The organism is Nocardia sp. NPDC049190 (genome assembly GCF_040648115.1).
Taxonomy (GTDB): Bacteria; Actinomycetota; Actinomycetes; order Mycobacteriales; family Mycobacteriaceae; genus Nocardia.
In genome coordinates this window covers 1-56,772 of the sequence record NZ_JBEZDE010000020.1, presented here as the reverse complement: position 1 = coordinate 56,772, position 56,772 = coordinate 1, and the positions used below count along the sequence as shown (strand labels likewise).

General features: G+C 67.4%; 56 protein-coding genes (1 of these 56 only partly in view). 24 read left to right on the top strand and 32 right to left on the bottom strand.

The features are described 5' to 3' along the window. From nadC to nadA, 3 genes are all read right to left on the bottom strand, one after another. Positions 1-58: the 5' portion of a carboxylating nicotinate-nucleotide diphosphorylase gene (gene nadC, locus AB0B25_RS18655; RefSeq protein WP_357180736.1), read on the bottom strand. The gene continues 803 nt to the left of window position 1, outside the view; the window shows 58 of its 861 coding nt (coding positions 1-58); its start codon is at positions 56-58; its stop codon lies off the left edge, out of view. 65 nt (positions 59-123) lie between these two features. Further along, positions 124-1,695 (bottom strand): L-aspartate oxidase, encoded by a 1,572-nt coding sequence (locus AB0B25_RS18650; protein ID WP_357180733.1) that lies wholly within the window; start codon positions 1,693-1,695, stop codon positions 124-126. A gap of 133 nt (positions 1,696-1,828) precedes the next feature. Then, positions 1,829-2,872: a quinolinate synthase NadA gene (gene nadA / locus AB0B25_RS18645; protein ID WP_357180730.1), complete on the bottom strand. Its 1,044-nt coding sequence runs from the start codon at positions 2,870-2,872 to the stop codon at positions 1,829-1,831. 77 nt (positions 2,873-2,949) lie between these two features. Here nadA and AB0B25_RS18640 point away from each other — a divergent pair, with 77 nt between their 5' ends. Further along, positions 2,950-3,708, top strand: coding sequence for an NUDIX domain-containing protein (locus AB0B25_RS18640; RefSeq protein WP_357180728.1), 759 nt, complete (start codon positions 2,950-2,952; stop codon positions 3,706-3,708). A gap of 205 nt (positions 3,709-3,913) precedes the next feature. Here the strand turns inward: AB0B25_RS18640 and AB0B25_RS18635 are convergent, their stop codons facing one another. After that, positions 3,914-4,084, bottom strand: a complete 171-nt coding sequence (locus AB0B25_RS18635; protein ID WP_357180725.1) for a hypothetical protein — start codon at positions 4,082-4,084, stop codon at positions 3,914-3,916. 44 nt (positions 4,085-4,128) lie between these two features. Beyond that, entirely contained in the window at positions 4,129-4,308 is a 180-nt protein-coding gene (locus tag AB0B25_RS18630; protein WP_357180722.1) for a hypothetical protein, read from the bottom strand. A 168-nt stretch (positions 4,309-4,476) separates the two neighbouring features. On the opposite strand from AB0B25_RS18630, the gene AB0B25_RS18625 reads away from it, so the two are divergent. From AB0B25_RS18625 to AB0B25_RS18615, 3 genes are read left to right on the top strand one after another with little or no spacing between them, the layout of a single operon-like run. Next, positions 4,477-4,908, top strand: coding sequence for a MarR family transcriptional regulator (locus tag AB0B25_RS18625; RefSeq protein WP_357180910.1), 432 nt, complete (start codon positions 4,477-4,479; stop codon positions 4,906-4,908). After that, on the top strand, positions 4,905-5,744 hold the full coding sequence (locus AB0B25_RS18620; RefSeq protein ID WP_357180719.1) for an ATP-binding cassette domain-containing protein: 840 nt from the start codon (positions 4,905-4,907) through the stop codon (positions 5,742-5,744). The genes AB0B25_RS18625 and AB0B25_RS18620 overlap by 4 nt, the downstream gene beginning before the upstream one ends. 16 nt (positions 5,745-5,760) lie before the next feature. Then, positions 5,761-6,546, top strand: coding sequence for an ABC transporter permease (locus tag AB0B25_RS18615; RefSeq protein WP_357180907.1), 786 nt, complete (start codon positions 5,761-5,763; stop codon positions 6,544-6,546). Positions 6,547-6,936: 390 nt separating this feature from the next. Here AB0B25_RS18615 and AB0B25_RS18610 read toward each other — a convergent pair whose 3' ends face one another. After that, a complete protein-coding gene (locus AB0B25_RS18610; protein WP_357180717.1) occupies positions 6,937-7,374 on the bottom strand; it encodes a DoxX family protein in 438 nt (145 codons plus the stop codon). Between the two features lie 327 nt (positions 7,375-7,701). On the opposite strand from AB0B25_RS18610, the gene AB0B25_RS18605 reads away from it, so the two are divergent. Next, entirely contained in the window at positions 7,702-8,010 is a 309-nt protein-coding gene (locus AB0B25_RS18605; protein ID WP_357180714.1) for a YciI family protein, read from the top strand. A 146-nt stretch (positions 8,011-8,156) separates the two neighbouring features. Here AB0B25_RS18605 and AB0B25_RS18600 read toward each other — a convergent pair whose 3' ends face one another. Continuing rightward, positions 8,157-8,525 carry a hypothetical protein gene (locus tag AB0B25_RS18600; protein ID WP_357180712.1) on the bottom strand — a complete coding sequence of 123 codons (369 nt, stop codon included), beginning with the start codon at positions 8,523-8,525 and terminating at the stop codon, positions 8,157-8,159. Next, the gene (locus tag AB0B25_RS18595; RefSeq protein ID WP_357180709.1) at positions 8,515-9,012 is read right to left on the bottom strand and encodes a DNA-directed RNA polymerase subunit beta; all 498 of its coding nucleotides are present in this window, start codon (positions 9,010-9,012) and stop codon (positions 8,515-8,517) included. The genes AB0B25_RS18600 and AB0B25_RS18595 overlap by 11 nt, the downstream gene beginning before the upstream one ends. Before the next feature lie 270 nt (positions 9,013-9,282). Here AB0B25_RS18595 and AB0B25_RS18590 point away from each other — a divergent pair, with 270 nt between their 5' ends. Beyond that, entirely contained in the window at positions 9,283-10,173 is an 891-nt protein-coding gene (locus tag AB0B25_RS18590; protein ID WP_357180706.1) for a helix-turn-helix transcriptional regulator, read from the top strand. Then, the gene (locus AB0B25_RS18585) at positions 10,163-10,369 is read left to right on the top strand and encodes a DUF397 domain-containing protein (RefSeq protein ID WP_357180703.1); all 207 of its coding nucleotides are present in this window, start codon (positions 10,163-10,165) and stop codon (positions 10,367-10,369) included. The genes AB0B25_RS18590 and AB0B25_RS18585 overlap by 11 nt, the downstream gene beginning before the upstream one ends. 335 nt (positions 10,370-10,704) lie before the next feature. Here the strand turns inward: AB0B25_RS18585 and AB0B25_RS18580 are convergent, their stop codons facing one another. The 5 genes from AB0B25_RS18580 to bioB form a co-directional block, all read right to left on the bottom strand. After that, positions 10,705-11,259: an AAA family ATPase gene (locus AB0B25_RS18580; protein WP_357180700.1), complete on the bottom strand. Its 555-nt coding sequence runs from the start codon at positions 11,257-11,259 to the stop codon at positions 10,705-10,707. Between the two features lie 155 nt (positions 11,260-11,414). Then, positions 11,415-11,948 (bottom strand): DUF1353 domain-containing protein, encoded by a 534-nt coding sequence (locus AB0B25_RS18575; protein ID WP_357180697.1) that lies wholly within the window; start codon positions 11,946-11,948, stop codon positions 11,415-11,417. A 94-nt stretch (positions 11,949-12,042) separates the two neighbouring features. Further along, complete coding sequence (locus tag AB0B25_RS18570) at positions 12,043-12,705, bottom strand: DUF2567 domain-containing protein (protein WP_357180695.1); 663 nt, start codon at positions 12,703-12,705, stop codon at positions 12,043-12,045. Further along, complete coding sequence (locus AB0B25_RS18565; protein WP_357180692.1) at positions 12,705-12,932, bottom strand: hypothetical protein; 228 nt, start codon at positions 12,930-12,932, stop codon at positions 12,705-12,707. Before AB0B25_RS18565 ends, AB0B25_RS18570 begins: the two co-directional genes overlap by 1 nt. A gap of 33 nt (positions 12,933-12,965) precedes the next feature. Beyond that, positions 12,966-13,952, bottom strand: a complete 987-nt coding sequence (bioB, locus tag AB0B25_RS18560; RefSeq protein ID WP_357180904.1) for a biotin synthase BioB — start codon at positions 13,950-13,952, stop codon at positions 12,966-12,968. Between the two features lie 181 nt (positions 13,953-14,133). On the opposite strand from bioB, the gene AB0B25_RS18555 reads away from it, so the two are divergent. Further along, a complete protein-coding gene (locus AB0B25_RS18555) occupies positions 14,134-14,718 on the top strand; it encodes a TetR/AcrR family transcriptional regulator C-terminal domain-containing protein (RefSeq protein WP_357180689.1) in 585 nt (194 codons plus the stop codon). 57 nt (positions 14,719-14,775) lie between these two features. Here the strand turns inward: AB0B25_RS18555 and AB0B25_RS18550 are convergent, their stop codons facing one another. From AB0B25_RS18550 to AB0B25_RS18500, 11 genes are all read right to left on the bottom strand, one after another. Continuing rightward, entirely contained in the window at positions 14,776-16,125 is a 1,350-nt protein-coding gene (locus AB0B25_RS18550; protein WP_357180686.1) for an LLM class flavin-dependent oxidoreductase, read from the bottom strand. After that, positions 16,122-16,874, bottom strand: a complete 753-nt coding sequence (locus AB0B25_RS18545) for an ABC transporter ATP-binding protein (RefSeq protein WP_357180683.1) — start codon at positions 16,872-16,874, stop codon at positions 16,122-16,124. Before AB0B25_RS18545 ends, AB0B25_RS18550 begins: the two co-directional genes overlap by 4 nt. Continuing rightward, on the bottom strand, positions 16,850-17,713 hold the full coding sequence (locus tag AB0B25_RS18540) for an ABC transporter permease (protein ID WP_357180680.1): 864 nt from the start codon (positions 17,711-17,713) through the stop codon (positions 16,850-16,852). Before AB0B25_RS18540 ends, AB0B25_RS18545 begins: the two co-directional genes overlap by 25 nt. After that, on the bottom strand, positions 17,713-18,804 hold the full coding sequence (locus AB0B25_RS18535; RefSeq protein WP_357180678.1) for an ABC transporter substrate-binding protein: 1,092 nt from the start codon (positions 18,802-18,804) through the stop codon (positions 17,713-17,715). The genes AB0B25_RS18540 and AB0B25_RS18535 overlap by 1 nt, the downstream gene beginning before the upstream one ends. 65 nt (positions 18,805-18,869) lie before the next feature. Further along, positions 18,870-19,175, bottom strand: coding sequence for an SRPBCC domain-containing protein (locus tag AB0B25_RS18530; protein WP_357180675.1), 306 nt, complete (start codon positions 19,173-19,175; stop codon positions 18,870-18,872). An 85-nt stretch (positions 19,176-19,260) separates the two neighbouring features. Then, positions 19,261-20,019 carry an FHA domain-containing protein gene (locus tag AB0B25_RS18525; protein WP_357180672.1) on the bottom strand — a complete coding sequence of 253 codons (759 nt, stop codon included), beginning with the start codon at positions 20,017-20,019 and terminating at the stop codon, positions 19,261-19,263. Between the two features lie 74 nt (positions 20,020-20,093). Further along, the gene (locus tag AB0B25_RS18520) at positions 20,094-21,428 is read right to left on the bottom strand and encodes a VWA domain-containing protein (RefSeq protein ID WP_357180670.1); all 1,335 of its coding nucleotides are present in this window, start codon (positions 21,426-21,428) and stop codon (positions 20,094-20,096) included. Positions 21,429-21,457: 29 nt separating this feature from the next. After that, complete coding sequence (locus AB0B25_RS18515; protein WP_357180668.1) at positions 21,458-22,483, bottom strand: PP2C family serine/threonine-protein phosphatase; 1,026 nt, start codon at positions 22,481-22,483, stop codon at positions 21,458-21,460. Then, a complete protein-coding gene (locus AB0B25_RS18510; RefSeq protein WP_357180665.1) occupies positions 22,480-24,777 on the bottom strand; it encodes a tetratricopeptide repeat protein in 2,298 nt (765 codons plus the stop codon). The genes AB0B25_RS18515 and AB0B25_RS18510 overlap by 4 nt, the downstream gene beginning before the upstream one ends. Before the next feature lie 151 nt (positions 24,778-24,928). Continuing rightward, positions 24,929-25,894, bottom strand: coding sequence for a glutamate ABC transporter substrate-binding protein (locus AB0B25_RS18505; RefSeq protein ID WP_357180663.1), 966 nt, complete (start codon positions 25,892-25,894; stop codon positions 24,929-24,931). Positions 25,895-26,018: 124 nt separating this feature from the next. Then, entirely contained in the window at positions 26,019-27,245 is a 1,227-nt protein-coding gene (locus tag AB0B25_RS18500) for a hypothetical protein (RefSeq protein WP_357180660.1), read from the bottom strand. 519 nt (positions 27,246-27,764) lie between these two features. On the opposite strand from AB0B25_RS18500, the gene AB0B25_RS18495 reads away from it, so the two are divergent. Continuing rightward, a complete protein-coding gene (locus tag AB0B25_RS18495) occupies positions 27,765-29,267 on the top strand; it encodes an amino acid permease (protein WP_357180658.1) in 1,503 nt (500 codons plus the stop codon). Between the two features lie 42 nt (positions 29,268-29,309). Beyond that, the gene (locus AB0B25_RS18490) at positions 29,310-29,483 is read left to right on the top strand and encodes a hypothetical protein (protein ID WP_357180655.1); all 174 of its coding nucleotides are present in this window, start codon (positions 29,310-29,312) and stop codon (positions 29,481-29,483) included. A 179-nt stretch (positions 29,484-29,662) separates the two neighbouring features. On the opposite strand, the gene bioD is transcribed toward AB0B25_RS18490, so the two are convergent. From bioD to AB0B25_RS18475, 3 genes are all read right to left on the bottom strand, one after another. Beyond that, a complete protein-coding gene (gene bioD / locus AB0B25_RS18485; RefSeq protein WP_357180653.1) occupies positions 29,663-30,337 on the bottom strand; it encodes a dethiobiotin synthase in 675 nt (224 codons plus the stop codon). Between the two features lie 82 nt (positions 30,338-30,419). Continuing rightward, on the bottom strand, positions 30,420-31,574 hold the full coding sequence (locus AB0B25_RS18480; RefSeq protein WP_357180650.1) for an 8-amino-7-oxononanoate synthase: 1,155 nt from the start codon (positions 31,572-31,574) through the stop codon (positions 30,420-30,422). A gap of 60 nt (positions 31,575-31,634) precedes the next feature. Next, positions 31,635-32,117 carry a MarR family winged helix-turn-helix transcriptional regulator gene (locus AB0B25_RS18475; RefSeq protein WP_357077724.1) on the bottom strand — a complete coding sequence of 161 codons (483 nt, stop codon included), beginning with the start codon at positions 32,115-32,117 and terminating at the stop codon, positions 31,635-31,637. Between the two features lie 59 nt (positions 32,118-32,176). On the opposite strand from AB0B25_RS18475, the gene AB0B25_RS18470 reads away from it, so the two are divergent. After that, on the top strand, positions 32,177-32,548 hold the full coding sequence (locus tag AB0B25_RS18470) for a cupin domain-containing protein (RefSeq protein WP_357180647.1): 372 nt from the start codon (positions 32,177-32,179) through the stop codon (positions 32,546-32,548). Between the two features lie 16 nt (positions 32,549-32,564). Here the strand turns inward: AB0B25_RS18470 and AB0B25_RS18465 are convergent, their stop codons facing one another. Further along, a complete protein-coding gene (locus AB0B25_RS18465; RefSeq protein ID WP_357180644.1) occupies positions 32,565-33,842 on the bottom strand; it encodes an adenosylmethionine--8-amino-7-oxononanoate transaminase in 1,278 nt (425 codons plus the stop codon). Between the two features lie 395 nt (positions 33,843-34,237). Next, positions 34,238-34,687 (bottom strand): MarR family transcriptional regulator, encoded by a 450-nt coding sequence (locus AB0B25_RS18460; RefSeq protein ID WP_357180641.1) that lies wholly within the window; start codon positions 34,685-34,687, stop codon positions 34,238-34,240. A 30-nt stretch (positions 34,688-34,717) separates the two neighbouring features. Here AB0B25_RS18460 and AB0B25_RS18455 point away from each other — a divergent pair, with 30 nt between their 5' ends. Genes AB0B25_RS18455 through treY form a run of 3 tightly spaced genes read left to right on the top strand, consistent with a single transcriptional unit; the run spans position 34,718 to position 39,890 of the window. Further along, entirely contained in the window at positions 34,718-35,266 is a 549-nt protein-coding gene (locus AB0B25_RS18455) for a cupin domain-containing protein (RefSeq protein ID WP_357180638.1), read from the top strand. Positions 35,267-35,325: 59 nt separating this feature from the next. Beyond that, positions 35,326-37,446, top strand: coding sequence for a glycogen debranching protein GlgX (glgX, locus tag AB0B25_RS18450; protein ID WP_357180634.1), 2,121 nt, complete (start codon positions 35,326-35,328; stop codon positions 37,444-37,446). A gap of 11 nt (positions 37,447-37,457) precedes the next feature. Then, positions 37,458-39,890 (top strand): malto-oligosyltrehalose synthase, encoded by a 2,433-nt coding sequence (gene treY, locus AB0B25_RS18445; protein WP_357180631.1) that lies wholly within the window; start codon positions 37,458-37,460, stop codon positions 39,888-39,890. Positions 39,891-39,980: 90 nt separating this feature from the next. Here treY and AB0B25_RS18440 read toward each other — a convergent pair whose 3' ends face one another. Continuing rightward, entirely contained in the window at positions 39,981-40,217 is a 237-nt protein-coding gene (locus AB0B25_RS18440; protein ID WP_357180628.1) for a hypothetical protein, read from the bottom strand. 88 nt (positions 40,218-40,305) lie between these two features. Between AB0B25_RS18440 and AB0B25_RS18435 the strand changes: the two genes are divergently transcribed. Then, positions 40,306-40,740 carry a nitroreductase family deazaflavin-dependent oxidoreductase gene (locus AB0B25_RS18435; protein ID WP_357180626.1) on the top strand — a complete coding sequence of 145 codons (435 nt, stop codon included), beginning with the start codon at positions 40,306-40,308 and terminating at the stop codon, positions 40,738-40,740. A 59-nt stretch (positions 40,741-40,799) separates the two neighbouring features. Beyond that, complete coding sequence (gene ilvA / locus AB0B25_RS18430) at positions 40,800-42,158, top strand: threonine ammonia-lyase IlvA (RefSeq protein WP_357180623.1); 1,359 nt, start codon at positions 40,800-40,802, stop codon at positions 42,156-42,158. A 293-nt stretch (positions 42,159-42,451) separates the two neighbouring features. Here the strand turns inward: ilvA and treZ are convergent, their stop codons facing one another. Continuing rightward, entirely contained in the window at positions 42,452-44,191 is a 1,740-nt protein-coding gene (gene treZ, locus AB0B25_RS18425) for a malto-oligosyltrehalose trehalohydrolase (protein ID WP_357180620.1), read from the bottom strand. Between the two features lie 503 nt (positions 44,192-44,694). On the opposite strand from treZ, the gene AB0B25_RS18420 reads away from it, so the two are divergent. Beyond that, the gene (locus AB0B25_RS18420; protein WP_357180618.1) at positions 44,695-45,312 is read left to right on the top strand and encodes a class I SAM-dependent methyltransferase; all 618 of its coding nucleotides are present in this window, start codon (positions 44,695-44,697) and stop codon (positions 45,310-45,312) included. 170 nt (positions 45,313-45,482) lie between these two features. Here the strand turns inward: AB0B25_RS18420 and dnaE are convergent, their stop codons facing one another. Continuing rightward, a complete protein-coding gene (gene dnaE / locus AB0B25_RS18415; protein ID WP_357180616.1) occupies positions 45,483-49,031 on the bottom strand; it encodes a DNA polymerase III subunit alpha in 3,549 nt (1,182 codons plus the stop codon). A 319-nt stretch (positions 49,032-49,350) separates the two neighbouring features. On the opposite strand from dnaE, the gene AB0B25_RS18410 reads away from it, so the two are divergent. The 7 genes from AB0B25_RS18410 (at position 49,351) to AB0B25_RS18380 (ending at position 56,583) form a co-directional block, all read left to right on the top strand. After that, the gene (locus AB0B25_RS18410) at positions 49,351-49,803 is read left to right on the top strand and encodes a hypothetical protein (protein WP_357180615.1); all 453 of its coding nucleotides are present in this window, start codon (positions 49,351-49,353) and stop codon (positions 49,801-49,803) included. Positions 49,804-49,939: 136 nt separating this feature from the next. After that, positions 49,940-51,136 (top strand): histidine kinase, encoded by a 1,197-nt coding sequence (locus tag AB0B25_RS18405; protein ID WP_357180612.1) that lies wholly within the window; start codon positions 49,940-49,942, stop codon positions 51,134-51,136. A 156-nt stretch (positions 51,137-51,292) separates the two neighbouring features. After that, positions 51,293-52,090, top strand: coding sequence for a LytTR family DNA-binding domain-containing protein (locus tag AB0B25_RS18400; RefSeq protein ID WP_357180609.1), 798 nt, complete (start codon positions 51,293-51,295; stop codon positions 52,088-52,090). Then, entirely contained in the window at positions 52,087-52,452 is a 366-nt protein-coding gene (locus tag AB0B25_RS18395) for a hypothetical protein (RefSeq protein WP_357180606.1), read from the top strand. The genes AB0B25_RS18400 and AB0B25_RS18395 overlap by 4 nt, the downstream gene beginning before the upstream one ends. Positions 52,453-52,653: 201 nt before the next feature. Beyond that, positions 52,654-54,408, top strand: coding sequence for a cation acetate symporter (locus AB0B25_RS18390; protein ID WP_357180603.1), 1,755 nt, complete (start codon positions 52,654-52,656; stop codon positions 54,406-54,408). 184 nt (positions 54,409-54,592) lie between these two features. Continuing rightward, positions 54,593-54,949 carry a DUF485 domain-containing protein gene (locus AB0B25_RS18385; protein WP_357180600.1) on the top strand — a complete coding sequence of 119 codons (357 nt, stop codon included), beginning with the start codon at positions 54,593-54,595 and terminating at the stop codon, positions 54,947-54,949. After that, on the top strand, positions 54,946-56,583 hold the full coding sequence (locus AB0B25_RS18380) for a cation acetate symporter (RefSeq protein WP_357180598.1): 1,638 nt from the start codon (positions 54,946-54,948) through the stop codon (positions 56,581-56,583). The genes AB0B25_RS18385 and AB0B25_RS18380 overlap by 4 nt, the downstream gene beginning before the upstream one ends. Positions 56,584-56,772: the final 189 nt, after the last annotated feature.

Sequence of the window (56,772 nt, the reverse complement as noted above, 5' to 3'; positions counted from 1 at the left end):
GCGCCAGGCGGATGATCCGCTGCACCTCGTCGCGATCCAGTGCGGAATCCAGAGCCATCGAAGCGCTCCTTTCTCTCGCCGAGTGGGCGGCATCCCGCCGCGATCCCTACTCGACGGCTGTGGTCAGGGGGTTACTGGTGCGTGCTCCGGCACGCCCTCGGAATTCAGTCGGATCGGGAGGCTGTGCCGCAATGCGGTCACCTGGTCCGGATGATCCGATCGGGTATGGCAGCCACGGCTTTCGGTGCGAGCGGCCGCGGCGAGCAGCAGGGTTCGCGCCGCGAGGGTGAGCGCCGCGTCCTCGATCGCCGCGACCGCAGTCGCGGGCGCTGAGCATGTTTCGCGCGTAGTCGCCACGTCGTCGAGCCGCTTGAGCGCTTCGTCGAGACCGGCGCCGTCGCGGACGACCGACGCGTGCGTGGTCATCAACTGCTGTACCGCGTCGCGATCGGCGTACTCGGTGACGCGGGCGCCGACCGCGGTCACCGTCGCGGGCACACCCAGCCGTTCGACCGCGGCGGCCCCGGCACGCTCGCCGACGACCAGTCCCTCGAGCAGACTGTTGGAGGCAAGCCGGTTCGCGCCGTGCAGACCGGTGCGCGCGACCTCGCCCGCCGCATACAGGCCGGCGACTCCGGTACGGCCGTGGGTGTCGGTCACGAGTCCGCCGCACTGATAGTGCGCGGCCGGCGCCACCGGAATCAGGTCCGTGCCCGGATCGATGCCCGCGGCCAGACACGAGGCGGTGATCGTCGGAAACCGTTGCCGGAAGCCGTCGATCGCGCGCGCGTCGAGGTAGACGTGGTCGGTACCCAGCGCGCGCATCCGGGCGGCGATGGCGCGGGACACCACGTCACGCGGCGCGAGATCACCGCGCGGATGCAGCCCGTCGGTCACCGAATCGCCCTCGGTGTCGACGAGTATCGCCCCCTCGCCGCGTACTGCCTCGCTGATCAGCGGCCTGCGCCCGATCCCACCCGGGGTGTACAGCACGGTCGGATGGAACTGTACGAATTCGAGATCGGCGACGACCGCACCGGCCCACAGCCCGAGCGCGATGCCGTCGGCAGTGGCGCCGGGCGGGTTTGTGCTCAGCGCGTACAGTCGGCCGAGCCCGCCGGTGGCCAGCAGCACCGCGGGCGCGTGCACGACACCGAATCCTTGATCGGACACAGCGACAACACCCTGCACACCGTTCGGCCCGGTGCTGATCTCGCCGACCGTGGTGCCGAACAACACCGGCAGATCGGCCTCGTTCAGCGCCCGCTGCACCTCCGCGCCGGTGGCGTCTCCGCCCGCGTGGATGATCCGGCGGGTGCTGTGCCCGCCCTCGCGGGTCCGCGAGATCCGACCGTCGCGGCCCAGATCGAAGACCGCGCCGAGATCGGTCAACGCGTCGAGCGCGGCTTGGCCGCCCTCGACGATGGAGCGCACCGCGTCCACGTCGCACAACCCGACACCGGCTTCCACCGTGTCGTGCACGTGGGATTCGACCGAATCCCCGTCCGGCGCGACAACGGCGATGCCGCCTTGCGCGTACTGCGTCGACGTGTCGGTCGGCCCGCCTTTGCTGAGCGTCAGCACCCGAAGGCCGCGCAGCGACGCGGTTCGCGCCGCGGTCAGCCCCGCGACGCCGCCGCCGATCACGACGAAATCGGCCTCGGCCTCCCAATCGATCGGGAACCGGGTGGTCATCGGCCTACGCCTGCCCGTGCTCCAGCCACCGAATCCGCGGCGTTGTCACCCGGATTCGCGGTGGTCCGCACTCGCGCGGAAGCCACCGCGTTCCGCGCGAGCCCGACCACTGCCACCAGGGCAGAGGTCGACGTCATTCACCACCGCCCGGATTGCCGATCTCGATCATCCGCTGCACCGAATTGCGACCGAGCGCAGCGGTTTCCGGATCGACATGGACTTCGTCGCGACCATCGACCAGGCAGCGCAGCAGTGCCGCCGGAGTGATCATCTTCATGTACTTGCACGAGGCCCGGTCGTTCACGGCCTGGAAGTCGATGCCCGGCGCGGCCTTGCGCAACTGGTGCAGCATGCCGATCTCAGTCGCCACCAGCACCTGGTTCGACGTCGCCGCCTTCGCCGCGTCGATCATGCCGCCGGTGGACAGAATGTGCACCCGCTCGGCCGGGAAGGCGCCCTCGCCCGCGAGGTACAGCGCCGACGTGGCGCACCCGCATTCGGGGTGCACGAACAGCTCCGCGTCCGGATGGGTGCGCGCCTGCTCGGTCAACTCGTCACCGTTGATGCCCGCGTGCACATGGCATTCGCCGGCCCAGATGTGTACGTTCGCCCGGCCGGTGACGCGTTTGACGTGCGCGCCGAGGAACTGGTCCGGCAAGAACAGCACCTCGCGGTCGGGGTCGATGGAGGCGACCACGTCCACCGCGTTGGACGACGTGCAGCAGATGTCGGTGAGCGCTTTCACCTCGGCCGTGGTGTTCACGTAGGAGACCACGATCGCATTCGGGTGTTCGGCCTTCCAGGCGCGCAGCTCGGCGGCGGTGATGGAGTCCGCGAGTGAGCACCCCGCCCGCTGGTCCGGAATGAGGACCGTCTTGGCCGGGCTCAAGATCTTGGCGGTCTCGGCCATGAAGTGCACGCCGCAGAACACGATGGTGTCCTCCGGCGCCTCGGCCGCGATCCGGGACAACGCCAGCGAATCGCCGACATGGTGGGCCACGTCCTGGATCTCCGGCAGCTGATAGTTGTGCGCGAGGATGGTCGCGTTGCGCTCCTCGGCGAGCCGCTTGACCTCCTGCGCCCATTCCGGCGTCGCTTCGACACCCGCGAACCCCGCGGGTCCGTCGAACACCTGCCCCATCAGCGGGGGCGCCAGTTTCACACCCGTCGTCGCCATGGATGGCTCCCTTCCTCGTGCGATCGGCTTCACCACCGATTCGCACCCAACCAGGTTTTCGACTTACAATCGAAAACGTGACCCATAGTAGCACCAGCCACGAATCGCTCACCGCGGTGTTCCAGGTTCGCCGCTTCCCCGCACCAATCGCCGCAGGTACGGACCCTACTGCCAGCACAGAAAGCATGCTGCGGCGTTGCCCGCCCGACCAGCGGACCGAACTGGCCGTGCTGCTGTGGGAGCGCGCGCTCGACCCACAGAAAGGCACCTGGTCACTGCCCGGCGGGCAGCTACGCGACGACGAGGACCTCGATACCTCCGCGCGCCGCCAGCTCGCCGAGAAGGTCGACGTGCGCGAGCTGACCCACCTCGAACAACTCTCGGTGTTCAGCGCCCCGGACCGGGTACCGAGCCCCCGCCGCATCGCCTCGGCCTACCTGGGCCTGGTCCCGCTCACCGCGGACCCGAAACTGCCGTCCGACACCGCCTGGCATCCGGTCTCCGCGCTGCCGGCCATGTCCTTCGACCACCGCACCGTCGTCGACCACGCCCGCACCCGCCTGGCCGCGAAACTCTCCTACACCAACATCGCCTTCGCGCTCGCGCCGGATCGATTCACCATGTCCACGTTGCGCGAAATCTATTGCGCCGCACTCGGATATGACGTCGACACCACCAACCTGCAGCGAGTCCTCTCCCGCCGTAAGGTGATCACGCCCACCGGCGCCACCGCCGCTCCCGGCCGCGCGGGCGGGCGACCGGCAGCGGTCTACCGCTTCACCGACTCGGGCTTACGCGTGACCGACGAATTCGCGGCGCTGCGCCCGCCGACCTGAGCCACCGACCCGGACGGTAACCACGGGTCTTCGGGCCCGGACAGCTACGCGAGTTGACCGAGGTCACGCACCAAAATCCAGATCAGCGTCCACATCCTGCCCCGTTGGCATCCACACAGGATCACCGAGTCGATGGGCTCGACACCGGTATCGGTATCGATTCGCAGAGCCGGCGGCGGCACTCCCACCCCCGCCGACTTCCCGCTCAGTACTCGGTTGCCGCTTTGCGGTGCTTGCGCCCGCGCCGATACTCTCGTTTACTCGGCACCGGGCGCGCGGCATTGCTGCGCCGCAACGCATCCCGCCGCCGCCAAGCGATCAGATCGGCCCGCTCACCAGTCGACGCCGAGGGCGCGGCCGTCCGTGCGCGATTCATCACCGGACCTCCCTTCGACGAGCCACTCCTTCGTTGCGGCCGGATCACGGTATCAGCGAAATTACTCCGCCTCCAGCTACTTTCTGCCGCTGGCCGGAGTGGCCGATTCCGGGTCGTTCCTCGTCGAACGATGACGTCACTTCGTAGCCGTCCACCAGCGACTCCACTACATCGCACCGCACGTCCGCGGGCCGCGGCCGGGCGATGCAGATCTTCGCGGCCATCAGGTGGACGATGCCACCGGGTCGCGACGGCCCGTCATGGCGATGGGTCTGATCGTGCGAAATCCCATCCCTCGTTGCCCTGTCATTTACCTCTGAGTAAGAGGTATCCTCAGCGACATGGCGAGAACATCCGAGGTCACAACCCACGCGGAGCTGGTCGGGCGACTGATGAGTGCGTTCGGGCGCTTCCGTCGGCAGGTCTCGCGGATGGCGGGTCGATCGTTCGATCAGCCGGAGGTGAGCGCCTCGCAGGCGGAGTTTCTGCGCCTGGTCGGCCGTAACCCGGCTATCTCGGTGAAGGCGGCCGCCGCGGAGCTGGGCTTGGCTCCCAATAGTGTGTCGACCTTCGTCACGGCGCTGGTGCAGGCAGAGTTGCTGGTACGGGAGGCGGATCCAGCGGATCGGCGGGTGATGCGGCTGAGCCTGCCCGCCCAGGTGCAGCGCACGGTCGACGAGACCCGCCGGCGCCGGCACGGCCTGATCGCGGCGGCTCTCGACGAGTTGAGCACCGATGAGCGAGATCAGTTGGTTCGCGGGCTGGCGGTCGTCGACAAGGTGACCGGCATCCTGCACGAGTACGAACAAGGTAAGCGACGATGACATCGAAATCCGTTGATCCACCACTGAATTGCCCAGCTGTCGAATGCACGGGCCTGACGCACCGTTACGGCGAGCACATCGTGGTCGATCGCCTGGATCTGCGCATCGAGCGCGGTGAAGTGTTCGGTCTGCTCGGTCCCAACGGCGCCGGGAAGACCACGACGATCCGGCTGTTGAACACGTTGATGCCTGTGCAGGACGGCACGATCCGGGTGCTCGGTCTCGAGGTCGGCCGCCGCGACGCGGACATCCGCTACAACCTCGGCTACGTGCCGCAACAGCTGTCCATCGAGGCGACGCTGACCGGGCGGCAGAACGTGACCTGGTTCGCGCGGCTGTTCGATGTGCCGCGTCGCGAGCGGGCCGAGCGGGTGAACGAGGTGTTGGCCGCGATGAACCTGCTCGAGGTGGCCGATCGGCTGGCCGGCGGCTATTCCGGCGGAATGATTCGCCGACTGGAGTTGGCGCAGGCACTGGTCAATCGGCCCGCGCTGCTGATTCTCGACGAGCCGACGGTCGGTCTGGATCCGATCGCGCGTGACAGCGTCTGGGACCGCGTGCGCGATCTGCGACACCGATTCGGCACAACAGTGCTGCTGACCACCCATTACATGGCCGAGGCCGACACCTTGTGCGATCGGATCGCACTGCTGCACAAGGGCCGATTGCAGGCAGTCGGGACGCCGGCGGAACTGAAGGCCGCGCTCCGACCCGACGCCACCCTCGATGACGTATTCCGCCACCACGCCGAAGCCGGCCTCGATGACGGCACAACGACGGAGGGAGGGCTGCGCGGTGTCCGAAACACACGTCGAACCGCTCAACGCGCGAGCTGACTACCCGCCCGTGCGACTGGCGCCACGGGGCGCCGCGCGGCTTGTCGCACTCGGCTCACGAATCACCACCTTCGTGCTGGTCGAGTTGCAGAAGTTGCGCCACGATCGCACCGAACTGGTGACTCGCGGGGTGCAACCGGTGCTCTGGATGCTGATCTTCGGCACCACATTCTCCCGACTGCGCACCATCCCCACCGGGGACCTGCCGTACCTGGACTTCCTGGCGCCGGGGATCATCGCCCAGTCGGCGCTGTTCATCTCGATCTTCTACGGCATCCTGCTGATCTGGGACCGGGACGCGGGCATTCTCAACAAGCTCATGGTCACCCCGACGCCACGTGCGGCTCTGATCACCGGAAAGTGCTTCGCGGCCGGCGTGCGCGCGGTGGCGCAGGTGCTGATCATCGTGGCGCTGGCCTTGGTCATGGGCGTGCACGTGACCATGAACCCGGCCAGATTGTTCGGCGCGGTGGTCGTCGTGGTTCTGGGTGCGGCGTTCTTCGCTTGCCTGTCGATGACCATCGCAGGTGTCGTGGCGAAACGTGACCGGTTGATGGGAATCGGGCAGGCGATCACGATGCCGCTGTTCTTCGCCTCGAACGCGCTGTACCCGCTGGATCTGATGCCGCCGTGGCTGCGCGTCGTCAGCCACGTGAACCCGCTCAGTTACGAAGTGGATGCGCTCCGTGGCCTGTTGATCGGCGGCTCCTACCACCTGTGGCTGGATCTGGCAGTGCTGACGCTGACCGGGATCGCTGGAATCGCCTGTGCCTCTTCGCTGCTGGGGCGCCTGACGCGGTAGCTCTCTCCCCTCGGAGTTGCCGCCACGAGCCGCGGCACCACGTCTCCGCCGGACGGGCTCTGCCGAGGACCAACGCGGCGCCAAGGTCTAACGCGGTCATGGTGTGGCCGACCGGATCGCCATTCCATCAGTGTCAGGCGAGCACCCTGAACAGGCATGACACTGAACCCGCGTGCGCCTGAGGACAGCTCCGGACCAAGGTCGGACCACTCGAACTGTCGATCACCCCGGACGCGACAACGGCCACCTGGTGCGGCGCCCGGGCCGGGGCGCCGCGGACCAGGTGGCCGCTGGATCGATCGCCGCCAACCCGACGGGCGATCGATCCGAGAACGCACGACCGGCGATCGATGGGTGGGCCACCGATCGCCGGACGTACTTATGGATTAGTCAGCGCGAGAGCGAGTTGCGCAGATCGGTGATGGTGGCGCGGCGCTCGTAGGCGATCCAGGCGAAGATCGCGGCGAGCACCAGGGGGAAGATTCCCATCAAGGGTTTGTCGGCGAGGAAAGCCTGCGTCCCGGCGGCGAGCACGGTGAGAACGGACAGACCCGTGGCAGCCAGGGCGCTGAGCCGTGGCACCATCAGGCCGATACCACCCGCGACCTCCACAACTCCGATGAAGATGAGCAGCCCCAGCGGAATGGTCAGATTCTCGGGCGCGTTGTCCGTCAGGGCGTTCGGCATAACGAGCTTCGGTCCGCCGGAGGCGATGACGAAGAACAGGCCGAGCAGAATCTGCAGGGTCCACAGGGCGCGGTTGCGGATCTTGCCGGGACGGTTGGTGACGTCGTCGGAGAAGTTGGCGGCGGGGTTGGCGGTGGTCATTTCTGGTCCTTTTGGTCGGTCGCGCCGGGTTGGTGGCGCGTTCAACAGATAGGACGAAGCGCAGTGCCAGATCTCATCGCCGTCTGCGAAGATTTTCCGAACCGCTGCTGTTCACGAACGATCATCCATTCAACGGCTCCGGCCTGCTGCCGAGGAAAGCCGACAGCGCCTCAGCCAGAAGTCCGAGGCGATTCAGGACGGCTGCGTGGACCGCAGCACGCACCGCGAGGCGTCGCATAACTCGGCGGTTCGGCGACCAGTACGTTGTGGTGCGGATCGTTCCCAGGAACGATGTGCTGCGACGCTGGTCGATCGAGGAGGGCATCCATGCAGTTCATGCTTCTGGGCTTCGACGGCACCGACGCCGACGCGCAGGCACGACGGATGGCTGTACGTGCGGAACATCTCGCTCTCGGTGACAAGTTGGTCGCTGAAGGCAAGATGCTGTATGGCACAGCCCTTCTCGATGATTCGGGTGCGATGATCGGCTCGATGCTCGTCCTCGAGTTCGATTCGCGCGGCGAAGTCGACGAATGGCTCGCCATCGAGCCGTACATGACCGGCGACGTCTGGCGGCGTATCGAGATCCGGCCGGTCCGCGTCGGGCCTTCCTTCACCGGACTCCGTAAACCCTGATTACCTGCGCGGCCAGTTGCGACGCCCCCGGATCGCCAAGACACGACGCTGATGGGATCCAAGTCCGCGACGCCTCCCTCGCTGAACCGAGAGGCCGACGGGATTCGAGTCCTCCAACGGCCCGGTTCCTCTGGGACGCGCGGATGTCATCGCCTCCGGCGGCACTCGCGCGTGGGCTCGCGGTCGCGAAAGTACTCGAAATCGTTGCGGGTCACGATAATCGCCGCGACTAGGGTGGCGCACTGCATGGCGTCGCAGTCGCGGTGGATTCGCCGCGCCTGTACCGCGTTCTCCCGACTGGATACCGCCCACGCCGGATTGTCGTGCGCCAACTCCGACCACACCGTCGACAGATCCGACCTGCGAATGTCGAGGTGATCGGAGCCGGGAAAGAACGGCCGCGGGGCCGCGAGCACCAGCCGACGCCACCGCCGTTCCAACGGTGACGGCCCGTCCTGGCGACCACCCGGCAACAACCGCAACACCGCCGGTCGAGGGATCTCGTCATCCACCATCCGACACCCCGCGCGAACACCGACGCCGAGGCACAGTCTGTTCCGCCCACGCCCGCACCGCCTCGATCACTACGGAACCGGAGGGTCGAAACCCATTCCGCGGCGGAACTATCCACTGCCGGATCGCCCCCGATGACGCAGTCGGCGAGGGCAGCGCGATCGTTGCCCCTGCCCGAGAGACCGACACGTCCAACCGGAACAGCCGCGCGAACAGCCTGTCGTCATCCGGCACATCGGGCTGAATCAGAAAGGTCCACCGGGTCGAACGTGGATGTCCGACAACCGGACCCAGCCCCACACTTCGGCACTGCATGTGCGCCTTGACCGCTTGCCCGAGCCTGGTCGGCATCGTCACGCCCCATACCCGCCCGGCACGCAGCACGATCCGGCCCGACTCGGGCGGATCGATCACGGCGGGCAAGTCACACTCCTGCCGGTAGAAGGCACAGCGGGACACCGGATTGTCCCCGAACGGTTGAATCTCCATCTGCGCTCCTTGCTCACGTCCGTAGCCGATAGGTGCGCCCGGCCCCAGCGGATCGGCTGCGAGGGGAAACCAGGTGCGGGAGCGTCGGAGCGACTCGAACAACCTCCCTACCGGGCGCGTCTCCATGAGACAGCGTCACCTCGCCTCAGCGACTCCGAATCGGGCGCTCCGAGAAAAGTTCTCCGAATCCTCAGGACACCATCCGGCCGAGGTGAAACAATTCCTCCGATGTGGAGGAGTCCACGTCGTCGAAACGGAGGGGAACAAGAGATGCCTGATGCGGGATCGACTTTGCCGCGCCGTCAGCTCGGCCGCTACCTGACGGAATGGCGGACGCGAGCCGGGTTGAGCCAAGCCAAGGCCGCGCAGCTGCTGGAGATGGGGGCGACAAGCCTCAACAGGCTGGAGAAAGGCCAGAACTCGCGCATCAAATCGCGCGACATCCAGGCTATTTGCGACTTGTACGGCGTCCATGAAGATCTGACCACCGCGCTGATCGGACTAGCTCGGCAATCCAACGTGAAGAGTTGGTGGCATCAATACGGCGACGTGATCCCCAAGGACTTCGACGTCTACGTTGGATTGGAAGCTGCTGCGGTTCGGCTCGTTTCATACCAGCCCGATCTTGTGCCCGGCCTACTTCAAACTGCCGACTATGATCGTTCGCTCGTCCAGCTGGCATGGGCCGATTCCACCGATGCCGAGCGCGAACAGCGAGTACAGATCAAGACACACCGCCAGAATATCGTTACCAGGAAGACGCAACCGGTAACCCTCGACGTGGTGATTGGCGAGGCTGCCTTGCGACGAGTGGCGGGGAGTCGAAAAGTGATGGCCACACAGCTTCGTCATCTCGCCGACATGTCCACCCGCCCGAACGTCACGATCCAGGTGCTCCCGTTCGAGGCAGGGTTCCCAGACGGCATATCGATGCCACCCTTCGTGATCCTCGAGTTCGGAAACGCGGCCTACGCCCAAGCCGTTGAGCCGCCGGTCGTGTATCTCGAAGGCGCGGTCGGCGACATGTACCTGGAAAAACCCGATGACGTGAACCGTTACCATCGGTCCTATGAAGGCATCCGGCAAGCCGCGTGGGATGCAGCAGCCAGCAGGAATCTGCTACGGCAGGTAGCAAGGGAGTATGAGCAGCGTGAACGTTGATCTATCCGAGGCCAGGTGGTTCAAAAGTAGCCGGAGCCAGGCTGGGAAGGAATGCGTAGAGGTTGCATTCCTCGACGGAGGCAAGGTCGGGGTGCGCGACTCCAAGAACCCGACCGGACCTGCGCTGGTCTTCACGCCCGGCGAATGGGATGCCTTCACCGCAGGCGTGACAGACGGCGAATTCAGCCGTCCGTAGCCGTCGAATCAGGAAGCCCCGCCTCCCGACGCCGGTATGGCGTGTCGAGGTCGGCGGGGCTTACCTGCGTATTGTCGGTGCGTCGGCCGTAAACCGACTCGGCGGCACCGAACGAACCGACCATGACCTGCGCGCTTCATAATCAGCGACATGTAGCAGCGGTACCCCACTGCGAAGGGTCCTTCACCACATCTCCTCGACCGTGAAGCGGTGTGTGGACAGTTCGCCTGGTGGACCTCGCCGCTGTACTCACCGAGTCGAATTCGAGGGTGCCACATCGTGTTTCAGCACCTCTCTCCGCCTTCGACGCTTCCGCCACACGGCGCAGACCTCGATCATCGATCTCCGCTGTTCACGAACTCGGTGATCGCAGCAAGGCTCGGTTGGTAGCCGGAGGTCGTGTCGACTTCGAGCGACGGCACGCCTAGTGCGACTCGGTCGAACGCGACCGCCGTGGCTACTGGCTGTTGTGGATCGGAATGGGCGCTGCGTCGTGGATCGTCGATGCGACGCTGCCGGATTCGCGCCGTGGCGACGGCAGGGTCGACCGTGCAGTGGACGATGCGTATCCGGGCGTGCGCCAGTAGGGGTGTCAGACCGGGGCGCCACAATCGGTCCTGGAAGGCGGCTTCGGCTACGACCGTGACGCCGGCCCGCAGCAGCAGGTCCAGCGCCCCGAAGAACACCGGCAGAGTGCGCACGTTCAGTGCGTCATCCGGGCGGGGGCGGAAATCCGGTGTCGCGTGGACCATCCCCTCCTTGATCTCGTCCCGGCAGACGGCCGGGCAGCCGATCGCACGGGCGAGGGCGTGGGCCAGCGTCGACTTGCCGGTTCCAGGTGGACCGCTGACGACGACGAGCGTAGGCAGCAGATCCCGTTCCTGGGTCATTCGCGCACCATACCGTGAGACCGGGCCACAGCATCGCAGCTCATGAGGCCGAACACGCGCGCCGGGACGGTTCTGCGCGAATCATTTTCCGCAACACATTCCAGATGATCCCAATGCCCCGACTACCTACCTGCGCCCGGCGGCCGCGTGACGGCTCAGGCAGCCTTCATCTGCGGCTCGGGCGGCGGAGCATCGGTGCGCTGCGCCAACCGGCCGCCCGCCCAGAACGCCAACTCGACCATCCAGAACAACGCGAGGAATACCGTCACCACCGCCGCGGGGACCGCGAGGAAGAACACCGAAGGCGCGGCGGTGACGACGAACCTGACGATGTCCCGAGCGCTCGCGCCACGCAACCGACTGCCTGCGCGCACCGCCGACCACATCATCCAGCGTCGCGGCACCGACACCCCGAGTTCGCGCAGGCATCGCCGGAACAGACCGTCGGCGTCGGCGACACTCACAGCATCTGAACTGCGTAGATAATCGTGCAGAATGGCGGCGCGGGTGTACAGACCGTAGCGCGGAATCAGCCAGACGAACGGTCGCGGCACCGAAGCGAAGTCGGTGCGAAACCCGGCGGGGATCACGAATTCCTCAGTGTCGCCGCGATACACCAGCGGCTCGGTTACCCGCCAGAACTTTGCGTCGAGTTCCTCGACAACCGGCCCACCCCCAACGAAAGTCACGTCCTCTTCCTTCCCGCCCACAGTGTGTGTATCCCCACTGTAGGGTGGCTCGATACCCAAACGGCGCCGCTGTGGCGACGGTTCGGACAAAGGGTCAGCGGCGGAACTCGGGCAGCGGATCGCCAGCCGGTTCGTAGCCACGGTAGGGCGATTCGCCACCGCGCGCACCGTCACCGTAAGGCGTGAATGCGCCTGCGGTATCGAAGGATTCGCCGGCGACCCGACCGGAACGGGTTCCGGTGCCGAGATCTTCCGAAACGGTCAGCGCGGCGAGAAACAGCATGACGAACGACGCGATCAGCGGCTGCACGATCAGGGCCAGCACACTGCCCACCTCGATCGGCAGTGTGACGATCTGTCCGACCGGCGGGTTGTGCGGACGCGGATGCAGCCACGCGGCGACCTGTTCGCCGACTTGCGCCATCACCACCGTGCCCACACCGGAACCGATCAGCAAGCCGATCTGCAGCAGCGGTCCGCGCGCGGACCGCCACCGCCATGCCGCGATCGCCGAGAGCCCGCCGAGCACCGCACCGGCGAGGACGAATGTCGCCAACGCGTCGAAGTGGTGCATGCTCTCACCGGTCAGCACGGAACCACGGCCCGGCTCGACCACGAGCAACCGCTCGGTCGGCGCCGACCAACCCCAGCCGACGCCGCCGATCGCGCTCGCCGCCACCACCAAGACGGCCACCACCACCGCGGCACGCACCTCGCGCCGTATCCCACCCTGTGCCTGTGCTGCCACTGCCATCATCAGCGGCGTTCCAGAACAGCCGAGTCGAGCACGCCGTGCCGGGAGCATTTCGCCCACCAACCGTCCGGACTCACCTGCACGATCATGCGGCGGCCGCACTGTGCGCAGAAGCGCGGCGGCTCCAAGCCCAACGCGGCGGCCGCCGGGATCACATCATCGAGCCCCGGCACGATTCGCTTGCCGGTGAACGGGTTGTAGCGCTCGTCCATACCCATGACAGTACCCATGGTCGGAGCCTCTCTCCTGGCAACCCAGCCCGGTCACAGCGTTTCGTTGAGCGCCTTGATCGGCATCTTCAGCTCGCCGAGCAGGTCCAAGTCCTGTTCGGCGGGGCGGCCGAGGGTGGTCAGGTAGTTTCCGACGATCACCGCGTTGATACCGCCGAGGATGCCCTGCTTGGCGCCGAGGTCGCCGAGGGTGATCTCCCGGCCACCCGCGAAGCGCAGTATCGTGCGCGGCAGCGCGAGGCGGAACGCGGCGACGGCACGCAGCGCGTCGGCGGCGGGCAGCACCTCGAGGTCGCCGAACGGAGTGCCCGGGCGCGGGTTGAGGAAGTTCAGCGGCACTTCGTCGGGCGCCAACTCGGCCAGGTTCGCGGCGAATTCCGCGCGCTGCTCCAGGGTCTCCCCCATGCCGAGGATTCCGCCGCAGCACACCTCCATGCCAGCCGCTCGGACCATGCTCAGCGTGCCCCAGCGCTCTTCCCAAGTGTGCGTGGTGACCACATTGGGGAAGTACGAGCGGGAAGTCTCCAGGTTGTGGTTGTAACGGTGCACACCCATGGCGGCGAGCTGGTCGACCTGCTGCTGGGTGAGCATGCCCAGCGAGCACGCGACCTGGATGTCGACCTCGTTGCGGATCGCCTCGACTCCGGCGGCGACCTGGGCCATCAGTCGCTCATCCGGGCCGCGGACCGCGGCGACGATGCAGAATTCGGTGGCTCCGGTCTTCGCGGTCTGCTTGGCCGCCTCGACCAGGCTGGGGATATCCAGCCATGCGGCGCGCACCGGCGACTGGAACAGCCCCGACTGGGAGCAGAAGTGGCAGTCCTCCGGGCATCCGCCGGTCTTGAGACTGATGATGCCCTCGACCTCGACTTCCGGGCCGCACCATCTCATCCGCACCTCGTGGGCGAGGGCCAGCAGCTCTTCCAGCCGGTCGTCGCCGAGCCGGAGTACCTCGAGGGTCTGCTCCTGGGTCAGTCCTTCGCCGCGCTCGAGCACCTGCTCGCGGGCGATTGTCAGGATGCTCGAGGTCCGGGTGTCGGTCGGTTCCGGCGCCGTGGCGGCCGTCGTGTCAGTCGTGTCTAAGGGGGCCTGGGTCACTGCACGAATCCCTTCGTTCGGCCGAGGTGGCCGTGCAACTTGAACGGTGTTCAGGCTAGGGTAGCGGTAACAGAGCGTCAAAAACGACGGGAAGGCCATTCGAGTGCAGCTGCACCGCGCGGACGTGATCGACGGCGCCATCGCGATTCTGGACCAGTACGGTCTGGCCGACCTCACCATGCGCAGGTTGGCCGGTTCCCTCCAGGTGCAACCGGGCGCGCTGTACTGGCACTTCCCCAACAAACAAGCGCTGCTGGGCGCGGTCGCGGACCGGATCCTCGCGCCGATGGACGACCCGATCGCGGCCGAGGAATGGTCCGGACAGATCGCCGAATTGGCACACCGGCTACGCGACTGTCTGCTGACCTATCGGGACGGCGCGGAATTGGTCTCGGCGACATACGCGTCCAGGCTCACCACCAGCAAGGGCCGGGAACGCTTGGCGAGCGTCGCAATTCGCGCGGGGATGCCACAGTCGGAAGCCGAACTCGCCGCATTCACCCTGTTGCACTACGTGCTCGGCCAGACGGTCGACGAACAGTCCCGGATACAGATGGACTCGGCCGGCGCGCTGACCGAGGACGCCTCGCCGGTAACCGAAACCCCCGACGCCACCGCACGTTTCGACTTCGGCCTGCAGCTGTTCATCGCCGGCGTGCGCCACCTGCTCGGCACGAGCGTCCGCTGAGTCGCCCGCCGACGGAACGATCGGCGCCGAGCGGGTCCCCCCGTCGGCGTGCGCCGTTCACCTCGCCGAGGCGGGCATGCGCGCGAATTGGCTCGCCGGACGCGGCAGGCCGAAATGGTCGCGCAGCGTGGTACCGGTGTATTCGGTGCGGAACAGGCCGCGTTCCTGCAGGATCGGGACCACCGTCTCGGTGAAGATCTCCAGCCCGCCCGGGTAGTACGGCGGCATCACGTTGAATCCGTCGGCGGCGCCGTTGCGGAACCACTCTTCGATGGTATCGGCGACCTGTTCGGGGGTTCCGGCGAACACCCGGTGGCCGCGCGCGCCCGCGAGGCGGTGCAGCAGTCCGCGCACCGTGGGCCGCTCGCGCTGGACGATGCCCGCGACGACCTGCAACCTGCTCTGTGCATTGTCGGTGACATCACCCGCGGTGTCGAACAATTCGACCGGGATCGGCTCATCCAGCGGCAGATGCCGCAGGCTCGTCCCGACGATGGCCTCCAACTGCTGCAGGCCGTACTCCGGCACGGTGAGTTCGTTGAACTCCCGTTCCAGACGCTTGGCCGCCGCTTCGGTGTCGGCGATGAACGGGCTGATCCCGGGCAGGATCTTGACCTGCTCGCCGGCACGGCCGAATCCTTGTGCCCGCGATTTGATGTCGGCGTAGAACGCCTGTGCGTCGCCCAGGCGCTGGTGCGCGGTGAAGATCGCCTCGGCGTACTTGCCCGCGAAAGCGCGTCCGTCGTTCGAGGCGCCCGCCTGCACCAGCACCGGATATCCCTGCGGTGTGCGCGGCGCGTTGAACGGGCCTCGCACCCGCAGGTACTCACCCGCGAAATCGATCGGGTGAATCTTGCCGGTGTCCGCGTAGACCCCGGCGGTCTGGTCCAGGACGATGGCGTCGTCTTCCCAGCTGTCCCACAACGCGACCACGGCGTCGACGAATTCCCGCGCCCGTGCGTAGCGTTCGGCGTGGTCGGGGTGCTTGGCGAGGCCGAAGTTCGCCGCGGCGAGATCGGTGCCGGTGGTGACGATGTTCCAGCCCGCGCGGCCGCCGGAGATATGGTCCAGCGTGGAGAACAGTCTGGCCAAGTTGTACGGCTCGTAGTAGGTCGTCGAGGCGGTCGCGATGAGACCCAGATGCGTTGTCGCCGTGGCGATCGCGGTGAGCAGGGTGATCGGCTCCAAGCCGGATGCCGCGTTGTGCTTCACGTTGGTGCGCAGCGCGGGCCCGTCGGCGAAGAACACCGCGTCGAACCTCGCCGCCTCCGCGGTGCGGCCTATCTCCTGGTAGTAGGCGACGTCGTAGATGCGCTCGGGACGGCTGGACGGGTGCCGCCACGCGGCTTCGTGGTGTCCGGAGGGGTAGATGAACGCATTGAGACTGAGCTGGCGTGGTGCGGTCATGAGGCTTTCTTCTCTTCATCATCGGTCGGCGTCACCGCGACGCCGAGGCTGGCCAGCAACAGGGATCGGTGCCGCAGAAACGCCGGGTCAGCATGGTGGCGCGGGCGCCCCAGATCGATGCGCTGGTCCACCGTGATCCGCCCGTCCTCGAGTACCAGGACTCGGTCGGCGAGCAGCACCGCCTCGTCCACGTCGTGGGTGACCAGCAGGACGGCGGGCCGGTGCTCGGCGCACAATTCCTGCAGCAGCGCGTGCATCTTGATCCTGGTCAACGCGTCCAGCGCGCCGAACGGCTCATCCGCGAGCAGCAGTTCCGGTTCGCGTACCAGCGAACGCGCGAGCGCGACACGCTGCTGCTCACCGCCGGAAAGCTCCTTGGGCCACGCCTTTTCCCGTCCGGCCAGGCCGACCTCGGCCAGCGCGGCGCGTCCCCGTGCGGCCGCGCCCGGCCCGCCCAGGCCGAGCGTCACGTTGTCGAGTACCCGCGCCCAGGGCAGCAATCGGGAGTCCTGGAAGACCACCGAGCGCTCGGAGGGCACACTCAGGTCGCCGGATCCCGGCACGTCGTAGTCCAATTCGGCCAGTGCTCGCAGCAGCGTGCTCTTGCCGGAACCGCTGCGCCCGAGCAGTGCGACGAATTCGCCGCGCGCGATATCGATGTCGATGTCACGCAGCACAACCCGGTCGCCGAAGCCGCGCCGCAGCTCGCGGGCCCGGACAACGGTCAATCCGCCAGTGTCTGTCGCCATGAGAGCGCCTTCCTTTCCACCGAGCGCACGAGGAGATCCCCGAACAGGCCGAGCAGGCCGTAGATCACCAGACCGACGACGATGACGTCGATCTGGCCGTAGGTGCGAGCCTGGGTCATCAGGTAGCCGATGCCGCTTGTCGCGTTGACCTGTTCCACGACGACCAGGGCCAGCCACGAAATCGTGACTGCGAGCCGCAGCCCGGTGAAGAAACCGGGCAACGATCCGGGCAACGCGATCCGGCGCACGAACCCCCACCGCGACAAGCCGACGGTCTGGGCGAGTTCCACATACCTCGCGTCGACACCGCGCAGCTGCGCGTGCGTGTTCAGATAGATCGGGATCGCCACGCTCGTGGTGATGACCAGCAGCTTCATCTGTTCGCCGATGCCGAACCACACGATGAACAAGGGGATGAGCGCGAGCGTCGGAATGGCGCGCTTGATCTGGATCGGCCCGTCCACCAGCGCTTCACCGATCCGGCTCAGCCCGGCGAGCAATGCGAGCGCCAGGCCGATCGCGACACCGAGCACGAGTCCGATCCCGGCCCGCTGCACCGAGGTGAGCAGGTTGGACGGCAACCTGCCGTCGGCGAGCAGATCACCGGCGGTCGCGGCGACCGTCCACGGTGCGGGCAGTGTTTCCGGATCCAGTGTCCCCGAGGCCGACCCGGCCACCCACGCGACGATCAGCAGCACCGGCCCCCACGCGACGCCGAACGGGATCGGCCGACCGGGACCGAGGCGCCGCCGCGCGGGTGTGCGTGTGGCCAGGACCGGTTCCGACGCGGCGCGGCCCGGACGGATGCGGTGCAGTACTCCGACGTCCGCGGTGGCCATCAGCGCTCCTCCGGCTCGAACGCGGCGCCGCCCTCGGTGACCGCCTGGGTGATCGCGGCATCGAAACGCAGGTCGAAACCGTTGGCGGCCTGCACCTTCTCGGGCAACTCACCGGCCTTGGCGATGGCATCGATGGTGGACTGTTGACGGTCGACGAGCTGCTGGTCGAGGTGCGGGAAGACGAAGGTGCCCAGGGAATTCACGATGCGTTCGGCGTCGTCGGCACTGACCTTCTGGTTCTCCACGTAATATCTGCGCGCCCATTCCTCCCGGTGGGTGTTGGCCCACTGATTGGCCCGGACGAACGCGCCGACCAGGGATCGGGTGGCGGCTGCCTTGGCCGGGTCCCGCACAGTTGCCCGGCGGGCGTACAGGTAACCGAGACCGCCGTAGATGCCCGCGGTCTCGGAGTCCGGGATCAGCGACGCACCCGGCGTTCGCAGGAAGCGGGTGACGTTCGGTTCGATCAGCGGAGCGATGTCGACCTGACCGGTGCGCACCGCGTCCGGGAACTCCGCCAGCTGCAGGCGGACCAGCTGCACATCGGAGGTCGTCAATCCGGCCTTGTCGATCGCGCGCAGCACGGCGGCCTGCTGCGCGGTGCCCTCCGCGTACGCGATCTTCTTGCCCTTCAGATCCGCCAGCGTGCGGGCCGACGTGCCCGGCGCCACCGCGAGTTTCAGCGCGCTGGTGCTGGTCTGGTAGGCCGCGACGATCGGAACATCCTGCCCGGCCACCAGCGCGTGGATCGGCGGGACGTCACCGACCTGCGCGACATCCGCGGCGCCCGCGCGGAAGGCCTCCAGGATGGCGGGGCCGCCCACGAAGTTGGCGAACTCCACCGTGAACGGGAGCTTGTCGAGTTCGCCGGAGATCCGCAGCACGGACTGCAGGCGCTCGGCCTGGTCGGCGACGATGAGGGTGGTTGCCGCCGGAACCTCGGTCGGTAGGGGTCCGTCAGCGGTGGAACCGACCGACTTGTCGTCGTGTGCACAGCCGGTCAGTCCGAGTGTCGCAACGGTTGCCACGGCGAGCAATGCGGCGGCCGTGCGGCCGCGGCGGCCGGACCGGTCAGTGCTTGGTCGGTACATAGGGGTATTGAAACAACGCGGACCCGACACGAATACCGTTTGTCTCAGCATGGTTCGAACTCGCCTCAGCGCGGCGCCGCTGCCGCCATCGCCGCCGGAGACAGCCGCTGAAAGTGCTGGATGGCGGGCAGAATCTGCAGTTCGACCGCCGGCATGTCTGTCCCTGGGCGCTGCCTCGGATGTGCGTGACCGGTGACGGGTTCAGTGGGCGAGATGCGAAAGGCGCCACCCACGCGCGGGCCGAATTCGTGCACCGCACCGGTCATCCTGTCGAGCACCATCCAGCGCGCCACCGCCTCGGCATCGAGCAGCAGCCGGTAGACGGCCGACCAAGGAGCGTCGAGGTGCCACCGAATGCCGGTAGCGGTCATTTCGCCACTCCAGACGGCCGGGACAGCGCGACGTCCATGTGCTGGTCGGCGGCTCCGCTCGGGGCTCGAAACCGCCGTGGGCCGTTCAGGCGGGTTCGGCGGACAGCGTGATGGTGGTCCAGCCGCCGAGGTGGACGCGGTCGCCGTGTCGGAGCGCAACGGCGACCTTGGGTGGTAACAACTCCTCGCTCCCGTTCACGCTGGTGCCGTTGGTCGATCCGAGGTCGGTAATGGTGAGACCGCGGTCATCGATGTGAATGATCGCATGGGCGCGCGAAACACCGATGTCGGCGGGGGCGATGCCGAGATCGATGCCAGGCGCGATACCTTGCGAAACGCTGCGCTTGCCGATCAGAATCTCACTACCGTGCAGGACGATTCGACGTTCCGGATAGTAGGTGGGAAATCCGACCTGCTCGGCGTCGGGCCCCTTACGGGCGATGACCCGATCGTAGAACTCCCGGTCGGCGACAATCGTCGCGATCCAGGCAACCCGTCGTGGCGACTCCGCGGGCGCTGGGTCGGGTGTCACCTGCTCCGCGGCCGCCGGTTCAGGTGTCACCTGCTCCGCGGCCGCCGGTTCAGGTGTCACCTGCTCCGCAGCCGCCGGCTCGGGTATTGCCTGCTCCCCCACCGCGAGCGCGGGCCGCAGCACCGACGGGCTGAGTACCGATTCGCGTCCGCACCCCTCGCAGAATCGACCGGTGCGCACCGCACCGCAGGACGCGCACTTGGCGCTCGGATCGATTGCGTCCGGGCTGGACTTCGGAGCGCCGACCGGCAGTCCGCAGACATCGCAGTAATAGGGCGCCAGGGACAGGTGACCGACCGGACAGATATCCATCACCCCTCCTGCCGTCCGTTTATCACCCGAAGCCGGTCGGTTCCGGCGGGCAAGACTGCACATCGGTGTCTCATCTAAATCTCCTTCCATACCCTCGCGGTCCTGGCCGAGCGAGCCCCTGCGGACAGCTCATCCCGTACCCGCGCCGTCTTGGTCGACCGAGCATCCAACGCCATCTCATCTGCCGCGTCCACGTGCGACCGCAGCCGCACGGTCCCGGTGTGTTCGTCGACCTCGACCACGCCACGCAACAACTTCGCCGTGCCCTCGTTGCCGGACTCCGCGGCCAACTGCACCGCCCGGCGCAGCTTCGCGGTCGCGATCGCGATGTCACCGTTCTTGCGCGCGGCCAGGCCGTCTCGCACCGCCTGCGCCAACTCGGCCTGCCCGGTGTAGTGCGCGACACGTCTGCTGATCCGGGTCGACAATGCGGTGTCGGTGGTCCACAACGCCCGGATCAGCCCCTGACCGAGTACCTGCTCGCCCGCGAGCACGCTGACCCGGGCCGCCAGCTTCTCCCGCCCCGGCGCCGCGGGCACCAGCTGGACCTGGAGGTGGTACTCGCGGTCCTCCACGCCCCACGCGCCCAACGAGTACTCCCCCACCTGCGGACCGAACTCGGCACGGCGACCGGTCAAATCTTCGATACTCGGCGCGACCTGCTTGACGAATTGCACCCGCGCGCCCGCCGGCGTCCACACCCGCAGTGTCAGCTCCCGAATCGCCTTCGCCATCGAGTTCTGCATCATGGCCGCGAAGTCGGCGGCGAGATTCGCCGGATCCTTGACGATATCCACGGTCCCGTGCAAGGCCGATGAGATGGAACGCACTTCGTCCACCCGCCAATCGATCCCGACACCGCGGCAGTCACAGGTGAACACCCCCTCCGACAGCTTGATCTCCTCGGCCAGCGTCTCCGGCTCCTCGTGCTCGTTCTTGCCGTCGGTCAGCAGAATCGCGTGCACCATCGCGCCAGGGTGCAGCATCGCGAGCTTTCTGGCCTGGCCCAGCCAGGTGCCCATCGCGGTGCCGCCGTGCGGACGCAGCTGGTCCAGCGCGCGCCGGGCGGCGGCCCGGGAACGGCGATCAGCCCGCACCGAGGGCGTGTCGGCGGGAAACACCGAGCGCGCCAGATGAGTCCCCTCGACGATGGCGAAATGGGTGCCATCGGCCAGTTCCTCCAACGCGGCCAAGGTCGCGCTGCGCGCGCCCTCGAACTTCTCGCCCGCGCCCATCGAACCGGAACAATCGATGATCAGGATCTCCACGCGCTCCTGTGGCGTGGCGGCCACCAGCAGGTCGCTACTCGCTTCGACGGTAACCACGGCGTCTACCGTGCCGGCTCCGGCGCCCAAGTACTCGTTCTGGTCGATGAAGACCGAAATCCCTTTGCTGCCAGTAGAACCCAACGTACGTCTCCTGCTCGGTCGGACCGTGGTCACGGGTGAACGGGGGCGAGCGCGACAGTGATGTTGTCGCTGCCTCCGCTACGCAGGGCGAACTCGGCCAGTTCACGCGCGGCGGACGGTGGGGCGGCGCCGGTCGCCATGGGGGCAAGTGATGTGGCATCAGACTGGTATGTCCACAGTCCGTCGGTGCACAACAGCAATACCCCTGGCCCTGTCGTGCGTAAGGTCCGCACGCAACTGTCCGACCAGGGCCTCGACCCGCCGTCCGCGCCGAGCCAGCGTAGCAGCGTATGCGCTCGCGGATCATTCATTGCCGATTCCTCGTCCATGGCTCCGGCATCGACCAGGGCCTGCGCCCAGGAGTCGTCCACCGACAGACGTTGTGAGGGTGGGTTGTCCTCGTCGTGCGCGGTCGTCGCGGCCTCGGCGCGCAACCAATACGCCCGACTGTCCCCCACATTCGCGACCGCGATCTCCACCCCCGCGGCGCCACAGTCGCGCACGACCGCCGAGACATAGGTGCAGGACGGGGAGTGCCTTTCGTGCGCCGCGGTCGCGCGGACCGCCTGTGCGGCCGCTTCGAGCCCCGACATCACGGCCGTGTCGGCGGACTGTTCGCCGACCAACGCCGCCAAGGTGGCCTCGACACCGGCACGGGCCGCCGCACTCGAGGCCACCTGCGGGTCTTCCGAAGTCGAGACGCCGTCACAGACGACGATCACCACGGCCGCGGGACGTCCGGGCAGATCACCGTCGAGCACCGCAGCAGCGACCGCGTCCTCGTTGCGCGCGTGCACGATGCCTCGATCGGTCAGCACACACACCGCTCCGAGATCGGCCTCGAAGCGATCGCGCACCGCGCACCGTTCGCCGCATTGGACGCAGTACCGGTCCGAGTTGTACCGCACTCCACCGCAACCGACGCACACCGTCGCGGCAATATCGTTGTGCGGCAAGATAACCCGACGACCGCCGAGGGCGCGGCCACACGCTTCGCAGTATTTGTCGGCGGCGGCGACATCCGCGGCGCAGTCCGGGCACACCGTCGTTGTCACAGCGTCGTCCTCGGGCGGATGGTGTTCGCTTTGTCGACCAACTCGATGCGCGCCCAGATGTCCTCGGTCCCGCGAGCCAGTTCGCGATAGCACTGTTCGAGGCCGGTGCGCACGCCGTCCTGATTCAGCTCGGCACTCAATAGCGGAGCGTGATACGACGGCGTATTGCCAGCGCGCAACCACCCGAGCGCGGCAGTCAGCACCCGCATTCGTATCTGTGCGACGCGGTGCTTCGAGTCCAGGGCCAGCCGGTCCACCCGGCTACCCGCCTCGCGCAGCACCCATTCGGTCAGCTGTGCGGTATCCCGACCACCGATCAGGGCTTCCACCGCGGCGATCCTGGCCTCGGTGTACAGCGCGGAGGTCGGATCGACCTGATCGAGCACCGCCACGGCGCCCGCGTACTGACCGACAGCCGTTCGCAGTCGCGCGAGCCCGAAAACGGCGCTGACGTAGGTGTGATCGGTGTGCCAGACTGTCGCGTAGTGTCGTGCCGCGCGGACCGGATCGCGGCCGGACAGTTCTGTGACCGCGGCAAGGGCCAGCTTCGGGGCGGGCTCGCCGGGCAGCGCCGCATACACAGCGTCGAATTCCTTTGCCGCCCTGTCGAAGTCGCCGTCCAGCAGCCAGGCCTGACCACGCCACCAGGCCAACCGCCAATCGCCGGGCAGGCTCGAATCGAGCTCGTCCAGCCGCCGGTGGGCGTAGTCGACCGCACCCACTTCCAGGCCGGCCCGCACCAGGCGCAGCGGAATCTCCACCGATTCGGCGCCGCCGGTGACCACCGACCGCAGTCCGGCGGCGAACGCGAGTTCCAGTTCGCTGGGATCGGTGCCGTTCGTCGTCGCCAACAGGGTGGCGCCGCTGTCGGCGGCATCCACCAGCGGCACCGGGAGGGCGGCGATCACTTTCCGCGGATCCAACGGGGCACCACCGAGCCCGAACACCGCACGCGGCGGGCCGAAGTAGTTCGACATACCCTGGCGTGGAATGCCGTCATCGGCCGACAGCACCTCGCGCAGCACGCCCATGAGTTGATCGGACATCTCCTCCGTGGAGGCGAACCGGGACCGGGGATCGGGATCGGTGGCACGAAGCAGAAATCGGTGTAGTGACTCGTAGGAGGCCAGCAACGGCTCGGTATCCGGGCCGGGCAGCGCGCCGATGTGCCCGTCGTGCTGTGGGAGGGCCATGATCAGCGCTGCGAGTGTGCGCCCGATGGTGTAGACCTCGGTGGCGACCGTCGGTCCGGTATCGGCGATCTCGGGAGCCTGATAGCCGATGGTGCCGTAGATGGGGCTTTCGCTGTCGTCCATCTCGATCACCGCGCCCAGATCGATGAGCTTGAGCTGCTCATCGGTCTGCATCACGTTCTCCGGTTTGAAATCGCAGTACGCGCGACCGCGGGAGTGCAGGTAGCCGAGCGCGGGCAGCATCTCCAAGATGTAGGCGATGGCCTGTGCGGGCGGTAGATACGAGCCATCCATGTCACGCCGGTCGCGCAGGATCTGCTTGAGCGAGGTGCCGCCGACATACTCCATCACGATGTAGCCGATCTGAGCGCCGTCGGCTGCGGTGTGCTCGGTGAAGTTGTGGATCTTGACGATATTCGGATGGTCGACCTCCGCCAGAAAGCGGCGCTCGGCCACAGCGGCCCGCACTGCGTCCGAATCGCCGGAGTTCAACAGCCCCTTCAGCACCACCCAGCGATCGCTGACCCGATGGTCGGTCGCCAGGTAGATCCACCCGAGGCCGCCGTGTGCCAGGCATCCGGCCACCTCGTACTGGCCGCCGATCAGGTCACCTTTGGCCAGCTTGGGAGTGAAGGAGAATCTGGTGCCGCAGTTGGCGCAGAAGCCCTCGGTGCGGCCGGGCTTTCCGTCGCGGGCACGGCCCACCGGCAGTTCGCATTTCCCGCAGAAGCGCTTGCTCTCGGCAACACGCGGGTCCGCCATCACCGCGCGTAACGGGTCAACTCGCGGTACCCGCGGGACATCGACCATACCGGCGCCGAGCCCGCCTCGCGCCGTGACACTGGTCGACGTGGACCGACTGGTCCGCCTCGATCGGCCGATCGAGCGGGTATCCACGATGGCCGTCGCCTCGGGCGCGGTGCCGCAGGCGTCGCAGTAGCCATCGACAATTGTTCCGGCACAACCCGACTCAGGACAGATACCACCCGCCTCCGGAATCGGCGGCGCCCAGGTCAGACTGTCCTCGATCGGCGCCGTACCGCACACCACGCAGTAACGGTCCTCGATAACTCCGCCACACCCGGGCTCGCCGCAGATCATGCGCCCTTCCCCGCTTTCGCCGCCATCAATAGCCGACAGTCCCTGCCCGCGTAGCCGACCGGTCGCCACGAAGGCCGGCCCGCCGCGCACCGATTCGCGGCGAGAACGTCGTGATCCGCGTCGAACGCGGGAGTCTGCCTGGTGGTCGATTTCATTCCAGGTACCGTGGGGCCGGTGGACCGGGTGACGGGCCGAGCACGCTGAGCCGAGTGCGGTACATCCGATCCCAGGTGCCGTCGGTGCGGATCTGTTCGAGAACACCGTTGACGAAGCGGACGAGGTCGGAGCTTCCCTTCGGCAGACCGATCGCATAGTTGTCGCGCGCCAGCGGATCGCCGACGACTTCGAGATTGGCATCCTGCATCGCGAGTCCGTGCAGGATCGTCTCGTCGGTGCTGACCGCGTCGGCGTGTCCCTGCTGCATCGCCGCCAGGCAGTCGGTCCAGCTGGTCGTGCCGATGACCGTCGGCCGCGCCGGAAGGGCGAACAGCGGTTCCACCGAGGTGCTGCCGTGCGCGGCGCAGACCCTTTTGCCCGCGAGGTCATCCGGTGAACGGATACCGGAGTTCTTGGCCACCAGAATGCGTTGCGCCGATACGTAATACACGCTGGAGAAGTCGACGTCCTTCTCCCGTTCACAGGTCGCGGAGAAGGTGTTCACGATGAAATCGACCTCGTTGTCGCGTAATGCGCCGATGCGTTCGGCCGAGGGGACCGTGCGTAACTCGATCCGCTCCGGGTCGCCGAACAGCGCACGGGCGATCTCCCGCGCGAGGTCGATATCGAAACCCTCCACCTGGCCGGTCTGTGGATTACGGAACCCGAACAGGTACGTGTTCTGCTCCACGCCGACCCGAACCCTGCCATTCGCGACGATCTTCGCCATCGTCGAACCGGGTGGCATAGCGCCGGGTACCGGCAGTGGGCCGGGCCGCAGACTCGCTGTCGCATCACAGGTTTTGTCACCGCGCTGATGCGGAGCGCTCGTGATTTCCGCCGCACCGGGCGGCAGCGGGTTCACCCGACCCAACACCATCGGCGGACGATTGGCGGCATTCGTACCGCACGCGGTCACCAGCGCCGACACCCCGACCAGAAGCGCCGCTCCGAAGGGCAACCATCGTGGTCTGCGAACCGGAATCCCCGCACTGGCGATCTTCCGAGGACCTTCGGTTCTCGGTCGGTCTGGTGTCCAGCCGCGGATTCGCATCGGGGGTGGCCTCATTCCGTGTCCCGCACACTCACAAGAACTCCTGCAGCCGGGGCCACAATCCGACGACGACCGCTCCCGCGGCGCCCACCAGCAGCACCAACGTTCCCGCGGGACTCCAGGCCAGCGCGTCGCCCGCGGAATCGACTCCCTCACGTAACTCGGCGCGCGTGACGGCCAGCTGGTCGCGCACCTCGCGATCGAGATCTGCGAATCTGGTGGCCGAACTATCCGCGCCCGTACCGATCGCCTGTGTCACCGCCGCGGGATAGTTCGCCGCCTCGTATGCCTCGAGCTGCCTGCGATGCCCGGTGACCCACCTCGAGAATCCCAGTGAAGCAGCGGAATCCGGGCCTGTCGCGGTCGCGAGACGGTCCTGCAGCGCGGTGGTGTGCGCGACGAATTCGTGCTCGCCCGCGGAGATATCGCCGCGCGTGACCAGCTGCAGTGTCTCGTCGGTCCTGGCCTGTTGAGCCAGAATCCTGGCCTGGGCCAGTGCCTCGAACCGACTCGTCGCACTGGACGGGCCGGTCTCGACCTCCGCCGCCGCGATCAAAGTCGCCCCGGCCGTCCACACCAGCGCGAGCGCCGCGGCGGCGACGGCGGCGGCCAGCCCCAGGTTCAGGCGACGATTGGTCAGCCGTAGCAGCACGAACGACCCGGCGCCGCACGCGATCAGAACCAACACCAGCAGCGCGATACCGGACAGCGGCAGGGCCCCGATCGCGCGCTGATCGGCACGGACTTCCGCCAAGCGCTGCGTGCTGAGCCGCTCGGCACTCGGCAGCAGCGACCGCTGCATCAGGCTGGACGCTTCACGCAAGTACGCCGAACCGACCGGAAACCCCTGGCGGTTGTTCGCCCGCGCCGCCTCGACAAGGCCGGTGTAGGCAGGCAGTTCAGCGGAAATCTGGGCGACGATCTGCCGGGTCAGCTCATCCGAGGCGCCTGTGGTCGCCTCCGACAGCGCGGCCGCGGCGTCGGCCAATGCCTGCTGGTATCGGGTACGCACATCGGTTGATTCGATGCCCCCGGACAGGAACGCCGCAGCCGCCAGCGCGTCGGCCGCCGACAGCGCGACATACAAACTCTGCGCCGCGTAAGCCACCGGCTCGGTGCGCTCGAGCACCGCGTCGCGCCGAACAACCTTGCCGTTCAATTGGTTCGCGCAGGTGAGTCCGGCAATCAGGCACAGCACCGCGGAGACGACGGCGATCGCGCCGATCGCGCCGGGCGTCGTCTCGGCGAAGCGTCGCACCCACCGTCCCCCGTTGCGGATGCTCGCTGGTACCCGAGGTCCCACACCGATCCCCAATCCGATTGCCAGCCGGCGTCTCCGATCGCGACAGTGTACGGGAGGTGGATCCGGTTCGTCCGGGGTTCGCGGCACTGCTCGAGCCCAGCCGGTCACCGGGGTGCCGTCCGACGACTTCGAGCTCCCGCGACCATGGAAAAAGGGCAGCGGCAGGCGCAACGCGCGGCCGATCACACCGAACAGGCGCTCGAACGCACCCGAGCACCTCGACGCGGCCGCGACCGAAGTGCCCGGAGTACTGCCGTTGCACGCCAATCGATGTCGTTCCCTTCTCACACAAGCCGGTCTCGTGCGCCACCGCGCGTCGACCAGGTGGTGGCCACGAACTCTGGCGAGATCCCGATCAGCCGTGCGGGGCGGCCGTTCGCCCCGGTGGAGACAACCTTTCCATCATTGATCGTGCCATTAAAGGGCGGTACATTGCATAACGATATGATTTTAGCCACCTGAGAGGTATCGGCCATGGCAATCGATCAACCTCTCGCGGCGCCGCCCACAGAGGCGCTACACGCCGAAGACGCGGGATATCACAAGTCGTTGCGCCCGCGTCAGCTGCAGATGATCGCGATCGGTGGCGCCATCGGCACCGGATTGTTCCTCGGTGCGGGCGGGCGGCTGGCCAGCGCGGGTCCGGGACTGTTCATCGTGTACGCCATCTGTGGCGTGTTCGTGTTCTTCATCTTGCGGGCGCTCGGCGAGCTGGTGCTGCATCGCCCCTCCTCGGGGTCGTTCGTCTCCTACGCGCGTGAGTTCTACGGCGAGAAGCTAGCCTTCGCGGTCGGCTGGATGTACTTCTTCCACTGGTGCATGAGCGGGATCGTCGATATCACCGCCATCGCGACCTATGTCCATTACTGGGGGACCTTCGAGGTCATACCGCAGTGGACGATTGCTCTGGTGGCCCTGGCTCTCGTGGTGAGCGTCAATCTCATTTCGGTGAAATGGTTCGGTGAGCTGGAGTTTTGGGCCGCGCTGATCAAGGTGGTCGCGCTGATCACTTTCCTGATCGTGGGCACGGTCTTCTTGGCCGGCCGGTCGAGACTGCAAGGCAGCCCAACCGGCGTGAGCGTGCTCGCCGAGCACGGCGGCCTGTTTCCGGTCGGCCTACTACCCCTGGTGACCGTGACGACGGGTGTCGTATTCGCCTATTCCGCGGTGGAATTGGTCGGCACGGCGGCCGGTGAGGCGGAGAACCCGGAGAAGATCATGCCGCGGGCGATCAACTCCGTGATCGCCCGGATCGCGCTGTTCTACGTGGGTTCGTTGGTATTGCTCAGCCTGCTGCTGCCGTATACGGCGTTCAAGGCAGGTGAAAGTCCCTTCGTCACGTTCTTCTCGAAACTCGGGGTCGGCGGTGCCGATTCGATCATGAACATGGTGGTGTTGACCGCGGCCTTCTCCAGTCTCAACGCCGGCCTGTATTCGACCGGCCGGATCCTGCGTTCGATGTCGATGAATGGCAGCGCGCCCTCGGCGGCGTCCCGAATGTCGAAGGGCGGCGTACCTTATGTCGGGATTCTCGCCACCGGGGCGATCGCCTTGCTCGGCGTCGGGCTGAACGCGGTGGTGCCGGAGAAGGCCTACGAGATCGTGTTGAACATGTCGGCGCTCGGCACCATCGCATCGTGGACGGCGATCGTGGTGTGTCAGCTGCGGCTGTGGCACTGGTCGCGTCGGGGACTTGTCGAGCGTCCCGCTTTCCGGCTGATCGGGACGCCGTACACGAGTGTCGCGACGCTGCTGTTCCTCGTCGCCGTCGTCGCTCTCATGGCATTCAGCGACGATGACGTGCAACGCGGCGCCGTGATCGCGGCAGTGGCCATCATGATTCCGGCGCTGGTCGGCGGGTGGTTCCTCGCACGTAAGAACGTGGCGAGCATCGCCATGCGCCGCACCGGCAGCACCGGCCGGTTTCCGGTTCTGGCTGTTCGGCCACCGCGCCTCGACGAGACCGACGCGAGGTAGCCGCGACCCGTGCCGCGCGCACCATGCGGGTACCTTCGAGGCATGGGTGTTTTCGGTGAACTGTTCCCCGGCCAGAAGCTGGCCGACGAGGGCAGCGAAGACAGCGACGGACAGGGCCACCGGCCCCGCCTCGATCTCGATCTCGACAGCGGTGTGGTGCGGATCGCCCGCACGGGCACACCGCGCTGCGCGGACGACCGGTCGCGGGAGTCCTAGCGCCGACTCGGTGATCGAGGTCGGCTTGATCCTTGGTTCGCCGGAAGCAATCTTCGAGGCGCCGGCCGGTCTTGCGATCCAGTACAGGCAGGCGGTACGAACCTCGTCGCCACCTTTCCGCCAGTCGTACGAAGGCCTGGCCGAGGCATCATCCGATTCGGGATGCCGGTGACCGCGGTTCAGCCGAAGGGTGACCAGGCGGGCTCGAACCAGCTCGGGGCCGCGGCGGAGAACCGCTCGCGGTCCCAGCGGCCCGCACCCTCCGGAACCGCGCCCACCAGCTCGACGCCGGTCACCCGAGGCAGATCGGTCCGGTTGCATTCGGCCGCCAAGTCCGGCTCGGCGGGCCACGCGCCGATCACCAGACCGGCGCAGCGCACACCCGCCGAATGCAGCGCGCGGGTGGTCAATTCGGAGTGATTGAGGGTGCCGAGGCCGGCTGCGGCAACCAGCAGCACAGGTGCGCCGAGTTTCCGCGCGAGGTCGAGAAGGGTGAAATCGCCGAGGCGGACCAGCAATCCGCCCGCGCCTTCGACCAAGACGAGGTCGGCGTCCGCGAGCGAATCGACAGCGGCGGCGGTCTCGGCGAGGGTCAGTTCCGGCAGACCAGCCCTGCGAGCGGCGGTGTCGGGCGCCAGCGGGTCGGGGTAGCGGGCGAGCTCGAGTACCCGCGCCACGCCGCTGAGTCGCTGGATCTCGGCCAGATCGCCGGGTGCGCCAGGGGCGACACCGGTTTGGCCCGGTTTACACACCGCGACCGAGCGCCCGCGCGCCCGCGCGACGGCGGCGATCGCGGCGGTGACGACGGTTTTGCCGACGTCGGTGGAGGTACCGGTGATCAGCAGAATGCTCATGCAGGCCTGTCCCGGCGACCCTCGACACGCGTCGCCACGGTCGACGCGCCCGGCGTGGGGACGCGGGGACGCGTGCAGCCATTCATGCGGGCACCACATCCGCGTCACGTACCTCGGCCAGAACCTCGCCGAGTACCGCGGCGATGGTGTCGAGTTCGGCCGCGGTGAGATCGGCTCGCGCCGTCAGGCGCAACCGGGAGGTGCCCTCCGGAACCGACGGCGGACGGAAACAGCCCACGGCGAGCCCACGGCTCCGACATGCCTCGGCGGCGTCGACGGCGACCTGGGCGGCGCCGAGCACCACCGAAACCACCGCCGACTCCGGGGCAGGGACACCGGCGATCTGGGCGATGTCCGCGGCGCGCTCCAGCACCCGAACGGCGCGCTCGGGTTCGGCCCGCAGCAGGCGCAGCGCCGCCCGTGCCGCACCGACGGCGGCGGGCGCCAAGCCGGTATCGAAGATGAACGTGCGCGCGGAATCGATCAGGTGGGCGCGCACCCGCGCGTCGGCCAGCACGACACCACCCTGGGCGGCAAGGGATTTCGACAGGGTCGCGGTGATCACCAGATCCGGCGCCCCGGCCAGGCCGAGTTCGGAGACCAGACCGCGCCCGCCCGTGCCACGCACGCCGAGTCCGTGCGCCTCGTCCACGAGGAGCACCGCACCGTTCGCCCTGGTCACCCGGTGCAGTTCAGCCAGTGGCGCGAGATCACCGTCTGCGCTGAACACCGAGTCGGTGAGGACGAGCGCACGATCCTCCCTGCGCACCGACAGCAGCCGGTCCACCGCCGCCACATCGCAGTGCGGCGCGACCTCCACCCGGGCTCGGGAGAGCCGGCACGCGTCGACCAGAGACGCGTGACTGCCGGCGTCGGAGACGACGAGCGAGCCGTGACCCGACAGCGCGGTGACCGCGCCCAGATTGGCGGCGTACCCGGAGGCGAACACGAGCCCCGCTTCGGCACCGACGAATTCGGCCAGTTCGGCCTCCAGCAGCTCGTGCTCGGTGGTGGTGCCGGTGACCAGGCGGGACCCGGTGGCCCCGGCGCCCCAGCGGCGCACCGCGGCAATCGCGCCGTCGGTCACTCGGGGGTGGCGGGTCAGCCCGAGGTAGTCGTTGGAAGCGAGGTCGATCGACTGCGCCCGCGGGGAACGGGGGCGCAGCTCCCGACGCAGTCCCGCGCCCACTCGCGCCGCGGCATGTTCATCCAACCAGCTCAACGGATCGGTAGTCACGGCTACGCAGCATACTTGAACACCGTTCAGGTATGCAGCGGCCGAGCCGACCCGACGAAGTCACGGACCGTTGAACCAGTTCGGCGTATCGAACCGGAACACCTCACCAGGAGACAGCGTGCGCAGATCCCGTTCCAAGGCGGCGAGCCGGTCCGCGCCGAGCAGGACCGCCCAGCGGTCGTGGATCCGGTCGAACGCGTGTGCCGACCGGGTCAACACGTCCAGGGCGCGATCGGTCAGCGTGTAGACCTTGCGCCGGGCATCGGCGGGGTCGTGGCCCCGCCGCAGGTAGCCGAGCCGCTCCAACGCCTCGACATGCTTCCCCGCGGCCTGTTTCGAAACACCGAGCGCCCGGCCGAGATCGGCGGCCGTGCAGCCGTGCGGTCCGCCCACTCGACCGACCGCCTGGAAGAGGAACCCATGCATGGGCCGCAGCTCTGCGTGGCCATGCTCGGCCAAGTCGACGTGCACCTCATCGATCACCGCACGGAAGCCGAGCAGCATTCGCAGCGGCAGCTCGTAGCCACCGGCGTCACTTGACATATTGGACAACCTCGTTGACTATATGGACAACTTCATTGTCTATCTTAGAGGTGCCCCCGATGATCGTCATCCCCCACACCGACGCCCGCCGCACCGAGACCCCCGGCGGAGTCATGACCACACTCGCTTCCCCCACCCAAGGCGGCGCATCGCTCGCGCTGTGGCGGGTCGAGGTACCCGCGGACACCGCGGGGCCGCTGCACTTCATCGACGTCGAACAGATCTGGACGGTGCTGTCCGGTCGGATCGATATCGCCATCGAAGGATCGGAGATCACCGCCGCCGAGGGCGATACGGTGATCCTCCCGGCCAACGCACTGCGCCAGGTGCGCACCGGCGAGGGGTTCGCGGCCATCGTCACCGCGCAGGCGGGCGCGCGGGCGGGCAGGCCGGGCAGCGACAGCACAGTGGTGCCGCCCTGGATCGCATGAGCGTCCGCGCCGACGGCTAGGTCGACCGCGCGGCAACCGCTGCCCGCATTCCCGCGGTGATCGTCGCGATGTCGTCGGAAGTGCTGATGAACGGCGGCATCGCGTACACCAGATTGCGAAACGGGCGCAGCCAGACACCCGCCGCGACGGCGGCGTCGGTGGCGGCACGCAGGTCCACCGGACGGTCCAGTTCGATCACACCGATCGCGCCCAGCACGCGCACCTCGACGACACCGGACAGGCCGCGCGCCGGGGCGAGTCCCGCCATCAGCTCGGCCTCGATCCGCGCCACCTCCTCAGGCCACTCACGCGACCGCAACAACTCGATCGAGGCGACCGCGACCGCGCAGGCAAGCGGGTTGCCCATGAAGGTCGGCCCGTGCATCAGCCCGCCGTGCACCGCGCTGATCGCCTCGGCGATCCGCGCGGTGCACAGTGTCGCGGCGAGCGTGAGATAGCCGCCGGTCAACGCCTTGCCCACACACATGACATCCGGGCTCACCCCGGCCTGATCGGCCGCGAAAAGCGTTCCGGTACGGCCGAATCCGGTCGCGATCTCGTCGAAGACCAGCAGCACCCCGTGCTCGTCGCACAGCCTGCGCAGATCGGTGAGATAGCCGGGATGGTGCCAGCGCATCCCGCCCGCGCCCTGCACCACGGGCTCCACGATGACCGCAGCGAGTTCGCCGGCGTGCGCGGCGATCAACCGCTCCAGTTCCGCGGCATACTCACTCCGGTACTCGCGCGGAGGCACCGGCGCGAAGAGCTGATTCGCCAGGATGTCGGTCCACAGCGAGTGCATGCCGCCATCCGGGTCGCACACGCTCATCGGGGTGAACGTGTCGCCGTGGTAGCCGCCACGCCAGGTCAGCAGCCGCCGCTTCTCCAGCTTACCGAGCGAACGCCAGTACTGCAGACACATCTTTACCGCGACCTCGACCGACACCGAGCCGGAGTCGCACAGGAATACCTTGTCCAGGCCGGCGGGCGTCGACTCCACCAGCAGTTCGGCCAACCGAGCCGCGGGCTCATGGGTGAGCCCACCGAACATCACGTGACTCATCCGCTGCGACTGTGCGACCAGCGCGGCGTCCAGCACCGGGTGCCGATAGCCGTGGATGGCGGCCCACCAGGAGCTCATGCCGTCGACCAGTTCGCGTCCGTCGGCCAAGGTCAGCCTGGTGCCCGCGGCGCCGGTCACCACCAGCGGCTCGGTCGTCGCGGGGAAACCGCCGTAGGGATGCCAGACATGTTCGGTATCGATCGCGGTGATCTCGTCAGGGGTCAGTGCCACAGAATTCCTCGGCGTCGAACGACCGCCCCGGCGCACCGGGACGACTTGAACAGCGTTCAAGTTACCAGTCGATCCGGCGGATAGGAATGAGCGCCCTCAGAACCTGATACGGGCTCGGCCATTCCTACACCGGACGACTCCCGCTTCCCGAACTCGACCTGGACGAATTCGGTGGCATGACCCTTTCGGCGGGGGCCGCGCGATCACGCTGTGGACCGACGGCATGCTCGACTCGGCAGATCTACCGGCGCTGAAGTCGAGGTCGTCCAGGGAGCCCGCACCGAAACTGGCCGTGACCTGGCCAGCCTGAACCCGGTAACGCCCCGCTCGGCTCAAACCGACCGACCGACCGAACATCTTGTGCCGCAGGCGATTTACGCGGCACGACCGACCGATCACCCCGCATCCGCGATGTTTTGGGCCAGGGCCTGATTCACCTCCACGAGCGCCGTCCGCAGCTCAGTGAAACGGCGCTGCCCCAGTCGCCGTGCCAGCACACGCTCGATGTCGCGAATTTGTTCGGCCGCCACACTCAGCGCGGCACGGCCCGCCTCCGTCACAGTCACCACCCGCGCCCTCCGGTCGGTCGGATCGACCTCGCGCGTCACCAGGTCGCACCGCTCCAGATGAGTTACCAGTTCCCCCATCGACTGCGGCGTCATTCCGGCCGCGTCCGCCAGCCCGGCGATCCGTGACCCCGCCGGGTCCAGGTACCGGAACACCGCGTAGTGCGCGGGGCGCAACTGATCGTCGAGGCGGGCGCGCAATTCCTGATTCAGCGCGCGTTCACAGGCCGTGGTGGCCTGACTGAGCAGTTTCAGCAGCGTGGGATCACCCGTTGACATATTGCGAAGGTTACCTTTATATCTTTGGGTATGCGCGACGATCCGACACTCACCTTCCGCAACGGTCACCGCGTCACCTTCGTCGCGAACGGAACCGACGAACAGGGGCCCTACCTGCGGCTCGAGCACATCTTGCTGCGGCCCGAACGGCTGGCCGGACCGCATTGGCATCCGGCGCTCGGCGAGCGGTGGACGGTCCGCCGCGGCCGGGTCCGATATCGAATAGACGGCGTCGAGATCGTCGCGAGCGCCGGCGACACCGTCGACGCGCCGGCAGGGTCCGTGCACGAGTTCTGGAACGAGGCCCCCGACACCGTGATCGACCACGAGATTCGCCCACCGCTGCGGCACTGGGAGATGTTCCGGCTCTGGCACAACCTCGACCGCGCGGGCAAGACCACCCGGGCCCGGGTACCGCGCGATCCGCTTGCCCTCGCCTTGCTGTGGGATTACCAGGACGGGTACCTCGCGGGCGTCCCCGCGTGGTTGCAACGGAGCGTGCTCGGCAGCCTCGCGCGTGTCGCACGCGGCTGCGGTTATCAGCGCCGCTGGCTGGAAAACGGCCCCGACCTCCCCTGACCGGTCCGGCCGGAACCACCACGGAAAGCACACCCGCCGCTGCCACTAGTGTCGTTGCCATGGCTCAGCCCCACGAAGTGTCCAGCGACGCGACGTCACTGGGTGTCTGGCCCGGCACCGCCTATCCTCTGGGTGCGACCTATGACGGCGTAGGTACCAATTTCTCCCTGTTCTCGGAGGTCGCCGACGCGGTGGAACTGTGCCTGGTCGCCAAGGACGGCACCGAGACGCGAATCGGGCTCGAGGAGGTCGACGGTTACGTCTGGCACGCGTACCTCCCCACGGTCGGCCCCGGCCAGCGCTACGGCTTCCGGGTGTACGGGCACTACGACCCCGAACACGGATTGCGCTGCGACCCCAGCAAATTCCTACTCGATCCCTACGGCAAGGCGTTCGACGGCGAGTTCGACGATCACCCCTCGCTGTTCACCCACGGGCTCGACTCGCTCGGCCACACAATGACGAGCGTGGTGATCAACCCCTACTTCGACTGGAGCACCGACCGCGCTCCGAATCGGCCCTACCACGAGACGGTGATCTACGAGGCACACGTCAAGGGCATGACGATGACCCATCCCGAAGTACCCGAGGAATCGCGCGGTACCTACTCGGGCATCTCCCACCCGGCGGTCATAGATCATCTGAAAAACTTGGGCGTCACCGCGATCGAGCTGATGCCGGTACACCAGTTCCTACACGACCGGGTCCTGCTGGATCAAGGGTTGCGAAACTACTGGGGCTACAACAGCTTCGGATATTTCGCGCCACACAACGAGTACGCGACGCTGGACCGCGCCGGCTCGGCCGTCACCGAGTTCAAAGCGATGGTGCGAGCGCTGCACGCCGAGGGCATCGAGGTGATCCTCGACGTGGTCTACAACCACACCGCCGAGGGCGACCACCGGGGGCCGACCATCGGGTTCCGCGGCATCGACAACGCCGCCTACTACCGCTTGGTCGACGACGACCCTTCGCGCTATATGGATTACACGGGCACCGGAAACAGCCTCAACGTACGCCATCCACATACCCTGCAGCTGATCATGGACTCACTGCGTTACTGGATCCTGGACATGCACGTCGACGGGTTCCGCTTCGACCTGGCCGCTACGCTGGCACGCGAACTGCACGATGTGGATCGGTTGTCCACGTTCTTCGATCTGGTGCAACAGGATCCGGTGGTGAGTCAGGTGAAGCTCATCGCAGAACCCTGGGACGTCGGCGAAGGCGGCTACCAGGTCGGCAACTTCCCCGGACTATGGACGGAGTGGAACGGCAAATACCGCGACACCGTGCGCGACTACTGGCGTGGCGAACCAGCGACGTTGGGCGAGTTCGCTTCTCGGCTCACCGGCTCCTCGGATCTGTACGAGGCCACCGGGCGGCGGCCGAGCGCGAGCATCAACTTCGTCACCGCGCACGACGGGTTCACTCTGCGAGACTTGGTGTCCTACAACGAGAAGCACAACGAGGACAATGGCGAAGACAACCGCGATGGCGAGAGCTGGAACCGGTCCTGGAACTTCGGCGTCGAAGGTCCCACCGATGACGAGGAGATTCTCGCGCTGCGCGCCCGACAGAGCCGCAACCTGATGGCCACGCTGGTACTCAGCCAGGGCGTGCCGATGCTGGCGCACGGCGACGAGATGGGCCGCACCCAGCACGGCAACAACAATGTCTACTGTCAGGACTCGCCGCTGGCCTGGATGGACTGGTCGCTGCGGGACACGAACGCCGACTTGCTGGCGTTCACCCGCGCCGCGATCGCGTTACGCAGCGAGCACCCGGTCTTCCGGCGCCGCCGTTTCCTCGCGGGCGGACCGACGCGCTCGTCCGATCACACCCGCGATATCGCCTGGCTCACCCCCTCCGGCGCGGAGATGACCGCGGCGGATTGGGACAGCGGGTTCGGCAAGTCGCTGGCGGTCTACCTCAACGGCGAGGGCATCCCCGAACCCGGTCCGCGCGGCGAACGGATCACCGACGATTCGTTCCTACTCTGCTTCAACGCCCACGACGCGGCCATCGACTTCACGCTGCCGGGAGCCGCGTACGGCGCCGAATGGTCGGTGGCACTGGATTGCTCGACGCCGACCGGGCAGTCGATTGCCCACTATCCGGCCGCCGCCACCGTCACCGTCGAATCCCGCTGTCTCCTCGTCCTCCGCCACGCCGCATGACCGAAATGCCGATGACCGCGACCGCTTCCACCGAAACGCACCCGACCGACTCTGTCTCCCGGCGCCGCGCAGCGACACGCGAGACGACGATCCGCAGCAGCTACCGACTACAACTGCGGCCCGACGTGCTGACCTTCGCCGCGGCCGCCGCCATCGCGGAATACCTACAGCAGCTGGGTATTTCACATCTCTACCTGTCGCCGGTGCTGACCGCGGCACGCGGTTCCACACACGGCTACGACGTCACCGACCCGACCACTGTGTCGGCGGCGCTCGGCGGCCCGACCGGGCTCAAGGCACTCGCCGACGAGGTGCGCAGCCGCGGTATGGGGCTGATCGTCGACCTGGTCCCCAACCACGTCGGCGTCGCCGACCCGCGGCAGAACCCCTGGTGGTGGGATGTGCTGCGGAACGGCCAGGAATCCAGGTTCGCGCACTACTTCGACATCGACTGGAGCCCGGGCAACGGCACCGGCGGCAGGCTGGCGCTGCCGGTGTTGCAGAGCGAGAACGACCCGGCCGCGCTGACTGTCGACCGCTCGGGCGCCGAACCCATGTTGGCACTGCATGATCTGCGCTTCCCGATCGCCCCGGGCACCGACGGTGACAATGCGCTGCGCATTCACGACAAACAGCATTACCGTCTGGTGAGTTGGAAGGCCGGGCTGTGCAGCTACCGCCGGTTCTTCGCGGTCAGCAGCCTGGCCGCGATCCGCCAGGAAGACCCCGAACTCTTCGAGATCACCCACCGCGAACTCGCCGCCTGGTGCGAGCACGACCTGATCGACGGCGTGCGAGTCGACCATCCGGACGGGCTCGCCTACCCGGCCGAATATCTCACCCGGCTGCGCCGTCTGATCGGCCCGCACCGGCTGCTTCTGGTGGAAAAGATCCTGGCCAACCGTGAGCCGCTCGACGCGACGCTGCCGGTCGACGGCACCACCGGCTACGAGGCGCTGGCCGACGTCGGGGGTGTGCTGATCGATCCGGAGGGCGAACAGGCGCTCACCGAACTGTCGCACCGATTCGCCGCACATGGCAGCGACCGCGCGTGGATCGGCGAGACAGAGCACCGGATCAAGCGGGCGGTCGCCGAAAGCATCCTGGCACCGGAGGTCCGGCGACTGGTGACGGCGATCAAGCAGGATGCGAACGCCGAGAGCTTCGACACCTTGGCACTGACCAACGCCACCATCGAAGTGCTGGCTTTCATGCCGGTGTACCGGGCCGACTACGCGCCGTTGGCCGGGATGATCGGCGCGGTGGTCGCCGAGGTGGAGAAGCGCAACAACGAACTCACCGCACCACTCGCGGTGCTGGTCGCAGCCTTGGCCACCGACGGCGCCGCCGCGGTCCGGTTCAGCCAGGTGTGTGGCGCGGTCACCGCCAAGGCAGTCGAGGACACCATGTTCTATCAGGCCGTTCGGCTGGTCTCGCTGCAGGAGGTCGGCGGTAACCCGGCCAGGTTCGGCCGCTCGCTCAACGAGTTCCACGTATCCAACAGCGAACGCGCCCGGCGCTGGCCGGCGACCATGACGACGCTCTCGACGCATGACACCAAGCGCGGCGAGGACGTACGGGCCAGGATCGGCGTGCTCTCCCAGGCCGCGGAGACCTGGGCGCGCAGCGTCGAGTCCTGGTTGGCGACCACGCCGGCCCCGGACGGGGCGACCGCACTGTTCTTGCTGCAGAACATGTTCGGCGTGTGGCCCGCCGACGGCCGGCCGGCCGCATCGGTGCCCGGACTGCGCGAGCGTCTGCACGTGTTCGCCGAGAAGGCGATCCGCGAGGCGAACACCAAGACCTCCTGGGAGGAATCGGACGCCGAGTTCGAGACCGCGGTGCACGGGTGGCTGGACGCGGTGATCGACGGCCCGGTCGGCTCCGAACTCGGCGACCTGGTCCACGAACTGGCCCCGCACGCCTGGTCGGACGCGTTGTCACAGAAGCTGTTGCAGCTGTGCGGCCCGGGCATCCCGGATATCTACCAGGGCTGCGAACTGTGGGAGGACTCCCTCGTCGACCCGGACAACCGCCGGCCGGTGGACTTCGCCGCCCGCGCGGGCATGCTCCAATCGCTGACCGGCACACCGACGCTGGACACCACCGGTGCGGCGAAGATGTGGATCGTCGCCTACGCGCTGTGGCTGCGCCGCGAGCGTCCGGACTGTTTCGTCGGCGGCACCTACCAGCCGCTGTTCGCCGCCGGCGAGCATGCAGGACGAGTGGTGACCTATGCACGTGGCCGGGCGGGCGAAGCACCGGAGGTGATCGTCGCAGCCACCCGGCACAGTCTGGGCCTGGCCGAGAGCGGCTGGGGCGATACCTTTCTGGATCTGCCCACCGGCAACTGGACCGACCGACTGACCGGACACACATTCCAGGGGCGAGCACGGCTGGAGAAGCTGTTCGGTCGACTACCGGTCGCGCTGCTGGTTCGCTAGAGGTCCGCAGTCATCACTCCGATCTTCTCGAACGACCGTGGCGACGGCGGCGACCGGCTGACGGAGGCGGCGAAGCGGACCGCCCGAGCGCTAGAACGTCGCGTCGAACCGACGGGCACTCCGACGCGCGCCGACCAACCCGACGACGCCACGCGCCGCGCCGACCGCGGCCGCAGCGAGCACCGCGATTTGCGGCGATGCGGTGATGAGCAGCAGAACCAGGCAGGTCATCAGCCCGGCCACCAGCGCCTCGAGCTTGTACACCGGCCACGCGCTGCCGGCGATCTCGATCGTCGCGGCGCGCGCCGTAGGGTGAACCACTGCCATCTCTTCAGGCTAGTCGGAGATCTGAGTTCGGTCCAGCGAACTTTCTGTCGCCGGGAACACAGGCGATTCCTGCCGTGTTACCGCTGACATGCCACTCAAAGGTGAATACGAACCGAGTACCTCCGACTGGGCCCGCGACCAGGCCGAGAAGTACGAGAACTCCGGCGGCGACGAGGGCACGACGTTGCAGGGCAAACCCGTCATCCTGCTCACCACCAAGGGTGCGAAGACCGGCAAACTGCGCAAGACCCCGCTGATGCGGGTGGAACACGACGGGGAGTACGCCGTGGTCGCCTCGCTGGGCGGCGCGCCCAAGCACCCGGTCTGGTACTACAACGTGAAGGCGGAACCGCACGTCGAACTGCGCGACGGCGCGGTGAACAAGGACTACACCGCGCGCGAAGTCTTCGGCGACGAGAAGGCGGTGTGGTGGGATCGCGCTGTCGAGGTGTGGCCGGACTACGCGAACTATCAGACCAAAACCGATCGACAGATTCCGGTATTCGTCCTCAGCCCCCGGTAACGCCGTGTCACCGCCACCCGCCGCAGCACGCCACTGCGGCAGGTGGCAGCATATTTCGGGTGTCCAATCCGCTTGATGTCCTCGACGACCTGTCCGGTCCTCGTCCCGCGCTCAACGCGGACGAGATCGATGCTGCCGCCAAGCGAATCTCCGACATCATCGACCCGACCCCGCTGCAGCGCAGCGAGCGGCTCTCCGAGCTGACCGGGGCGAACGTCTACCTCAAGCGCGAGGATCTCACCGCGGTCCGCTCCTACAAACTGCGCGGCGCCTACAACCTGGTGATGCAGCTGACCGCCGACGAACGCGCCGCGGGCGTGGTCGCGGCCAGCGCGGGCAACCACGCGCAGGGTGTCGCGTTCGCGTGCCAGGCGATGGGGATCAGGGGCCGGATCTACGTGCCGACCACCACGCCGAAGCAGAAACGTGACCGTATCCGGGCGCACGGCGGTGAGTTCGTCGAGCTCATCGCCGTCGGCGAGACCTACGACGCCGCGGCGGCGGCTGCCGCAGACGAGGTGGCCCGCACCGGCGCGACCATGGTGGCGCCGTTCGACGACGCGCGCACCGCCGCCGGTCAGGGCACCATCGCGCCGGAGATCCTGGAGCAGCTCGGCGCCTCGCCAGACCTGGTGATCATCCCGGTGGGCGGTGGCGGCTGCCTGGCCGGTGTCGGCACCTACCTGCGCGAGCGATCCCCGCGCACCGCCATCCTCGGCGTGGAGCCCGCGGGCGCGGCCTCGATGACTGCCGCGTTGGTGGCGGGGGGTCCGGTAACGCTGCCGGAGATCGATCCGTTCGTGGACGGCGCGGCGGTGCGCCGAATCGGCGCGGTGCCGTTCGCCGCGGTGTCCGGTTTCGGCGGGCAGGTGGTCTCGCACGGCTCACTGCCCTTACTGACCACGACCACCGAATCCCCGAGTGGCGCCGGCTCATTCCGCATGATGCACGTCGATGAGGGCGCGATCTGTACGACGATGCTCGATCTGTACCAGAACGAAGGCATCATCGCCGAGCCCGCGGGCGCGCTCGCGGTGACCGGACTCGCCGAGATCTCCGTGGAGCCTGGCGCCACGGTGGTGTGTTTGGTGTCCGGCGGCAACAACGACGTCTCCCGGTACGGCGAGATCATCGAGCGCTCGCTGGTGCACCGCGGCCTCAAGCACTATTTCCTGGTCGACTTCCCGCAGGAACCCGGCGCGCTGCGTCGCTTTCTCAACGAGGTGCTCGGTCCCGACGACGACGTCACGATGTTCGAGTACGTCAAGCGCAACAACCGTGAGACCGGCGCGGCGCTGGTCGGTATCGAACTCGGCGTGCCGGAAGGACTCGGCCCGCTGCTGGAACGGATGCGCGAATCGCCGATCCAGTGCGAACAGCTGGAGCCGGGCTCGCCGGCCTACCGCTATCTGACCTGAACGAGCTGAAACGACCGCCACGTAAACCGATTCGCGCGACTGCGTCGTGCCCAGGGTCATGACTCGTCGAGGCGGTAGTTATCGAGGATCCGTCCGCGTGGAGAACGGCGCGAATTCGGCGGCGGCGCTGCCACCGATACCCGGGGGCAGTATCGCCAGGTTCCGGGAGCCGCATTGCTCATCTTGGCACGGTAAACGCGCAGTTCACACGCAGCAACCTTCTGTCTCGGACAGTTGCCGTTCTATTGCCCGGCGACCACAGAAACGCCCCGCGTCTTCGCCTTCCGCGGACTTCACCGATCGGCGGGCAGCGCTGTCTCCAGCAGTGTGAACGAGTGACCGGGAACGGTCGTCGCGGAACGGCCTACCGTCGGCGGCTCCCAGGACAGCAGCGGGATGCCGGCAATCGGCACGGCGGCGTGATCCTCGGCGAGATTACACACCAGGGCCAACGTGCCGCGGTGCACAACGATCCACCGCGCCGCTTCGTCGTAGTCCACCGAAACATGGGTCAGCCAGGGATCACTGAGCGACGCATGCTCACGGCGAAGCGCCAAGAGTCTTCGATAGCAGGACAACAGCCGCGCGTGGACAGGTTCGTCCAGTTCACCCCAGTTCAGCTTGGAACGCAGAAAGGTCCACGGATCCTGCGGATCGGGAACCTCGTCGGTGTCCCAGCCGTGTTCGGCGAATTCCTCCTTGCGCCCCGTGGCGGTGGCGGCCGCAACCACCGGATCGGTGTGCGAGGTGAAGAACAGGAACGGAGTGCGCGCGCCCCACTCCTCCCCCATGAACAGCATCGGCGTGAACGGCGCACACAGCACCAGCGCGGCCTTGATGGCCAGCTGACCCCCGGTCAGGTAGGCGCTCGGCCGATCGCCGATCGCGCGGTTACCGATCTGATCGTGGTCGCAGGTGAACGCCAACAGCGCACTGCCCGGAATCAGGCTCGGGTCGATCGGGCGGCCATGTATACGGCCACGGAAACTGGAAAACGTTCCGGCATGGAAGAACCCGTGGGTGAGCGTATCGGCCAGGCAGCGCAGCGAGCCGAAATCGGCGTAGTAGCCCTGACGTTCGCCGGAGACGGCGGTATGTACCGCATGGTGCAGATCGTCGTTCCACTGCCCGGCCAGCCCGTAGCCGCCTGCCGCGCGCGGGGTGATCAGCGTGGGATCGTTGAGGTCGCTCTCCGCGATCAGCGTCAGCGGTCTGCGCACGTGGGCGGCTAGGCGATCGGTTTCGACGGCGAGTTCGGCGAGCAGATGAGTGGCAGTGCGATCGACCAAGGCGTGCACGGCGTCCAGTCGCAGCGCGTCGATGTGGAACTCACGCAACCAGCGCAGCGCGTTGTCGATGATATGCCTGCGCACCTCGTCGGACTGCGGACCGTCCAGGTTGACGCTCTGCCCCCAGGTGTTGCGGCCGGCCGTGAGATAAGGCGCGAAACGCGGGAGGTAGTTTCCGGAGGGACCGAGATGGTTGTAGACGACGTCGAGGCAGACCGCCAGCCCACGAGCATGGCAGGCGTCGACGAATCGCTGCAATCCGTCGGGCCCACCATAGCTTTCCTGCACCGCGTACCAGAGCACACCGTCGTAACCCCAGTTGTGGGTACCGTCGAAGGCGTTCACGGGCATCAGCTCGACCACTGTCACGCCGAGCGCGACCAGATGGTCGAGCCGCTCGATCGCGGCGTCGAACGTGCCTTCCGCGGTGAAGCCGCCGAGGTGTAACTCGTAGTAGACCGCACCGGCCAGGGTCCGGCCGGTCCAGCCCGCATCGGTCCACCCGGCCGGATCGAGAGTGTGCAGCGCCGAGCGGGCGTGCACCCCGTCGGGTTGACGCGCCGAGCGCGGATCGGGCAGCACAGTCGGATCGTCGTCGAGCAGGAAGCCATATCTGGCGCCGTTCGAGGCGGGCAGATCGGCGCGCCACCACCCGTTCGGCGACCGCGTCATCGGATGGGTCACTCCGTCCAGGTCCAACCGCACCAGCTCCGGTCGTGGCGCCCACACCTCGAACACAGTCACCGCGCCAGCATCGCACGAGCCCGATCGGTCCGCGCGCCTCGGACACTCGGCTACGCGCAACGTCGGCAAACCGGCGCCGCGGCCCGTCATCGATCCGGTGCGCGACGACGACGTGGCCGACAGCATCGCGACGTGACAGCACGGCCCGCGACCGCGATGCATGGCGACTGCGACGAGACAACGGCACGGCAGCCCATAACCAATGCCTCAGCGGCGCGGCAACACACCACCGCGAAACACGAGCCATTTCCCAGCGAGCGCGGCGATCCCAGCGAAATAGCGGCCCCAACGGCATGACGATCTCAGCGACCCAAGTGCCCCAACGACATAGCAATCCAGTGGCGTACTGACATGACCCGCCGTTGTCATTGTCGGGCCTCGCGCACCACCACGGCCCGCAGGAGTCTGCGCATTCGCGGCTGCCGCTGATCAGCGAAGTACGGAAGGCTACCCGCGGAGAACAGCTCTGGCGTAGCTGGGTTGAGTCCTGACAGAGTGGGGGCGTGGGTATCTATGCCGAGCAGGTTGTCCCGAGGATCGTGAACATCGCCTGCGGGACGCGAGCCAACGATCCGCTGCGTGCGCGCGTATGCGCCGGACTGTACGGACGCGTCGTAGAAATCGGGTTCGGATCGGGGCTGAACGTGCCGTTCTACCCGACGGCCGTCGGTTCGGTCAGTGCGGTCGAGCCTGCCGATCTCGGTTGGAAGCTGGCGCACGACCGGATTGCCGCGGCGTCCGTGCCGATCGAGCGGGCGGGCACAGACGGCCGGTCGCTCCCCCTCGGCGACAGCTCGTTCGATTCCGCACTGTCGACCTGGACCATGTGCACTATCCCCGATATCGCGACAGCCTTGGCGGAGGTGCGGCGGGTGCTCGTGCCCGGAGGCACGCTGCACTTCGTCGAACACGGGCGCGCGCCCGATCACCGGGTACGGAGGTGGCAGAACCGGCTGAACCCGGTGCAGAAGACGCTGTGCGGCGGCTGCCATCTCAACCGCGATATCCGCGGCCTGTTGACCACCGCCGGTTTCGAGATCCGGACTGCCGAGTCGTTCTACGGCGAGGATGCCCCCCGGATCTTCGGCGCCCAGACGATCGGTGTCGCAGTCTCACCCTAGCCGATCAGCACGTGGCCGAAGGCCGTGCCTGCACCGGAAGCACACCGTACCGGAGTAATCGTCGTTGTGGTCGGGACCGGTTGCCGGGCCACCCCCTCGCGACGGAGAACTCGGACCGCACACCCCTTCCAGGTGCGCGACCCGAGGCGGTCTGCGCGGACGCGACGGCTTCAGACGGTGAGACAGCCCGGCCCGAGCAATGCCTTCAGGTCACCCATCAGTGCCGACGACGGCGAAACCCGCAGTTTGTCGTCGAGTTTCAGCAGTGTGGTCTTGTCACCCGCGCCGACGAGCCGCAGGTGCACGTCCGAGGTGCCGGGGTGGCTGGTCAGCACCCGGCGGAGCGCGCCGACCTTGTCCGGCGTGCACATGCGGGTCGGAATGCTGACCGCGAGCGGCTTGGCCACCCCGATGGCGGAGAGGTCGGGCACGGCCAGATCGTTGGCGATCAACGAGATCCGATCGTCGCGCACCGAGACGCGGGCCTTCACCAGCACCACCGCGTCCTCGACCACGTCCATGCCGTACACCGAATACGCCTGCGGGAAGAACAGCACCTCGATGCCACCGGTCAGATCCTCCAGTTGGGCGGAGGCCCAGGCCAAGCCGTTCTTGTTGATACGGCGGTTCACCGACGCGAGGATGCCGCCGATGGTCACCTGCGTGCCGTCTTTGATGTCACCTTCGAGAATGGCGGGGATCTGCGTATCCGCCTGCGCCGCGAGCACGTGTTCGACGCCGTTGAGCGGGTGTCCGGACACGTACAGACCGAGCATCTCCCGCTCCAGCGCGAGTCGGTGCTTGGACTCCCACTCCTCGTCGGGCACCTTCACATTGAAGACCGAGTTCACCGACTCGTCCGCGTCGACGCCGCCGAACAGGTCGAATTGACCGATCGCCTCGGCCTTCTTGGTGGCCATCACGGCATCGATGGCGTCGGAGTGGATCAGCAGCAGGCCCTTGCGCGGGTGCCCGAGGGAGTCGAAACCACCTGCTTTGATGAGAGATTCGGTGACCTTCTTGCTCGCCGCGATCGCGTCGATCTTGTTCAAGTAGTCGGAGAAGTCGGTGAACTTCGATTTCTCCTTGCGTGCCTGGATGATCGAGGCGACGACGTTCGCACCGACATTGCGCACCGCGCCGAGGCCGAAGCGGATGTCCTTGCCGACCGAAGCGAAGTTCTGCTCGGACTCGTTGACATCCGGCGGAAGCACGGTGATGCCGAGACGTCGGCAGTCCGAGAGGTAGACCGCGGCCTTGTCCTTGTCGTCCCCGACGGAAGTGAGCAGGCCGGCCATGTACTCGGCCGGGTAGTTGGCCTTGAGGTAGGCGGTCCAGAACGACACCAGACCGTAGCCCGCCGCATGCGATTTGTTGAACGCGTATCCGGCGAACGGAAGGATGGTGTCCCACAGCGCCTTCACCGCGCCCTCGGAGAACCCGTTCGCCGTCATGCCCTCGTGGAAGCCCTTGTACTCGGCCTCCAGCACCTCGAGCTTCTTCTTACCCATGGCCTTGCGCAGCGCGTCGGCCTTGCCCATGGAGTACGAGGCGACTTTCTGCGCGATGAACATGATCTGCTCTTGGTAGACGATCAGGCCGTAGGTCTCGGCGAGGATGTCCGCGAGCGGCTCCTCCAGTTCCGGATGGATCGGCTTGATCGGCTGGCGATTGTTCTTGCGATCGGCGTAGTCGTTGTGCGCGTTCATGCCCATCGGACCGGGGCGGTACAGCGCGAGCACCGCGACGATGTCGTTGAAGCCGGTGGGTTGCATGCGGCGCAGCAGGTCACGCATGGGGCCGCCATCGAGCTGGAATACGCCGAGCGTGTCACCGCGCGAGAGCAATTCGTAGGTGGCCGGATCGTCCAGCGGCAGATTGTCCATGTCCAGGTCGATGCCGCGGTTGGCCTTGATGTTGTCCAACGCGTCACCGATCACGGTGAGGTTGCGCAGGCCGAGGAAGTCCATCTTCAGCAAGCCGATGGCCTCGCAGGACGGATAGTCCCAGCCGGTGATGATCGCGCCGTCCTGCGGCCGCCGCCAGACCGGGATGGCGTCCATCAGCGGCTCGGACGACATGATCACCGCGCACGCGTGCACACCCGCGTTGCGGATCAGGCCCTCGAGTCCGCGAGCGGTCTCGTAGATCTTCGCGACATCGGGATTGTTGCCGATGAGTTCGCGGACCTCGGCGGCCTCCTTGTACCGCTCGTGATCGGGGTCCATGATGCCCGACAGCGGGATGTCCTTGGCCATGATCGGCGGCGGGAGCGCCTTGGAGATCTGGTCGGCGATGGCGAAGCCGGGTTGGCCGAACTGGACGCGCGCCGAGTCCTTGATCGCCGCTTTGGTCTTGATGGTGCCGAAGGTGATGACCTGGGCGACCCGGTCGGTGCCCCACTTCTCCGTGGCGTAGCGAACCATCTCACCGCGGCGGCGATCGTCGAAGTCGATATCGATATCGGGCGCGGAGGGACGCTCCGGGTTCAGGAACCGCTCGAACAGCAGCCCGTGCGGCAGCGGGTCGATATTCGTGATGCCCAGCGCGTAGGCCACCAGTGAGCCCGCCGCCGAACCACGGCCGGGGCCGACCCGGATGCCGACCTCCTTCGCGTGCGAGACGAGATCGCCGACGACGAGGAAGTAGGCCGGGAAGCCCTTTTGCTTGATGACGTCGAGTTCGAAGTAGGCGCGGGTGTAGTACTCCTGCGGCACGCCGCCGGGGAACCGATGCGCCAGACCGCGGTCGACCTCTTTGCGCAGCCAGGAATCCTGGTCCTCGCCCGCGGGCACGGGGAACACCGGCATGCGGTCCTTGAACGCCCACACGTCGTCGTAGGACTGGACCCGCTCGCCGATCAGCACCGTGTTGTCGCAGGCGCCGGGCACCTCGGCGTCCCAGAGCGCGCGCATCTCCGCGGCGGACTTCAGGAAGTAGCCGTCACCGTCGAACTTGAACCGAGTCGGGTCCGAGAGCGACTTTCCGGTCTGCACACACAGCAGCGCCTCATGGTTGCTGGACTGATCTTTGGTGACGTAGTGGCAGTCGTTCGTCGCCAGCGGCGGAATGCCCAGCTGCTTGCCGACGTTCAGCAGTCCCTCGCGGACTCGCCGCTCGATGGACAGCCCGTGGTCCATCACTTCGAGGAAGAAGTTGTCCTTGCCGAAGATCTCCTGCCACTTGGCCGCGGCCTCCAGCGCCTCGCGCTCGTGGCCGAGTCGAAGGCGGGTCTGCACCTCGCCGGAAGGGCAGCCCGTCGTCGCGATGATGCCTTCCGCGTACTGGGCGATGATCTCCTCGTCCATGCGCGCCCACTTGCCGAGCTGGCCTTCGATGGAGGCCAGGGAGGACAGCTTGAACAGGTTGCGCAGACCGGTCGCGGTCTCGGCGACCATCGTCATGTGTGTGTAGGCGCCCGAACCCGAGACGTCGTCGCCCTTCTGGCTGGGGTCACCCCACTGCACCCGCTTGGTGTTGAACCGGGAGCCGGGCGCGATGTATGCCTCGATGCCGATGATCGGCTTGACATCGTGTTTCTTGGCGGAGTTGTAGAACTCCGACGCCCCGTACATGTTGCCGTGGTCGGTCATCCCGACCGCGTTCATACCCAGCCGTTTCGCCTCGCTGAACAGCGGAGAGATCTTGGCCGCACCGTCGAGCATGGAGTACTCGGTGTGGTTGTGCAGGTGAACGAACGATCCGGACGAGGCGGCCAAGACGGTCCTTCCTCCCAAGGTCTCGACGGGGGTTGGCTGGACCGATTCTAGGGGTCGGTACCGACTGGTTCGGCACGGCTCGCTGGGGCGTCGATGGCGCGCGGCGTGTCGGTGGCGAAGATCACCAGCGCGTCCTGGCGACTCGCCATCAGAGTGGCCGATTTCCGCGAGTGTCGCGACACGAGTAGAGCTGTCGTAACAGACTGCGACCGGGTGACGACGATAGTCTCGACTTCCCTTCTCACGACGGTGTCGGACGCCGCGGGGACGGATGCACCGCAGAACAGACACGGAAGTTCCCAAACTTGTGGAGGTGTCGATGAATTCGGCTAAAGCACTGTTCACCGTTCCCGCACTGCCCGCGGTCGCGATCACGGCCCTACTCGTGACGGCCGCGCCCGCCGCGGCCGCGACGACGGACGGTCGATTCCCCACCATCTACGCCCTCGGCCAAGGTCCCTGCGTGGGGGCGGTCGAGTCCTCGGTCAACCCCAACGCCTATCCGAATCTCGCGGCGTTCACGGTCAGCTCGACGCTGGTCGGCGTCGGGGCGTGCACCTTGCCGATCACACTCACCTGGCGCAACGTCGATACCGGCGAGACGGGTGCCTTCCCGGTGACCGCACAGGGTCCCGGATATTGGGGCAACAGCGGCCACTCCGCACTCTTCGCACCCGGCTTCGGCCGTTTCACCGCGACGGTCAGCGTCGGCGCCGCACATCTCCCCGAACCGGGCGCGATCGAGTTCACCGTGGCGCGCTACCAGGGTTAACCGATTCCGCACCGGGCCCGCGCCGCAGTGCGGACCCGGTGCGGGCCGCCGTCCGCACGGCGAACACCGGGCCGCGCCGGACTCGGATCCTCGGCGACGATAATCGGCCCATGGATTCTCTTCCGCAGTGCCCGCGATGACCACCGCGTTCGCCGTCGTGGTCACCGCGTCGCTGATCGCTGGCGCGTTACTGATCTGGCGGCGTACCCGCCGGGTGGTGACCACGCCCGCCGAGCGAGCGGTGCATTCGGCTCTGCACACCGCGTCGCTGGCGGCGATACCACTGCGGCGGGGGCTCACCGAACAGTCGGCGCAAGAAGCCGCACCGCACCTGCGTGCGCTCACCGGCGCGGAAGCGCTCACGCTGCTCGACGCCGACGGCGCTCTGCTCGCCTGGGAAGGTCCCCACGCCGAACTGGCCGAATACTTCACCGAGGCCGCCGGACGCGCCGTCGCCAACGAGCGGCCGGTGCTCGTCACCGGACCCTGTCGCGGCGAGCACGGAGGGCGCACGCTGATCGCGCAGCCGCTACTGATCGAGTCCACCGGGGTGGCCGGGGTGCTCGGCGTGGTAACCACCGGAAAGCCGGGTCCTGGCTGGCTCGGCGCGGTCGCCGAGGTGGCGCGGTACGCCTGCGGCCAACTCGAATTGGCCGAACTGGACGCCTCCCGGGCCCGGCTCGATCGAGCCGAGGTGCGCGCGCTGCGCGCCCAGATCAGCCCACATTTCATCTACAACGCGCTGAACACGATCGCGTCGTTCGTCCGCACCGATCCGACGCGCGCCCGCGAACTCATCCTCGAATTCGCCGACTTCACCAGATACTCCTTCCGCGCCGCGGGCGAATTCACCGTGCTGGCCGACGAGCTCCGCAATATCGAGCGATACCTGGCGCTCGAGCGCGCCCGCTTCGGTGACGCGCTCGAGGTGCGCCTGCGGATCGCTCCGGAGGTGCTCGGCGTCGTGCTGCCCTTCCTCGCGTTGCAGCCGCTGGTGGAGAACGCGGTACGGCACGGGCTGGCCCGTACGACGCACGGCGGCACGGTCAGTATCGTCGCCGCCGACGCGGGCACCGACTGCGTGATCAGCGTCGAAGACGACGGCGTCGGCATGGATCCGGAACTGCTGCGCTCCGGCGCTCTCGACGCCGTCGACACCGGAACGGGCCCGGCGGGCTCGGGCGAGTCGGCGCACATTGGGCTGGCCAATGTCGACGACCGACTGCGCGCGGCGTTCGGCAACAGCTACGGTCTGGTGGTCGAAACCGCGCCCGGCGCCGGCACGAAGGTCAGCCTGCGCGTCCCCAAGTTCCGCGCGGGCATCCGGGCATGAGCCCGCCGCCCTCCCGGACGATGGTCGTCGACCAGCCCGCGCGCACCCGGATGCGTGTTCGCCGCGACCTCGGACGTCCCCGGACAACGGCGCCGGATGCCGTGGTTTCGATGCCCGAGTGGCGCCGCGGCGACCTGCGCCTACGATGAAGCGATTGTGACCCGCACGACCAGCAAGCCGACGGGCACGCTGCGCGTGCTCGCCGTGGATGACGAGAAACCCGCTCTGGACGAGCTGGTGTATCTGCTGCGCACGCGGTCGGAAATCGGGGAGATCCACGCGGCCGCCGACGCGACCAGCGCGCTGCGGGTACTGCGAGCGCACCCGGTCGACGCGGTGTTCCTGGACATCAACATGCCGGGGCTGGACGGGATGGAGTTGGCCGGGATCCTGTCGGAATTCGCGAATCCACCCGCGGTGGTGTTCGTGACCGCACACGACGATCGCGCGATCGCGGCGTTCGATCTCGGCGCTGTGGATTATCTGCTCAAACCGCTGCGCGAGGCGCGGCTCGCCGCGGCGACCCGACGGATCGCCGCGGCACGCAGCACGCCGCGGCACGCCGCCGACCAGTCGCGGACCGACCCGAGCGAGGTCATCCCGGTGGAGCTGGGCGGGGTGACCACGCTGGTGCCGCGCGCCAGCGTGAGCTGGGTGGAGGCGGACGGCGACTACGCGCGCCTGCACACCAGCGGCGGATCCCACTTGGTGCGGATTCCGTTGTCGGCGTTGGAATCCCGATGGCAGGACGCGGGTTTCCTCCGGGTGCACCGGTCATATCTGGTCGCACTGCGGCTGGTGACCGGGCTGCGCACCGTGGGCTCCGCGACCATGGTGTGCCTGCGCGCCGAAGGCGACGCCGCCGCGGTCGAACTGCCGGTCAGCCGTAGGCAGGTGCGTGAGTTGAAGCAGCGACTGGTGCGCGGCCACCCACCGCGGTGGAGCACCCCGTGACCGGGCCCCAACGTTCGCCGCGGCAGCGCGTTGTGCTGTCGCAGCGGCGCGGGGCACGGCGGGTGCGCACCCGGGTGGAGGTGGCCGAGCAGACCGAGATCGGTGCGGCGCTCATCGGCGGCCTGATCCGCGCGCAGCTCGGGCTCGCACTGCGACTCGGTCTGGTGACGGTCACCGTGTTGGGTGTGCTGCCGGTGCTGTTCCAGATCGGATCGATCGGAACAGTGGCGGTGCTGGGAGTGCGCTTGCCTTGGGTGCTGCTCGGCGGCGCGGTGTACCCGCTGCTGTTACTGGTCGGCCGGTCATATGTGCGCCAGGCCGAGCGCAACGAACAGGACTTCCTCGAGCTGGCCGAGGATTGACATGCTCCTCACCTACACTCCGCACGCCCTGTCGCCGACCCGAAGCGCGCGACACCGCCGCCGGGTCACCCTGAGCGTTCACCGATACGACGCGTCCGGTTCGGTGCGATCCACTGGGAACCGCGTCGGTCACGACACCACGGCAGCGCTGCGCAACCACCCTCTCTTTTCGGCGCGCGCCGCGTTCCGAGGAGGTTCGGCATGATCGCCGGATCCGTCCCCGCGTTGACGGTGGTCGCGCTGGTTCTCGCGGCGCTGGCTACCGTCGCCATCGGCGCGTACGGGGTGCGCCTCGCGCGCACCACCTCCGACTTTCTGGTCGCCTCACGCAGTGTGGGGCCGCGCTGGAACGCCGCTGCCATCTCCGGCGAATATCTCTCGGCCGCTTCGTTTCTCGGCGTCGCCGGGTTGATCGCGAAATACGGCGCCGACGCGCTGTGGTACCCGATAGGTTTCACCGCCGGGTATCTCGCGCTGCTGATGTTCGTCGCGGCGCCGCTGCGCCGCTCCGGCGCGTACACCGTGCCCGACTTCGCCGAATTCCGTTCGGGCTCACTGCGCCTGCGCAGGCTGGCCGCGACCGTGGTGGTGCTGGTCTGCGCGGTATATCTGATCCCACAGTTCCAGGGCGCCGGGTTGACGTTGCACATTCTGCTCGGCGTCCCGAACTGGGTGGGCGCGGTGGCGGTCGGCGCAATCGTGCTCGCCAACGTGGCCGGCGGCGGGATGCGTTCGATCACGCTGGTCCAGGCATTCCAGTACTGGTTGAAACTGACCGCCGTGGCAATTCCGGCGCTGGTGCTGCTCGGACATTTCCTCGCCGACGAGCGCGCGCTCGGCACACCCGCTCCTCCGGTGGTGGCCGAGCGCACCACGGTCGATGTGACCACCGACGTGGTGGTCCAGGTCGATGCGCCACACCGGGTTTCGATCAGCGGTACCCTCGACGACCGCGCGGTCGACGGAACGGCGCTGCTGAGCGCGGGCACGCACGAGCTGGCCGCGGGCACGCGACTGGTGCTGGAGGCAGGCGCCGAGGTGCCGGTCGTCGCGGGCGCTCCCGCCGACGGCGTGAACTGGCTGGCGCCGGGCGGCGGGCTCGGCGGAGCGCACCCGACCTATCAGGTGTACTCGCTGATCCTCGCGACCTTCCTCGGCACCATGGGGCTGCCGCATGTGCTGGTGCGCTTCTACACGAACCCCGACGGAAGGGCCGCCCGCGCGACGGCGCTCGCGGTGATCGGGCTGGTCGGACTGTTCTATCTGTTTCCGGTATTGCTCGGCGTCTTCGCGCGGGTGTACGTGCCACAGTTGCTGATCACCGGTACCTCGGACGCCGCGGTGGTGCTGTTGCCGGGCTCGGTGGTCGGCGGGCTGCCGGGGCAGCTTCTCGCGGCCCTGGTGGCGGCAGGCGCGATCGCGGCGTTCCTGTCCACCTCGTCGGGTCTGCTGGTGAGCATCGCCGGCGTGCTCAGTACCGACATGCTGCGCGGGCGGATTCGCGATTTCCGTACGGCGGCGCTGGTCGCGGGCGTTGTGCCGCTCGCGCTGTCGCTGACTGTGGTGTCGCTGGACCTGTCGCGCACCGTGGGTCTGGCGTTCGCGGTCGCCGCCTCCACCCTGTGCCCGTTGCTCGTACTCGGTATCTGGTGGCGTGGGCTGACCGCGACCGGCGCGTCCGCCGGTCTGGTCGTGGGTGGTCTCACCGCGGGCTCGGCGACGGCCGTCTCGGTCACCGGTGGGCTTTCCGACCAGGTTGCCGGTGGCTGGCCAGCGGCGATGCTGGCATACCCGGCCGCGATCAGCGTACCGTTGGCCTTCGCCACCATGATGCTGGTCAGCGCATTCACCAGTGGGCTCGACAGCAGGCGGATCGGCCATATCTTCGTCCGGATGCATGCGCCGGAACGGCTGGGAATGGGTGCCGACCGTGAGCGCGGCCTGCGCTCGGACTGACCGATCGCAGACGCGGCACGCCGATCCGGCACCGCGCGACGCCGGAACCGTTCGTCGCGCCGCACCGACCGCTCACCGCATATTCGACCACCTTCGCGGAGTGATTCAGACCACATCATGTTGTCTTCGCGCGCACCTGGCTACCGTCCAGACGACGTAAGCCATGTCACACGCTAGGACCATCATGACCACTACCGATCTCGACGGCACCGTCCCGCGGCAGGTGCCGAGCGCGGCGGACTTCGCCGAAGTGCAGCGCAGTCCACAGTTCCAGGAATTGCGAACCCGCCTTCGCCGCTTCGTGTTTCCGATGACCGCGCTGTTCCTGCTCTGGTATCTCGGTTTTGTGCTGCTCGGCGCCTACGCGCACGACTTCATGTCCCGTCCGGTGATCGGGGATGTCAACGTCGGTTTGTTGCTCGGGCTGGGTCAATTCGTGTCCACCTTCGCCATCACCGCGCTCTATGTCCGGTTCGCCAATCGGGAACTGGATCCGCGCGCGGTGACCATCCGTGCCTACCTCGAGGGAGACCGGGCGTGAACACCGTGAGCTACTACGCCGCAGCATCGACCGTGGGCAACCCGGTAGCCAATATCGCCATCTTCGCCGTCTTCGTCGCGATCACCATGGTCGTGGTGATCCGGGCAAGCCGGAAAAACGCCACCGCCGCCGACTACTTCACCGGCGGACGCGGCTTCTCCGGCCCGCAGAACGGCATCGCCATCGCGGGCGACTACCTCTCGGCCGCGAGCTTCCTCGGCATCGCGGGCGCCATCGCCGTCTACGGTTACGACGGATTCCTCTACTCCATCGGGTTCCTCGTCGCGTGGCTGGTCGCCTTGCTCCTCGTCGCCGAGATGCTCAGGAATACCGGCAAATTCACCATGGCGGACGTGCTGAGCTTCCGGCTGAAAGAAGGTCCGGTGCGCACCGCGGCCGCGCTGTCCACGCTGACGGTGTCACTGTTCTATCTGCTCGCGCAGATGGCGGGCGCGGGCGGCCTGGTCGCCCTGTTGCTGGACATCTCCGACAAGACCGGCCAGTCCATTGTGATCGCCGTGGTCGGCGTGCTGATGATCGTGTACGTGCTGGTCGGTGGCATGAAGGGCACCACATGGGTGCAGATCATCAAGGCGGTGCTGCTGATCGTGGGCGCCGCGCTGATGACCATGATGGTGTTCGCGAAGTTCGGCTTCGACTTCTCCGGGATCCTCGGCTCCGCCCAGGACGCGGTGTCCGGCTCGACGAACAAAGCGGTCGCGGCACGCGACGTGCTCGCGCCTGGAGCGCAATACGGCGGTAGTGAGATGTCGAAGCTGAACTTCGTCTCGCTCGGCCTGGCGCTGGTGCTGGGCACCGCGGGACTGCCGCACGTGCTGATGCGGTTCTACACGGTGCCCACCGCCAAGGAAGCACGGCGCTCGGTGGTGTGGGCGATCGGCCTGATCGGCGCGTTCTACCTGTTCACCCTGGTGCTCGGCTACGGAGCAGCCGCGATCGTCGGCCCGGACCGGATTCTGGCCGCCGCGGGTGGGCAGAATGCCGCGGCGCCACTGCTGGCGTTCGAACTCGGCGGAGTGGTGCTGCTCGGCGTGATCTCCGCGGTCGCCTTCGCCACCATCCTCGCGGTGGTCGCGGGCCTGACCATCACCGCGTCGGCGTCGTTCGCGCACGACATCTACGCCAGCGTGATCAAACGCGGCAAAGCCGGTGAAAAAGAACAGGTCCGAGTCTCGCGGATCACGGCGGTCGTGATCGGCGTGCTGGCCATCGCCCTCGGCATTCTCGCCAACGGGCAGAACGTGGCCTTCCTGGTGGCGCTGGCATTCGCGGTGGCCGCGGCGGCGAACCTGCCGACCATTCTGTTCTCGCTGTTCTGGCGGCGGTTCAACACCACCGGAGCGCTGTGGAGCATGTACGGCGGCCTGATCTCGACCATCGTGCTGATCGTGTTCTCCCCCGCGGTCTCCGGCACCAAGACCTCGATGCTGCCTGGATCGGATTTCGACTGGTTCCCGCTGTCCAATCCGGGAATCGTCTCCATCCCACTGGCTTTCGTGCTCGGCGTGATCGGAACCCTGGTCGGCGGCCGGTCCGACGACTCGGGCAAGGCCGCCGAGATGGAGGTCCGCTCGCTCACCGGCGTGGGCGCCGAGAAGGCAGTGGCGCACTGATCGCTACCCGGTATCCGTTGTTTCCCTCAGCTTTTCGTCAGGAGAATTCGCGTGACCCGCGCTACTACCGATGACCGCGACAGCGCCCCCACCGCCTTCCCGCCGAGTGCGGAGTTCGCTGCCGCGGCGAATGCCGATGCCTCCCTCTACCAGCGCGCGGCCCAGGACCGAGAAGCGTTCTGGGCCGAG

Coding starts and splice junctions, on each gene's coding strand:
- AB0B25_RS18490 (WP_357180655.1), top strand. CDS start 29,310: ATGGGTGTTTTCGGTGAACTGTTCCCCGGCCAGAAGCTGGCCGACGAG.
- AB0B25_RS18525 (WP_357180672.1), bottom strand. CDS start 20,019: ATGGATATCTGTCCGGTCGGTCACCTGTCCCTGGCGCCCTATTACTGC.
- AB0B25_RS18635 (WP_357180725.1), bottom strand. CDS start 4,084: ATGAATCGCGCACGGACGGCCGCGCCCTCGGCGTCGACTGGTGAGCGG.
- AB0B25_RS18385 (WP_357180600.1), top strand. CDS start 54,593: ATGACCACTACCGATCTCGACGGCACCGTCCCGCGGCAGGTGCCGAGC.
- AB0B25_RS18470 (WP_357180647.1), top strand. CDS start 32,177: ATGATCGTCATCCCCCACACCGACGCCCGCCGCACCGAGACCCCCGGC.
- AB0B25_RS18475 (WP_357077724.1), bottom strand. CDS start 32,117: ATGTCAAGTGACGCCGGTGGCTACGAGCTGCCGCTGCGAATGCTGCTC.
- AB0B25_RS18495 (WP_357180658.1), top strand. CDS start 27,765: ATGGCAATCGATCAACCTCTCGCGGCGCCGCCCACAGAGGCGCTACAC.
- AB0B25_RS18650 (WP_357180733.1), bottom strand. CDS start 1,695: ATGACCACCCGGTTCCCGATCGATTGGGAGGCCGAGGCCGATTTCGTC.
- AB0B25_RS18550 (WP_357180686.1), bottom strand. CDS start 16,125: ATGACCGCACCACGCCAGCTCAGTCTCAATGCGTTCATCTACCCCTCC.
- AB0B25_RS18440 (WP_357180628.1), bottom strand. CDS start 40,217: ATGGCAGTGGTTCACCCTACGGCGCGCGCCGCGACGATCGAGATCGCC.
- glgX (WP_357180634.1), top strand. CDS start 35,326: ATGGCTCAGCCCCACGAAGTGTCCAGCGACGCGACGTCACTGGGTGTC.
- AB0B25_RS18530 (WP_357180675.1), bottom strand. CDS start 19,175: ATGACCGCTACCGGCATTCGGTGGCACCTCGACGCTCCTTGGTCGGCC.
- AB0B25_RS18390 (WP_357180603.1), top strand. CDS start 52,654: ATGATCGCCGGATCCGTCCCCGCGTTGACGGTGGTCGCGCTGGTTCTC.
- AB0B25_RS18570 (WP_357180695.1), bottom strand. CDS start 12,705: ATGATGGCAGTGGCAGCACAGGCACAGGGTGGGATACGGCGCGAGGTG.
- AB0B25_RS18625 (WP_357180910.1), top strand. CDS start 4,477: ATGAGTGCGTTCGGGCGCTTCCGTCGGCAGGTCTCGCGGATGGCGGGT.
- treY (WP_357180631.1), top strand. CDS start 37,458: ATGACCGCGACCGCTTCCACCGAAACGCACCCGACCGACTCTGTCTCC.
- AB0B25_RS18540 (WP_357180680.1), bottom strand. CDS start 17,713: ATGGCCACCGCGGACGTCGGAGTACTGCACCGCATCCGTCCGGGCCGC.
- AB0B25_RS18435 (WP_357180626.1), top strand. CDS start 40,306: ATGCCACTCAAAGGTGAATACGAACCGAGTACCTCCGACTGGGCCCGC.
- AB0B25_RS18460 (WP_357180641.1), bottom strand. CDS start 34,687: ATGTCAACGGGTGATCCCACGCTGCTGAAACTGCTCAGTCAGGCCACC.
- AB0B25_RS18630 (WP_357180722.1), bottom strand. CDS start 4,308: ATGGCCGCGAAGATCTGCATCGCCCGGCCGCGGCCCGCGGACGTGCGG.
- AB0B25_RS18590 (WP_357180706.1), top strand. CDS start 9,283: ATGCCTGATGCGGGATCGACTTTGCCGCGCCGTCAGCTCGGCCGCTAC.
- AB0B25_RS18605 (WP_357180714.1), top strand. CDS start 7,702: ATGCAGTTCATGCTTCTGGGCTTCGACGGCACCGACGCCGACGCGCAG.
- AB0B25_RS18565 (WP_357180692.1), bottom strand. CDS start 12,932: ATGGGTACTGTCATGGGTATGGACGAGCGCTACAACCCGTTCACCGGC.
- AB0B25_RS18545 (WP_357180683.1), bottom strand. CDS start 16,874: ATGGCGACAGACACTGGCGGATTGACCGTTGTCCGGGCCCGCGAGCTG.
- AB0B25_RS18610 (WP_357180717.1), bottom strand. CDS start 7,374: ATGACCACCGCCAACCCCGCCGCCAACTTCTCCGACGACGTCACCAAC.
- bioD (WP_357180653.1), bottom strand. CDS start 30,337: ATGAGCATTCTGCTGATCACCGGTACCTCCACCGACGTCGGCAAAACC.
- AB0B25_RS18595 (WP_357180709.1), bottom strand. CDS start 9,012: ATGGAGATTCAACCGTTCGGGGACAATCCGGTGTCCCGCTGTGCCTTC.
- nadA (WP_357180730.1), bottom strand. CDS start 2,872: ATGGCGACGACGGGTGTGAAACTGGCGCCCCCGCTGATGGGGCAGGTG.
- AB0B25_RS18510 (WP_357180665.1), bottom strand. CDS start 24,777: ATGATCTGCGGCGAGCCCGGGTGTGGCGGAGTTATCGAGGACCGTTAC.
- AB0B25_RS18620 (WP_357180719.1), top strand. CDS start 4,905: ATGACATCGAAATCCGTTGATCCACCACTGAATTGCCCAGCTGTCGAA.
- AB0B25_RS18405 (WP_357180612.1), top strand. CDS start 49,940: ATGACCACCGCGTTCGCCGTCGTGGTCACCGCGTCGCTGATCGCTGGC.
- AB0B25_RS18580 (WP_357180700.1), bottom strand. CDS start 11,259: ATGACCCAGGAACGGGATCTGCTGCCTACGCTCGTCGTCGTCAGCGGT.
- AB0B25_RS18600 (WP_357180712.1), bottom strand. CDS start 8,525: ATGGTGGATGACGAGATCCCTCGACCGGCGGTGTTGCGGTTGTTGCCG.
- AB0B25_RS18410 (WP_357180615.1), top strand. CDS start 49,351: ATGAATTCGGCTAAAGCACTGTTCACCGTTCCCGCACTGCCCGCGGTC.
- AB0B25_RS18455 (WP_357180638.1), top strand. CDS start 34,718: ATGCGCGACGATCCGACACTCACCTTCCGCAACGGTCACCGCGTCACC.
- AB0B25_RS18535 (WP_357180678.1), bottom strand. CDS start 18,804: ATGTACCGACCAAGCACTGACCGGTCCGGCCGCCGCGGCCGCACGGCC.